This is a genomic window from Niveispirillum sp. (assembly GCF_052437035.1).
Lineage (GTDB): Bacteria > Pseudomonadota > Alphaproteobacteria > Azospirillales > Azospirillaceae > Niveispirillum.
On record NZ_JBQVOH010000007.1, the window covers coordinates 1 to 55,518 of the forward strand.

Genomic DNA, 55,518 nt, shown 5'->3' on the forward strand with positions numbered 1-55,518 from the left:
CTTGTTAACTTGTATGGCCAGACAAACCAGCCAAAGAACCACCGGATACTGGCCAAAACCACCATCCAAACCCCGCTCGTCTCAGCACCGAAAAGCGCCGTCCCAAGCGGGAGCCGGGGTATAGGACAGGCAGTACCGGGCTGGCAAGCGTTATTTTCAAAGAAAGTGAAACATTCGCCCTAGCGCGCGTCACGCGCGCGCGATCTTAATTATATAAGCGCAATCATCTATGCCGGATGGCATGGGTCCCATCCGTCCCTGTACGGGCGTCAAGCCCCTAAAGATGAGTTGGGAGCGAAGTTTTTTCCGGCGGCCTATGTCTTTTTGCTCGCATTCCACCCCCCGGATGGGGATTATGCCAAGCACATCGGTGCGGGAAGCACGGGTCCGCTGCGGCAAACGCATTCTTTGAATGAAGAGCGTCGTTGACAGTGTCGGGGCCGTCACTTCCGCGAACATCCGCCGGGTCCGTAACCCGGCAGCCAATCGGTCAAAAAAGCCAGGAGGAGCGTGGGGATGGAGGTTCGTCAGTGCTGATGAAGCGTTTTGCGATTGCGACCATTGCCCTTGCCGCCCTTGGGGGCGCCGGGACCGCCGCCTTCCTTCACTCCACCAGCCTGTCCACGTCGCCTGCGGCGTTGGAAGCCGCACCTGCCCTCGCCTCCCTGGATGCACAGCAAGGCGCCTCCGCTGCCCCCGATGCCTGGGGCGATGTCGAGAAGGCCGCCGATCCCGTGGAGCGTCGCCTGGTCAATCTGGGCCGTGGCGATACGCTGATGCAGGTGCTGCTGGAGGCCGACGTGCCGCAGCCGCATGCGCAGGAAGCCATTACCGCCCTGAAGGCTGTTTACGACCCTCGCCGCATGAAGCAGGGACAGCCCGTCGAGGTTATGTTCGATCGCACGGGCGATGAAGATCGATTCGTCGGGTTTGAGTTCCAGCCCGCCGTGGAACGCTCCGTCTCTGTCAGTTTCAATGGCGTGCGCTTCCAGGCCGCCGAAACGGCCAAGAAGCTGGGGCGCCGTGCCGTCGCCGCACAGGGTGAAATCCGTTCGTCCCTGTTCGAATCGGGCCGCGCCGCCGGCGTGCCGATGAATGTGCTGACCGAGCTGATCCGCAACTACTCCTATGATGTCGACTTTCAGCGCGACATCCAGCCGGGTGACCGGTTCGAGGTGCTGTATGAGCAGGTGGTGACCGAGGATGGAGAGGTGGTTGCCGGCGGCAATGGCAATATCCTCTATGCCTCGCTGACCCTGTCGGGCAAGGAACAGGCCATCTACCGCTATGAGGACAGCCAGGGCATCGCGGAATTCTTCAATGCCCAGGGTTCCTCGATTCGCAAGGCCCTGCTGAAGACCCCCATTGACGGCGCCCGCCTGTCTTCCGGTTTCGGCATGCGCCGCCACCCGGTGCTGGGTTATTCCAAGATGCATAAGGGCGTGGATTTCGCGGCCCCCACGGGCACGCCGATCTATTCCGCCGGTGCCGGTGTCGTGGATGAGATCGGGCCGAACGGGTCCTACGGCAACTATATCCGCATTCGGCACAATGGTGAGATTTCCACCGCCTATGCCCACATGTCGCGATTCGGTGCCGGCATGCGCAAGGGCGCACGCGTGGCCCAGGGCGATGTCATCGGCTATGTCGGCACCACGGGCCGTTCGACCGGTGCGCATCTGCATTATGAGATCGTGAAGAACGGACAGCAGGTCAATCCGCTGTCGGTGGCGGTGCCCACGGGCCGCAACTTGGAAGGCAAGGAACTGGCCCGTTTCAAGGGCGTGATGGCCAGCCTTCAGGAACGCTTCGAGGCCGGGGGCGATCAGGCCGCAGATGGCATCGGCCTTGTCGCCGCCACGCCCAAGGCCACCAAGCCGTCCAAGGCGAGCTGCGACCGCAAGCGCGGCTGCTGATCGCCTTTCAGGCCATGCAAAGGCAAAGAAAAGCCCGACCGAATCGCTTCGGTCGGGCTTTTTGCTGCCGTGACGCTCAGTGCAGTGTGCGCGCCTGCCCCCAGGCCGACTCGCCGGCGGGCGGCAGCGGGCCATGGGCGGGTTCACCCTGGATCAGCAGCCCGTCCTCATTGGCATCCACCCGCACCGGCGTGCCGGGGGCGACCTTGCCCTCCAGGATGCGGGTGGCCAGCGGGTTCTGCAATTCCCGCTGGATCACGCGCTTCAAAGGCCGCGCGCCATAGACAGGGTCATAACCCTTATCGGCCAGCCATTCCTTGGCAGCCCCCGTCAGTTCCAAGGTCAGTTCCCGTTCCGCCAGCATCTTGGTCAGGCGCCCCAGCTGCACCTCCACAATGCCCGACATATTGCCACGCGACAGACGGTGGAAGATCAGGATCTCATCCAGCCGGTTCAGGAACTCCGGCCGGAAGGAGCCACGCACCACTTCCATCACCTGGTCCCGCGCCGCCGAGCTGTCCTCCCCATCGGGCAGGTTGGCCAGGAATTCGGAGCCGAGATTGGAGGTCATGATGATCAGGGTGTTGCGGAAATCCACCGTCCGCCCCTGGCCATCGGTCAGGCGGCCGTCATCCAGCACCTGCAGAAGGATGTTGAAGACATCGGGATGCGCCTTCTCCACCTCATCAAACAGCACCACCTGATAGGGGCGACGGCGCACCGCCTCCGTCAGGGCCCCGCCCTCGTCATAACCGACATAGCCCGGAGGCGCACCGATCATGCGGCTGACCGCATGCTTTTCCATATATTCGGACATGTCGAGCCGAACCATCGCCGTCTCGTCATCGAACAGGAACTCTGCCAACGCCTTGGTCAGCTCCGTCTTGCCCACGCCCGTGGGGCCGAGGAATAGGAAACTGCCCATAGGGCGGTTGGGGTCCTGCAAGCCGGCGCGTGAGCGGCGGACAGCATTGGCGACGGCGATCACCGCCTCCTGCTGTCCGATCACGCGGCTGCCCAGATGGGTTTCCATCTGCAACAGCTTCTCCCGCTCGCCAGTCAGCATCTTGTCCATGGGGATACCGGTCCAGCGGCTGACGACGGCGGCGATATCCTGTTCGCGCACGGCCTCGTTCAGCATGCGGTTCTGGCTGGCGGCTTCGGCCTCGGTCAGGCGCCTTTCCAGGTCGGGGATGCGGCCATAGGTGATCTCGCCGGCGCGCGCCCAATCGCCCGCCCGCTGCGCCTGTTCCAGCTCGGCCCGCGCCCGCTCCAGCTCTTCCTTCAGCTTCTGCGCACCGGTCAGCGTGTCCTTCTCCGCCTGCCACTGCGCCGTCAGGGTGCCGGATTTCTGCTCCAGCTCCGCTAGTTCCGTTTCCAGCTTCTCCAGCCGGTCGCGGGAGGCCTGGTCGGTTTCACGCTTCAGGGCCTCTCGCTCGATCTTCAGCTGGATGATGCGGCGGTCCAGCTCGTCAATGGCTTCCGGCTTGCTGTCCACCACCATGCGCAGGCGGGAGCCTGCCTCATCGATCAGGTCGATGGCCTTGTCGGGCAGGAACCGGTCGGTGATGTAGCGGTTGGATAGGGTGGCGGCCGAGACGATGGCGCTGTCGGTGATGCGCACGCCATGGTGCAGCTCATACTTCTCCTTCAGTCCGCGCAGGATGGAGATGGTGTCGGCCACCGTCGGCTCCGCCACGAACACGGGCTGGAACCGCCGGGCCAGGGCCGGGTCCTTCTCGATATATTTTCGATACTCATCCAGCGTCGTGGCGCCCACGCAGTGAAGTTCACCCCGCGACAAGGCCGGCTTCAGCATGTTGGACGCATCCATGGCGCCATCGGCCTTGCCGGCCCCGACCAGGGTGTGCAGCTCATCGATGAAGACGATGATCTCACCCGCCGCCGACTGGATCTCCGACAGCACGGCCTTCAACCGCTCCTCGAACTCGCCCCGGAACTTGGCACCGGCCACCAGGGCGCCGAGGTCCAGCGACAGAAGACGCTTGGTCTTCAGCCCTTCTGGCACGTCGCCATTGATGATGCGAAGCGCCAGCCCTTCCACGATGGCGGTCTTGCCCACACCGGGCTCACCGATCAGGACGGGATTGTTCTTGGTGCGCCGTGCCAGCACCTGGATGGTGCGGCGGATTTCCTCGTCACGCCCGATCACGGGGTCCAGCTTGCCGTCGCGGGCCGCCTGCGTCAGGTCACGGGCATACTTTTTCAGGGCATCATAACCCTGCTCTGCTGACGCGCTGTCGGCGGTGCGGCCCTTGCGCAGGCTGTTGATGGCTTCGTTGAGCTTCTGCGGCGTCACGCCGGCATCGGAAAGGGCCTTGGCCGCATCGGTACCGGCGGACAGGGCCAGCGCGAGCAGCAGCCGTTCGACGGTGACAAAACTGTCACCGGCCTTCTTGGCCAGCTCTGTCGCCTGTTCAAAGGTCCGGACCAGTTCGCGCGTCGCGAATAGCTGGGTGCCCCCGCCTTCCACCTTGGGCAGCTTGCGCAGGGCCGCGTCGATACCGGCCTCTGCCGCGCGGGCATTGCCGCCGGCACTGGTGATCAGGTTGGCGGCCATGCCCTCCTGGTCTTCCAGCAGCGCCTTCAACAGATGTTCGGGCGTCAGCTGCTGATGTCCAGCCCGCGCCGCCGCCCCTTGCGCCGCCTGAATGAAACCCTGGGCGCGTTCGGTATAGTTCTTGAAATCCATAACCCACTAACTCCCCGATTTTGCCCCATCGTCCTCTCTAGGCCCGATGAATGCGATGATCCACGTCATGTGCGATCCGGGAGGATCGTATCTGATGTGGGAAGCAGGACCCAAGCCCGCAAGGGTCCGTGACGGCATCTGACCGGACGGTTATGTTACCCCGCATGAGCGACCGATATTTCCACCTGTTCGACACATCCGTCGGCACCTGCGCCATCGCCTGGGGATCGGGCGGGCTGCTGGCCGTGCGCCTGCCGGCGGTGGAAGGCGGTGATCTGGCGGACAAGATGCGCCGGGCAGTGCCGGGGGCAATACCGGGTGGACCGGATGCGGAAGCCGCATCGGCCATCGCCGGCATCCGCGCCCTGTTGTCGGGGGAGAAACGCGATCTGCTGGAAATCCGCTTGGATATGGCGGCGACCGGTCCCTTCGACCGCGCCGTCTATGCCATTGCCCGCGCCATCCCGCCGGGACAGACCCTGACCTATGGGCAGGTGGCCAAGCGGCTGCCGCCGGATGTGTTGACCGGCATGCCGCCCTCCATCGTGCCGCGCGCGGTGGGGCAGTCGCTGGGCCGCAACCCTTGGCCCATATTGGTGCCCTGTCACCGGGTGATGGCGGCAGCAGGTGGGACCGGTGGCTTCTCCGCCCCCGGCGGGGTGGATACCAAGCTGACCCTGCTGCGGATCGAGGGGGCGGTATTGCCGGCACAGCAATTGGGCCTGTTCTGACGTTACAGGAGGCGGCCAGGGAACTAGGAAACTAAATTACCGGTTTTTGGGTATTGTCCGGGTTGCGCCGTGACCGCAGGGCAGATTATCCTGTCGTCATCATGTCCATCAAACTTGACACTATTCACTATTATCCCGTGAAGGGCCTGACCGCCCAGACGCTGGACCATGTCACCCTGACGCCGGGCGGCTGCCTGCCGCATGACCGGCGTTTTGCCATTCTGCACCGGGCGACGCAGTTCGACCCGCTGGAACCGGCCTGGAAGCCGAAGACCAACTTCCTGGTCCTGCTGCGGGATGAGAAGCTGGCGACCCTGCAGGCCGTGTTCGACCCCGCCACCTGCATGCTGGTCTTGAACCGCAATGGCAAGCGGGTGGCCGGCGGGCGCATCGATACGGCCACGGGCCGTCTGCTGATTGATCAGTTCCTGTCCGCCTATATGAAGGATGCCGCCGTCCCCGGTCCCTATAAGATCGTGGAAAGCCCCGGCCATAACTTCACCGACATTCCGGACAAGGCCGTATCGCTTCTGAACCTCGCCTCGGTAAAGGATATCGGGCGGGTGACGCAACGGCCCGTCGATCCCCTGCGGTTCCGCGCCAATCTGCACCTGGCGGGCCTGGAACCCTGGGCGGAGATGGCCTGGGTGGACAAGCGCATCGCCATTGGCGACACGGTGCTGTCGGTGTTCAAGACCACCACCCGCTGTGCGGCGGTGGAGGTGAACCCCGCCACGGGCGAACGCGACATGGCCCTGCTGAAGGCGCTGAAAAGCGGCTTCGACCATGTGGTCTGCGGCGTCTATGCCCGTGTCGAACAGGGCGGGGAGATCAAGCCGGGCGATGCGGTGCAGGTTTTGGATTAATCCACCTCTGCGCACACACACTATGGCCCTCCGCCCCATCTCATGCTAATCAGCCCGCTTCATGCCAAGGGCGGAACAGTCACGTCGATGCATTTCCTGGAATTCGAAAAGCCGATCGCGGAGCTGGAATCCAAGATCGAGGAGCTGCGCCACCTTGCCGATGGCGGTGATCTGAACATCGCCGACGAGGTGAAGAAGCTTCAGGACAAGGTGGATAAGCTGCTGCGCGCCACCTATGCCAAGCTGACCCCGGCGCAGAAGGTACAGGTGGCCCGCCACCCGAACCGGCCGCACTGCCTTGACTATGTGCAGGCGCTGATCACCGATTTCACGCCGCTCGCCGGCGACCGGCTGTTCGGGGAAGATCGCGCTGTCATCGGGGGCCTTGGCCGTTTCCGGGGCCGCTCCGTGGTCGTGATCGGCCAGGAAAAGGGCAACGACACCGAAACCCGCGTGAAGCACAATTTCGGCATGGCCAAGCCCGAAGGTTACCGCAAGGCCCAGCGCCTGATGGCCATGGCCGACCGTTTCAACCTGCCCGTCATTTCGCTGGTCGATACGGCTGGCGCCTTCCCAGGCGTGTCGGCGGAAGAACGCGGCCAGGCCGAAGCCATCGCCAAGTCCATCGAAAGCTGCCTGCGCCTCAACGTGCCGATGGTGTCCACCATCATCGGTGAGGGCGGGTCCGGTGGCGCCATCGCCATCGCCGCCGCCGACCGCGTGCTGATGCTGGAACATTCGATCTATTCGGTGATCTCGCCCGAAGGCTGCGCGTCCATCCTGTGGCGGTCCGCCGCCAATGCCGCCGACGCGGCCCAGGCCCTGCGCCTGACGGCCCAGGACTTGAAGGAACTGGCCGTCATTGACCGCGTCGTGATGGAGCCGATCGGCGGCGCCCATCGCCGGCGCGAGGAAACGATCAGCGCGCTAGGCAACGCCATTGAAGACGCGCTGGAAGGTCTGCGCGGCCAGGACGGTGCCACGCTCCGCCAGAACCGCCGCCAGAAATTCCTGGACATGGGCCAGAAGGGCCTGGGCTGACCTGCACAATTACTCTCGCACCGATAGACTTGTGCGCGGGTTTCACCTATATTGAAGAGGAAGGTGGGACGGAGGTTCGAGCTCCACCCCACCCTCTCCTAGGCCCTTACCCCAGCATGATGGTGACGTGCAAAACACGCCGCCGCCAGATGGGGATACGGAGCACCAGGAGACACGACAGTTTATGCATGTCGTACCTCCATAGACGGCGGGCCGCGGGATTGCGGTCCGCCGTTTTCATATTCAGCGAAAATCCGATTACAAGTCCATGCAATTTCCCGTCATTGGGGATATTGCGAATGCTCCCTCAAAACTGCCACGTCACCGCCACGGCCCCATACTCATCCCCTTCCTTCTGCCCGCTGAACTCGCGGGTTCGGAAGACATGGGTATAGGTGATGCGGGCATCGTAGATATTGATGGCCATACCCGCCTGCACATCCGCAACCCAGACCTTGCGGTCCACCGACCGGCTGTCGCGGAACGTATTGCCGTCCAGGAAGATATTGCGGGCCACGGCCCGGCCAGAGAAGCCCAGGAACCAGTAGAAGCCCACAGGATGGCGGGCATCGGGTTCAAAGAAGCCACTGCCCGGCAAGGATGGCTGGATGCGGGCCGGCCCGAAATCGGCGGGCAATTGCCATCCGGCACGCAGCATGAAGCCGGCATCGGCATAGGTGGAGACATTGCCGACCGCACCGCCGACATGGGGCATGATGTCGATGCCGAAACCGGTGGTTTCCACCAGATCATAGCGCCAGCTGCGCTGATAGGTGACGACCACGCCCGGCTCATTATGCAGCTGCGTGTCCCACCCCATCGGCTTGGGCGCATCGGTCAGGCGATGCACGATCTTCTGCGCCGGTTCAGCCAATGAGGCCGGCCCCACCACGCCCAGCGTCAGCTGCAGCTGGTCCATCCGCCGGTTGGTCTCGTTGATCAGCCCGGCCGACCCGTGCAGCCAGCCGGCATAGGGCCGCTCGTTCAAGGGCGGGTTGCGGGTTTCAATATCGCTGGGCGTGTACATGTTCTGACCCGCCGCGAACACGGCCCGCACATGCCCATCCTGGGCAAAGAACGGCACCCACCGCGCCCAGCGCCGGGTCCAGTCCGGCACCTCGTCCCGCGCCGTGGTCCAGACCGCCTGTACCCCGTTGGTGTAATGGCGATCCAAATTATAGAACAGGTCGTTCTCCAGGATCAGGGTCAGAGTGCCCGTCTCCGCGCCTGCCGTCGGCCCGGTAATCTCCGCCCGCACCGGCCCGGTCAGGGCCAGGCCGGCCAGCAGCGACAGGAAAAGGGTGCGGGCGCGTGACATGATCAGGTGAGCGTTGTTCAAGTTTGGTTAACGGGAATGGACCACCCGCACCCGCACCGCAGTGACGCCCCTCACACCGGTGCGTTAATGGGTGCCCCCTGCCCGGATTCGACCGTATGGCCGACACCCATGAACTGCCGGATCAGGGCGAAGGTGCCATCGGGATCGTCGCGGAAGGTGCCGTGCCCGCAATGCGGGAACCGGTGCAGCCGGCTGGTCGCCTGGGGCAGCAGGCCGATAATCTCCTCCGAACATTCCCAGGGCGTGATCGGGTCCTGATCCCCGCACAGCACCAAAACCGGATCGGTGACGCGGGGCAGGCTGTCGCGGAAATCCATGCCCCACATTTCCCCACCCTTGCCGGAGAAATGTTCCAGAACCTCCGGCCGCATGATCGACCGTGCCCGGCCCGGCCCGTCCATAGGCGCCTTCACCGTGTAATAGGGCATGACCTGGGCCGCATAGGGCAGGACCTTGTCGGCGCGGATGTCGGACCAGAAATCATCCGCCGCCTGCCCGATGGCGGGGCCGCCGCGTCGGGCAAAGGCCTTGACGATAAGGTCCATCTGCATGCGCGCCGCCGTGGAGGACAGGATGACACCCGCCGCATGGCCGGGATGGCGGCGCATATATTCCATGGCGACGAAGCCGCCGAAACTGTTGCCCAGCACGAACGGCTTGTCGATCTCCAGCGCGTCGCAAAAGCCCTTCACATCATCGGCCCATTGCGCCAGCGTCCAGGTGGCGGGATCGCTGCCACCGCTGCGCCCCTGGCCGCGATGGTCCAAATAGATCACCTGCGCATCCGCTGACAGGACGCTGAAGGCCGGCTTGAAGCTGGCATGGTCGAACCCCGGCCCCCCATGCAGCAGCAGCAAGGTCGGCTTCTTGCGCAGACTGCCCCCGTCGGGCACCAGTTCCGCGCCTTCGACATCGAAATAAAGCGGCGCACCATTGACCATTACCCGCACGATCACATCTCCCGGAAAACGGATTTGGCGCAGGCTTGCACGGGGCATAGGCCGGCTGCAAGGGTTGCCGCCACCAGGCGGCGGACGTACAAGCAAAGGCGCTGGGAAACCGGCGGACAATGAGACAGGGCGAAGGCCCGCAATCCAGGCACAGGAAGGCAATCGGACTATGCATCAAGGGACAAGGCGTGGGCTGGCCACGCTGCTTCTGGGGGCGCTGTGTGTCATGCCGATCATCACGGACACCGCCGTCGCTGCTGATTATGTGGACGGCGCACAGGCCGGGCGCGGTGACCGTCTGGTCGGTGCCAATTTCGCGGGCCGGTCGGAGATCATCGCCAAGAATGGTGCGGCGGCCACGTCGCAGCCGCTGGCGACCCAGGTGGCCATCTCCATCCTGCAACAGGGCGGCAGTGCCGTTGACGCGGCCATCGCCGCCAATGCCACGCTGGGTCTGGTCGAACCCACGGGCAGCGGCATGGGCGGGGACCTGTTCGCTCTGATCTGGGACCCCAAGGCACAGAAGGTCGTGGGCCTGAACGCCTCGGGCCGCGCACCCAGAGGTCAGACGCTGGACGATCTGGTCAAGCGTCTGGGGCCGGGCAAGATGATCCCATCCCATGGCTCCCTGTCGGTGACCGTCCCCGGTGCCGTCGCCGGCTGGGTTGAGCTGCACAAGAAATACGGCAAGCTGCCGCTGGAAAAGGTGCTGGCCCCGGCCATCGCCTATGCCAATGACGGTTTCCCCCTGTCGCCCTTCATCGCCAAGGGCTGGGCCGCCAATTTCAAGCGCTTCGACCAGATGGGGGGCGTGATTGAGGAACTGGACAATGCCAAGAAGACCTTCCTGATCGACGGCAAGGCGCCGGTGGCCGGGCAGATCTTCCGCAATCCCGACCTCGCCAAGTCGCTGTCGCTGGTCGCCAAGGGCGGTCATGACGCCTATTACAAGGGCCCCATCGCCAAGACCATCGACACCTATATGAAGCGGATCGGCGGCCCGCTGCGCTATGAGGATTTCGCGGATTTCAAGGCGCAATGGGTGGAACCCATCTCCACCAATTATCGCGGCTATGATGTCTGGCAGATCCCGCCCAACGGCCAGGGTCTGGCCACGCTCCAGATGCTGAACATCCTGGAGGGCTATGACCTGAAATCCATGGGCCATAACAGCGCCGATTTCATCCATGTCTCGGTGGAAGCCAAGAAGCTGGCCTTTGCCGACCGCTCGCGCTGGTATGCCGATCAGGAATTCGTGAAGCTGCCCATCAGCACCCTGATCTCCAAGGACTATGCCGCCAAGCGCCGCGCCCAGATCGACATGAAGAAGGCCGGGGCACCGGAAACCGGCATCATGCCGGAAAGCCATGACACCATCTTCCTGTCCACCGCCGACAAGGATGGGCTGATGGTGGCGCTGATCCAGTCCAACTATCGTGGCATGGGTTCCGGTCTGGTGCCCGACGGTCTGGGCTTCATGCTGCAGGATCGCGGCGAGCAATTCGCACTCGATCCCAAGCATCCCAACGTCTATGCGCCGGGCAAGCGCCCCTTCCACACCATCATCCCCGGTTTCGTGACCAAGGATAACCAGCCCTTCGCCGCCTATGGCGTGATGGGCGGCGGCATGCAGCCGCAGGGCCATACCCAGGTCCTGGTCAACATGATCGATTTCGGCATGAATGTGCAGGAAGCCGGCGACGCCGCGCGTTGGCAGCATGAAGGCTCGCCCGAGCCGACCGGCGAGGCCGGCGAGGGCGTGGGGATCGTCTATGTTGAGCAGGGCGTGTCGCCTGCCGTGATCGAAGAGCTGAAGAAGCGCGGTCACAAGGTGGAGGTGAAGCCCGGCCTGCATTATGGCAGCTATGAAGCCATCGTCCGCGACCATGTGAACGGCGTCTACCGCGCCGGCACCGAAATGCGCGTCGACGGCCACGCGGCGGGCTATTGATCCTGTAACCACCTGTCGTCATCCCAGCGGAAGCCGGGACCCAGGGGCCAAGCGCCCGACCGCCGAACAGCGTCAGGCATAAAGCGTCAAGCTTTGATCCCATGGCCCCTGGGTCCCGGCTTTCGCCGGGATGACGGATAAGCCAATCTGTTAAAACCGTACCGACCCGAACGTTTCCGAGCCTTCCCCATGACCATCGACCCCGTCGCCCTGACCCAGGACCTGATCCGTTGCCCCAGCGTCACCCCCGCCGATGCCGGCGCGCTGGGTGTGTTGCAGCGGCTGCTGGAAGGCATGGGCTTTGTCTGCAAACGGCTGGTGTTTGAAGAGGCGGGAACCGACCCGGTCGATAATCTCTATGCCCGCTTAGGAACCAACAGCCCGAATTTCTGCTTCGCCGGGCACACGGATGTGGTGCCGGTGGGTGATGCCGCCGCCTGGACCGTCGATCCTTTCGGTGCCGAAATCATCAATGGCAAACTTTACGGTCGCGGTACGTCCGACATGAAGGGCGCCATCGCCGCCTTCACATCCGCCGTAAAGTCGTTTCTGGACCGGAATGGTACGCCCGATGGCTCCATCTCCCTGCTGATCACGGGGGATGAGGAAGGGCCCAGCATCAATGGCACCCGCAAGGTGCTGGACTGGATGCAGGCGAACGGAGAGGTGATCGACGCCTGTCTGGTGGGCGAACCCACCAACCCCCGCGTCCTGGGCGACATGATGAAGATCGGACGGCGTGGGTCGGTGACGGCCACGCTGACCGCCTATGGTGCGCAGGGCCATGTCGCCTATCCGCATCTGGCCGACAATCCCTTGCCGCGCCTGACCAAGGCCCTTTCCATGCTGGCCGACAGCCCGCTGGACGAAGGGACTGCCCATTTCCAGCCCAGCACGCTGGCCATCACCACCATCGATGTCGGCAACCCGGCCAGCAATGTGATCCCGGCCAAGGGCACGGCCAAATTCAACATCCGCTTCAACGACCTGCACACACCCAAGAGCCTGGAGGCCCATATCAGGGACGTGCTGGAGGAAGTGGGCGGCACCTGGGACCTGAAAATGGCAGTATCGGGAGAGGCGTTCCTGACCCCGCCCGGCGCCCTGGTCGCCACCGTCGCCGGGGCCGTCACCGCCGTGACGGGCAAGACGCCGGAACTGTCCACCTCGGGCGGCACGTCGGATGCGCGCTTCATCAAGAATTTTTGCCCCGTGGTGGAATTCGGGCTGGTCGGCCAGACCATGCACAAGGTCGATGAACATGTGGATGTCGCCGATATCCGCACCCTGGCTGCCATCTATGACCGTATCCTGGCCGATTTCTTCGGCAAGGCGGCGGCATGATCCCCCTGGTCGGGGCCATCCGGCTGGCCGCGCTTGATGGGCGCGGCATCGGCTTTTTCGATCCGTCACCGGCGGCGGCCTGGCGCAATCTGGTGCTGCTGGTGCCGCTGCTGCTGGCCCAGGCCGTGTCCGACCTGATGGCCCTGCCCGACGGGGTGGAGGTCACGACATATCTGCTGCTGTCGGCCTCGGTGTCGGCGGTGCAGATGACGGGCTATATGCTGGCCGTGTCGCAGATCCTGGCTGGCACGGGGCGCGGTGACCGCTTCCCCCTGTTCGTCTCCACCTACCTTTGGTGCAGCATCGTCAGCACGGCGGCTGGTCTGCTGGCCCTGGCCGTGGCCCTGGAATCCACCCTGCCTGTCGCCAATGGCATCGGCATTGGTCTGGTCCTGTGGAGCCTGGCCTATAGCTGGTTCAGCGTTCGGGCCGCCGTCGGCTGCCCCGGTGCCGTCGCCGCCGGTCTGGTCGTGCTGGAAATCCTGACGGTGCTGGCCACCAACAGCCTGCCGCTGCAACTGGCGCAGGCCGCGGCGAAGGGTTGAGCCGTCACGCAAGGCTGCCCGCCCGCCCGTGCGGGGTGTTTGCATTTGCGTGAAACCGGTCCCTGGGCTAAGACCGGTTACCGGTGTTGGGGTTCCTCCCTTCGCTTGACGGCACTCACCATCGGTAAGCTCAAGACATGACCGATACGCCCACCAAGGCCCTGGCGGCCAAGGCGCTGTTGCCCACCGGACTGCGTGACCTGCTGCCCCCGGATGCGGAGCATGAGGCGCAGGTGACAGGCCGTCTGCTGAAGGAATTCCATCGCCACGGCTATGAGCGGGTGAAACCGCCGCTGGTGGAATTCGAGGAAGGGCTGCTGTCCGGCTCCGCCGCCAGCCTTGCCAACCAGACCTTCCGCATCATGGACCCCGTGTCGCAGCGGATGATGGGTGTGCGTTCCGACATGACGCCGCAGGTCGCCCGCATCGCGACCACCCGCCTGCGCAAGGCACCGCGCCCGCTGCGCCTATCCTATGCGGGCCAGGTATTGCGCGTGAAGGGCAGCAGCCTGCGCCAGGAACGGCAGTTCGGGCAGGTCGGTGTGGAACTGATCGGCCCCGACCGGGCCGAGGCGGACGCAGAGATCATCCTGCTGGCCGCCAGCGCCCTGTCATCGGTGGGGGTCAAGGGCATTTCCATCGACCTGACGGTACCGACGCTGGTGCCCGCCGTGGCCCGCGCCCTGTCCCTGTCCGATGATGATTATGCCCGCCTGCGTGCAGCATTGGATCACCGCGATGCCGCCGCCGTGGCCGATGCCGCCGGCCCGCATGCCCCCCTTTTCCTGTCTATCCTGAATGCCAGCGGCCCGGCCCCGGCGGCGGTGGAACGGCTGTCCGCCGTGGACCTGCCCGATGTGGCCAAGGCCGCGCGTCAGGAACTGGCCGATGTCGTGCGCCTGATCGCGGCGGCGGCACCGGGCCTGTCGGTCACCATCGATCCCGTGGAAATGCGCGGGTTTGAGTATCAGACGGGCGTCAGCTTCACGATCTTCGCACGCGGTGTGCGGGGCGAGCTGGGTCGCGGTGGCCGGTATCGCACCGGCGGGGCCGACCCGGTGGGCGAACCCGCCACGGGCTTCACGCTCTATACCGACACTGTCCTGCGCGCCCTGCCTGGCCCTTCGCCAGTCAAACGGGTTCTGCTGCCGCTGGGTACCGATTATGCCGAGGCGCAGGCCCTGCGCGCCCAGGGCTGGCACACGGTTGCCGGCATGGAAGCGATCACTGATCTGGTCGCGGAGGCCAAGCGCCTGTCCTGTTCACATCTTCTGACGGCGGACGGGCCCACGCCCGTCTGACCATCCTGACCGAAACCAACCAAGGGTAAGGGCCCAACCGGGCCACGGACCCGGACGTCTCACGCAAGCGAGGAATATCATGGCCAATGTGGCGGTCGTCGGGTCCCAATGGGGCGACGAAGGCAAGGGCAAGATCGTCGACTGGCTGTCCAGCCGGGCCGATGTCGTGGTCCGCTTCCAGGGCGGTCACAATGCCGGCCATACGCTGGTGATCAACGGCGTGGTCTATAAGCTGTCGCTGCTGCCCAGCGGCGTGGTCCGCCCCGGCAAGCTGTCGGTGATCGGCAATGGCGTCGTCGTCGATCCCTGGGCCCTGCTGAAGGAAATTGCCGCCATTCAGGAAAAGGGCGTGACGATCACGCCCGAAACCCTGCTGGTGGCCGAAAACTGCGCCCTGATCCTGCCGCTGCACAGCGCCGTGGACAAGGCGCGTGAGGAAGCGCGCGGCGTCAACAAGATCGGCACCACGGGCCGTGGCATTGGCCCGGCTTACGAGGACAAGGTCGCCCGCCGCGCGATCCGCGTCTGCGATCTGGCCGACGAGGCGGTGCTGGAGCACAAGGTCGAACAGCTGCTGTTCCACCACAATGCCCTGCTGCGCGGCCTGGGCGCCGAGGAGCTGAGCAAGGATGAGGTCCTGGCCCAGCTGCGCGAGGTGGCGCCCAAGCTGCTGCCCTATAGCGCCGTGGTCTGGAAGCGTCTGGACGAGGCCCGCCGCCAGGGCAAGCGCATCCTGTTCGAAGGGGCCCAGGGCGCCATGCTGGACGTGGATCACGGCACCTACCCGTTCGTCACCTCCTCCAACACGGTGGCCGGCAATGCCGCCGCCGGGTCGGGCATGGGTCCGGGCACGGTCGGTTATGTGCTGGGCATCACCAAGGCCTATACGACGCGCGTCGGTTCCGGCCCCTTCCCCACCGAACTGCATGACGAGATCGGGGACAAGATCGGCCAGCGCGGGCATGAGTTTGGCACCGTCACGGGCCGCAAGCGCCGCTGCGGCTGGTTCGACGCCGTCATGGTCCGCCAGGCCATCAAGACCGGCGGCATCACCGGTATCGCGCTGACCAAGCTGGACGTGCTGGACGGGTTTGACGAGCTGAAGGTCTGCACGGGTTACAAGCTGAATGGCGAGGTGATCCAGCACCTGCCCGCCGGCCAGACGGCCCAGGCGCAGGTGGAACCGATCTATGAAGTGTTCGAAGGCTGGAGCGAAAGCACCCAGGGTGCCCGCTCCTGGGCCCAGCTTCCCGCCGCCGCCATCAAATATGTACGCCGCATCGAGGAACTGATCGAGGCCCCGGTGACCTTGCTCTCCACCAGCCCCGAACGCGACGACACCATCCTGATGCGCGATCCGTTTGAGGATTGAGGGGGAAGGTCGGTCACTCCCCCCGTCATCCCGGCTTTCGCCGGGATGACGGGATAGAACATTTGGCCTGCCCACAGACTCGCCGGGTGCCTATGTGGAGTCCGCTTACCTAGGCTTCTTGCCAAGTCTCGGCACCTCCTCTATACACACCCGCTCCATCGGACGGTGCGGCCGGGCGAGAAGCCCGGGGCATGCCCACCGTCCACATGTGAAGAAGGACCGAAAATGCCCAAGTTGAAGAACCATTCGGGCGCCAAGAAGCGGTTTAAGTTCACCGCTTCGGGCAAGGTGAAGGCCCAGGCCGCCGGCAAGCGCCACGGCATGAGCAAGCGCCCCCTGAAGATGAAGCGTAACGCGCGTGGTACGTTCGTTATGTTCAAGGCCGACGGCGAGAAGATCGCTGAGAATTTCCTGCGGGTTAAGTGAGAGGACTGACCTATGGCACGCGTTAAGCGGGGCGTCACCACTCACGCCCGTCACAAGAAGATCCTGAAGCTCGCCAAGGGCTATCGTGGTCGCGGTTCCAAGTGCTATCGCGTTGCGATTGAAAAGGTCGAAAAGGCGCTTCGTTACGCCTATCGCGACCGTCGCAACAAGAAGCGCGATTTCCGCGGCCTGTGGATTCAGCGTATCAACGCCGGTGCGCGTCTGCACGGGCTGAAGTACAGCACCCTGATCCACGGCCTGAAGCGCGCTGGCATCGAACTGGACCGTAAGGTCCTGTCCGACATCGCCGCCCGCGAGCCGGAGAGCTTTAAGAGCCTGTGCGCACAGGCTGAGGCTGCTCTCAAGGCCGCCTGATTTCCGGTAACGGATCTCAGAACGGTTGCAAGTTGAAAGGGGGAGCAGGCCCGGCGGGCCCGCTCCCCCTTTTGCTTGTGCGCGACAGGCAAACGGTTTTTTGTGCTAGTCTGATCCGGTCATGCGTGACGGGAGGTTTCCATGGGCTCATTGATGATCCGCAACCTTGATGACAGCTTGATCAAGGGGCTGGAGGATCAGGCGCTGCGGTCGGGTCGGACCTTGGACCAGGAGGTGGCGCTGATCCTTAAGGATGGCGTAAGGCCCCCCCCTGTTGACCGTGCCGAGCTGTTTGCGCGCATGGATGCTTTCCGGGCATTGACGGCTGGCAGGTGTACTGTCCCGTCGGAGGTCTTGCTGCGCGAGATGAGAGATGAGCGGTAACCATTGTCATTGATGCTAGTGTTGTCATTAAGCAGCTGATTTCTGAAGACAACTCCGCTGCGACAGACCTTTCCCTGTCGTGTTGGCTATCGACCGCGACATCGCCCCGATTACTGCCGACAAGCGGCCCAGGTCGCCCCTGGGCCAACCTCGTCACCCTGCTCACCGAATTCCAACCGGGCGCTTCCGCCCCCTCCCTTTCCTGATCCGGACCCCTCATGGACACGCTCGATACGCTCAAGGCCGAAACCCTGGCCACCATCGCCTCTGCCAATGACAGCGCCGCCCTGGAAGAGGTGCGGGTTGCCGTCCTGGGCAAGAAGGGTTCCATCACTTCCCTGATGGGCGACATGCGGTCCCTGACCCCGGAGGAGCGCAAGGCCCGGGGTGCGGCGCTGAACGCCGTCAAGACCGCCGTGGAGGCCGCGATTGAGGGCCGCCGGGGCGAGTTGAAGAGCATCGAGCTGGAAAAGCGCCTGTCGGCTGAGCGGATCGACGTCACCCTGGCCCCCCGCCCCGAAACCCAGGGCCGCATCCACCCGATCAGCCAGACGGTGGATGAGATGGTCGCCATCTTCGCCGCCATGGGCTTCACCGTCGCCGAAGGTCCGGATATCGAGACGGACTTTAACAATTTCACGGCGCTCAACATCCCGCCGGAGCATCCGGCCCGTCAGATGCACGACACCTTCTATCTGCCGCCCTCGGCAGAGGGTGCTGCCCGCGTGCTGCGCACCCATACCAGCCCGGTGCAGATCCGCACCATGCTGAAGAACAAGCCGCCCATCCGCATCATCGCGCCGGGCCGCACCTATCGCTCCGACTATGACCAGACGCACACGCCCGTCTTCCACCAGATTGAAGGTCTGGTGATCGGCGAGGATATCCATATGGGCCATCTCAAAGGCTGCATCCTGGAATTCTGCCGCGCCTTCTTCCAGATCGACGATCTGCCCATCCGCTTCCGCCCCAGCTTCTTCCCCTTCACCGAACCCTCGGCAGAGGTGGATATCGGCTGCTCGCGCAAGGGCGGGGAGCTGAAGCTGGGCAACCATGGCGACTGGCTGGAAATCATGGGGTCGGGCATGGTGCATCCCAAGGTGCTGGAGAATTGCGGCATCGACAGCACCAAGTACCAGGGCTTCGCCTTCGGCATGGGGATCGAGCGCGTGGCGATGCTGAAATACGGCATCCCCGACCTGCGCTCCTTCTTTGACGCCGACCTGCGCTGGCTGCGCCATTACGGCTTCGTGCCGCTGGATCAGCCGAACCTGGCGCAGGGCCTTTCCCGCTGATATGCCGCTGATCGCGGAGTTCGACGGGATCAAGGTTCTGATGTATTATCGGGACCATGATCCTCCCCATTTCCATGTGGAGTATGGGGAGGAGGAGGCATTGCTGCGAATCGCGGATATGCAGGTTATTGCCGGGCAATTGCCGGCCCGCGTGTTGCGCCAGGTGGTCGGCTGGGCGCAGCCGCGACAGGCGGCCCTGGCACTGAACTGGGTGAAGTGCCGCAGCCATGCCGTTCCTGACCGCTTGTGAGGCTTGTCCCATGCCTGGATTGCTGCGGAATCGGATTGTTGATGTACGGGTTGCCAGCGGCACGTCTTGCCTGACCCTGACCTGGGAAAATGGACAGACCACCCGCTTCGACATGGCTCCGGTCATCGCGCAGGGCGGCGTGTTTGCGGCGCTGGCCGATCCCGAGGCATTGGCGGGCGTGAGCGTCGGACCGCGCGGTCGATCCCTGGTCTGGCCCGGCGACGTCGACATGGACGCCGATGCCCTGTGGTTCGATGCCTTCCCCGCCGACAATCCTTTCAACCAGCCGGTGGCGGCGGAGTGACATAAAGGAAACCATCACCGACGCCAGAAAATAAGTGGCGGACCTTGCCAGGAAGGTCCGCGCGCTTCATTGTGCCGCCGGCCACCGGTTTGCGGGGGGCGTGGCCTTGCCAATCCATGCGCCATCCCCCACCTGCCGGGGCCGGTGTAGCGGGAGCAAGCGATGCAAACGGGCGTGGATGAATATCACGGTGTTGACGCCGCGCGGTTCCAGATGGAAATCCAGCCGCATTATCGCCCCGCCGTGCTACGTGGTCTGGTCACCCATTGGCCCGTGGTGAAGGAGGGGCGGACCTCGCCCCAGGCGCTGGCGCAGTATCTGAAAAGCTTCGACCGTGGCGAACTGACCGAAAGCATGCTGGGGTCGCCCACCATCAAGGGCCGGTTCTTCTATCGCGATGACATGCGCGGCTTCAATTTCGAACGGCAGCAGGAAACGCTGTCCGCCGCCATCGACCGGCTGCTGGCCCATCTGGACCATCCCGTCCCGCCCGCCTTCTACACCGGTTCCGTGCCCACGGATGTAAACCTGCCGGATTTCGGGCGCGACAATGCGATGGACCTGATCCCACGCTCCACCGGCGCGCGCATCTGGATCGGCAATTCCGCCACCATCTCCACCCATTACGATCAGTCAGACAATATCGCCTGCGTGGTGGCCGGCCATCGCCGCTTCACCCTTTTCCCGCCCGAACAGCTGCCCAACCTCTATGTCGGGCCGCTGGATTATACGATGGCGGGGCAGCCTAGCAGCATGGTCGATCTGGCCAATCCGGATTTCGCCCGCTATCCCCGGTTCCGCGCGGCGCTGGATGCCGCCATTACTGTCGATCTGGAACCCGGCGACGCGATCTATATCCCCTCCATGTGGTGGCACAATGTCGTCTCCACCGGCCCGTTCAATGTGCTGGTGAATTACTGGTGGAACGATGCCAAGCCCTGGGCCGGCAACCCGTTCCAGGCCCTGGTCCATTCCATCATGGCCATGGGGGAGATGCCGGCGGAGCGGCGGGAGGTGTGGCGCGATGTCTTCGACCATTACGTCTTCCACCGCAATGGCGACCCGATGGCCCATATGGCGCCCGAACATCGCTCCGTCACCGGCCCCCTGACGCCGCGTCTGGCGCAATATATCAGGGGCTGGCTGCTGCGTTGCCTGGGCGGCTGACCCCGTCCCCATCCGCATCCCCGCAGCAGCGGCGGATCAGGGTTGCCGGCGCTGACTGCCTGCCCGGCGGCAGGACGGTCTTACCTGCGGCCCGTGGCCCGTGTTACACCCGTGGACGATATCGCCCCCCGCTGCCCGCCGGCCCGCCCGGCGGCAGGGAAGTTTGCATCAGGACCATTCCCATGAAGTTCACGCTTTCCTGGCTGAAGACGCATCTCGACACCGACGCCACGCTGGATCAGATCACCGACGCGCTGACGGCCTTAGGCCTGGAGGTGGAGGGGGTTGAGGATCGGGGTGCCGCCCTGTCGGCCTTCCGCATCGCCCATGTCGTCTCCGCCGAAAAGCACCCGAACGCTGACAAGCTGCGCCTGTGCATGGTCGATACCGGTGCGGGCGACCCGGTGCAGGTGGTTTGCGGCGCGCCCAATGCGCGGGCCGGCATCAAGGTGGTCTTCGCCTCTCCCGGCACCAAGATCCCCGTCTCTGGCGACACCCTGTCCATCGGCACCATCCGGGGCGTGGAAAGCCGGGGCATGATGTGTTCGGAGCGGGAGCTGCTGCTGTCCGACGAACATAATGGCATCATTGAGCTGCCGGAGGATGCGCCCGTGGGTGGCTCCTTCGCCGATTGGCGCGGCCTGTCCGATCCGGTGATCGAGATCGCCCTGACGCCCGACCGCGTCGATTGCGCCGGCGTGCGCGGCGTGGCCCGTGACCTCGCCGCCGCCGGCCTTGGCACGCTGAAGCCGCTGGCCGCCGCGCCCGTGACGCCCGCTTTCGACAATCCGTTGAAGGTCACGCTGGACCATCCCGGCTGCCCGCAGATCGCCTTCCGCCTGATCCGGGGCGTGAAGAACGGCCCCAGCCCGAAATGGCTGGCCGACCGGTTGCTGGCCGTGGGGCTGCGCCCGATCAGCGCGCTCGTCGATATCACCAATTATTTCAGCCTGGACCTGTGCCGCCCGCTGCACGTCTTCGACGCGGCCAAGCTGACCGGCGGCATCACCCTGCGCGCCACGGCAGACGGCGACAAACTGCTGGCCCTGAACGGCAAGGAATATACCCCGCCCGCCGGCCTGATCGGCATCTATGACGATGCCAAGATGATCTCCATGGCCGGTGTCATGGGCGGGGAGACGACGGGCGTCACCGCAGACACGACCGATGTCGTGCTGGAAGTGGCGACGTTTGAGCCGGTGCGCATTGCCGAGGCGGGCCGCGCCCTGCAACTGGACAGCGACGCCCGCTATCGGTTCGAGCGTGGCGTGGACCCGGCCAACATCCTGGAAAAGGTCGAGTTGGCCACGGCGATGATCCTGGATTTGTGCGGCGGTTCCGCCGGCGCCGTCAGCCTGACCGGCACCGAACCCGCCTGGCAGCGCACCCTGACCCTGCGCCCGGCCCGTGTGGCCGCATTGGGCGGGGTGGATGTGCCGGTCGATGAACAGGTCCGTATCCTGTCCGTCCTGGGCTTCACCGTCACCCGCCGGGATGATGGCGTGTTGGTGGCAGACGTCCCGTCCTGGCGCCGCGATGTGGAGGGCGAGGCCGATCTGGTGGAGGAGGTGTTGCGCGTCAACGGCTTCGACAAGATCCCGGCCACGCCACTGCCGCGTGAGGTCGGCACCCCCGCCCCGGCGCTCACCGCCGATCAGCGCCGCCGCTTCAACGCCCGCCGGGCCGCCGCCGAGCGCGGCTTGCTCGAGTCGGTGACATGGTCCTTCGTCGATCCCAAGGTCGCGGCCCTGTTCGATGGCGACAAGGATGAGCTGCGCCTGCTGAACCCGATCAGCGCCGATCTGGCTGTCATGCGTCCCTCCATCCTGGGCACGCTGGTCCCTGCCGCTGGCCGCAACGCCGCCAAGGGCTTCAAGGATGTCGGCCTGTTCGAGGTTGGCCCCGCCTTCCGCGACGGGTCCGAAAAGGGCCAGGATCTGGTGGTGGCCGGCGTGCGCGCCGGTGCTGCCGTCCCGCGCAACTGGTCCAAGGGTGAACGCCCCGTCGATGCCTTTGATGCCAAGGGCGATGCCTTGGCCATTCTGGAGGCTGCCGGCGCCCCCGTCGCCAACCTGCAGGTCACGCGTGATGCGCCCGGCTGGTACCATCCGGGCCGTTCGGGTGTGCTGCGCCTGGGCCCCACGATCCTGGGCCGCTTCGGTGAGCTGCATCCCGCCCTGCTGGAGGCGCTGGACGTGACCGGCCCCGTGGTGGCGTTCGAGCTGTTCCTGGATGCCGTGCCGGCGCCTAAGAAGAAGGCTGGCACTGCCAAGCCGCTGCTGGCCCTGTCGCCGTTCCAGCCCGTGGACCGTGACTTCGCCTTCCTGGTCGCCAACAGCACCGACAGCGACAAGCTGCTGAAGGCGGCAAAGGGCGCCGACAAGCTGCTGATCAGCGATGTCACCATCTTCGATATCTATGAAGGCAAGGGTGTGGAGCCGGGCTTCAAGTCGGTGGCCCTCTCGGTCACCTTGCAGCCGGTCGACAAGACCCTGACCGACAAGGAGATTGAGGATGTGGCCGCCAAGGTGGTGGCCGCTGTCGCCAAGGCCACGGGCGCCAGCTTGCGCGGCTGACCGACGTTCGGTTGCAACCGGCTTGATCGAGAAAGGGGTACCACGCAGTGGTGCCCCTTTTTTCATGGCTATTATGCCGCGACCGCATGTCAAACGCGCCGGCTTACGCAGATGACAGCCTTACATAACGTTTACGGAAGGTGGGGTAAAAGCCGCCTTTCCTATCCGGAATTTCATGACTTCATTACAGGCAGGAAACGAATTTCTTAGACAACAGATGACTTCACCCTGCACGCACCCCCATTTCACTTGCATGTGCACAATAAATAATCACCATAGATAAAATTCCATTCAAATACACATTGCACTTTTCCCAAGTCACCACCAACAAAACACCGTCACACCTCTGTCACATCCCTTGGCAAACACAGGAAAAGTGCCACTTCCCATCTGTTGCCCTCTTGGCTTGACTGTCGAAACACCGTTACAGTGCAAGAAAACAAAAATGGCGCCCCAAGCCAGTTCAGGGCGGGCAAGCCGAAAAAAGTATCGGGAGGGAACATGCGTGCGCTTAAAAATCTTCCCATCGTGTGGAAGCTGGTTCTGCCATTGCTGCTGATGGGCGTCTTGACCATCGGCACGTCGCTTTACGCCCTGTCTCAGATGGAGGCGGTGGGCGATGAATATCGCGGCATGCTGGACCGGTCGGAAAATGCCAAGGCCATCCTGAACGCGCGGGAAACCGCGACCGACCTGGGCCGCCTGGGCTACACGATGGTGGCGGAGACGGACAGCTTCATCCTGGACAGCATGCAGGACGAGATCGCCCTGAAGCGGGATGAGCTGACGGGCCATCTGGACCGCGTGGAGAAGATCCTGCCAGAGCGGAAGGCCGATATCGACGCCATTCGCGAGGATACGCGCCGCATGCTGGAAATCGTCGAACAGGCGCGCAAGCTGGCGCTGGACGGCAAAGGCTCGCAGGCCGCCGCCATCCTGATCGACCGGTTCGACATCAAGCTGACCGACGTTCTGGACAAGCTGGAAGTGACGACGGGCGATGTGCAGGCCAAGCTGGATGCCGGCAAGGAAGCCGCGCAGAGCCGGTTTGACCGCGCGCTGGCCGTCACCCTGATCGTGGGCCTGTCGGGCACGGCCATCGTGCTGGCCCTGGGTATCGCGCTGGGCATGGTCGGCATTTCCCGCCCCCTGCGCCGCATTGTGACCACCATGACCAAGCTGGCCGACGGCGACCTGTCGGTGAAGGTGTCGGGCGGCGACCGCCGGGACGAGATCGGATCCACGGCCCGCGCCCTGGCCGTATTCCAGAAGGGCATGCGTGAGGCGGAGCGGATGCGCGACGAACAGGCGGCCATGGAGGAACGGGTGGAGACGGAGAAGCGTCAGGCCCTGGTCCGTCTGGCCGATGATTTCGAAGGCAGCATGCAGGCCGTGGTCAGCGCCGTCGGCGGTGCCGCCGACCGCATGCGGGGCACCGCACAGGGCCTGAACAGCGTGGCCGATGAAACCAATCGGCAGTCCGAGGCCGTGGCCAGCGCCGCCGAACAGGCGGCAGAAAATGTGAACACGGTGGCCGCCGCCGCCGAACAGCTGACCGCGTCGATCAACGAAATCTCCCGTCGCGTGGCCGAAAGCGCCACCATCGCCCATGACGCCGTGGCCGAGGCCGAACGGTCGAACAGCACCGTCACCGGCCTGGTCGATGCCGCCCAGCGCATCGGGGAGATCGTGCGCCTGATTGGCGATATTGCAAGTCAGACAAACCTGCTGGCACTCAACGCCACCATTGAGGCGGCCCGTGCCGGAGAGGCCGGCAAGGGCTTCGCCGTCGTTGCGTCGGAGGTGAAGGCGCTGGCCACCCAGACCGCCAGGGCGACAGAGGAAATCGGCAGCCAGATCGCCACCATGCAGTCCGCCGCCGGCAATGCCGCCAATGCCATCCGGGGTGTCGGTGGCACCATCGATAAGATCAGCGATATCGTCTCCACCATCGCCACCGCCGTGGAGGAACAGGGCGCCGCCACCCGCGAGATCGCCAGCTCCGTGGCCCAGGCCGCCACCGGCACCCAGAATGTCAGCTCCACCATCGGCGAGGTCACGCGCGCCGCCGCCGAAACCGGAAGCATGGCCGGCGATGTCCTGAACGCCGCCAACGATCTGGTCGGCGAAAGTGCCGCCCTGAACCGTCAGGTGGCGCAGTTCGTGGCGAAGGTGCGGGCGGGATAAGGGGCGGAGCTGCCCTCACCCTCCTAAGCCTTCCGGCTTGGAGAAGGCATTGCCCTCACCCTCCCAAGCCTTCCGGCTTGGGCCCCTCCCTCTCCCACTTTCGTGGGCGAGGGAAGAAATTTTAGCCCCTCGCCCACGAAAGTGGGAGAGGGAGGGGCCCGTCGGCGCCAGCCGACGGGAGGGTGAGGGAACCACGAAGAAGCCCCCACCTGCGGTCACGCCACCCCGGCGACGTCATCACTTCGGACCCAACCGGAGTATCCCCATGATCCGCCGCCTGCTGCTGGCCGCCGCCCTGTTCCTGACCCCTCCCGCCCTGGCGGCACCGCAGACGCAGACGGTCAATACCGCCAATACCCAGGTCAGTTTTTCCATCCGCTATCTTCTGCTGGCCAAAGCCACGGGGCGTTTCACCGATATTGCCGGCAGTTTCAGCTTTGATCCCGACACGGATGAGCTGGGCGGCATTGATGTCACCATCACCACCGGCAGCGTCGATACCGGCAGTGCGGGGCGCGACCGCGATCTGCGGGGCGAGGATTTCTTCGCGACCGCGCAGTATCCCACCATGCGCTTCATCGGCCATCACGCCGTCCGCACCGGCCCGCATTCGGGCCGCGTATCCGGTGAACTGACATTGCGCGGGGTGACAAAACCTGTCGACCTGGATGTCACCCTGGCCGATCATCGCGCCACAGCCACCACCAGCATCAAACGCAGCGATTTCGGCATGCGCCCTGGCCTTGCCAGCCTGTTCATCGCCGACCGGGTCGATATCCGGATCGAGATCAGCGACCTGCCCGGTGCGGTCAGCCCATAGAGACCGTTACGAGACCGCCGGCGTCACGCCCTTGGGCAGCAGCAGCCAGTAACGCCCAGGGCTTTTCATCAGGCCCGCGCGCTGTTCGGCCTCGGCCCCATGGCCCCAGAACACATCGCCGCGCACAGGCCCCCGGATGGCCCCGCCCGTATCCTGCGCCACCATCAGGCGACGGATGCGGGTCTTGGCGTCCAGCGGGTCCTGCGCGTCCAGCCAGAGCGGCACGCCATAGGCGATGAAGGTCCGGTCCACAGCCAGGGAACGGCCCGGCGTCAGGGCCACGCCTTGCGCGCCCAGCGGCCCCTCCCCCTCCAGCCGGCGGAAGAAGACATAGGACGGGTTGGTGTTCATCACGGCCGCCGCCTGGGCCGGGTTCGCCTCCAGCCAGGCGCGGATCGACTGCATCGACACGTCTTCCTTGACCAGGGCGCCGCGCGCCACCAGCTCGCGCCCGATGGCGAAATAGGGCTGGCCGTTCTGCCCGTCATAGCCGATGCGGACCTGGCTGCCATCGGGCAGGGTCACGCGGCCCGACCCCTGTATCTGCAGGAAGAAGGCATCAACCGGATCATCGACATAGAGCAGTTCCAGCCCCTTGCCGTTCAGGGCGCCTGCCTCGATCGCCTTGCGGTCGGCATAGGGCTTCAGTTGCCCATCGACCACCCGGCCTGCAATGCGCTCGCCCTTCAGGTTGGGCCGGAATTCGCCCAGTTCCACCATCACCAGATCGGCGGGGCGCTTGTAAAGCGGGGTCTGGTACTTGCCCTGGCGCTTGAACGAACCGCGCAGCGAGCTTTCGTAATAGCCCGTGAATAGGCCCTCTGCCTCGCCATTGTCGGTCGCGGCCCAGGGCTGAAACAGGCTTTCGACGGCACGGCGCAGGGCCACATGGTCGCCCGCCGGCAGTTTGGCGATGGCCGCGCAGGGGCCGATCCAGTCGCTGATCCGGCCCATCATGCCATCGGGGCCCAGCGCGCGATCACCCGGCTGCTTCACCAGCCGGTCACAGCTTTTCAGCAGGGCGGGCAGCGCGTCGGCCGTGCGGTCGACAGACCAGCCGGACAGATCGCTGAAACTGGCGGGACGCAGGGTCAGGCGGGCGGCAGGTTTCTCCGCCTCTGCCGGGGCCACCGGGGCGCCGGGCACCTTGGCCGGTTGCGAGGCACAGCCGGCCAGCAGGCCGATGGCGAAAAGGGCGGCAAGGGAGCGAAGGCGCATTGGCAATCCATGGGGCGGACATGGAAAGGGCGCCCGACAAGGGGCGCCCCGGAAGGACGGGCGGCGGAACGGCATCAACCGCCGCTGCGGGTTTCAGACAGGTGCCAGTTCGGGTCGCTGGCACGGGTATTGCGGCTGAAGGTCCAGATATCGACCACTTCCTCGGGCCGCGCCTCATCCCCGTCGACGATATTGCCATCGGCGTCGCGCGTGACATGGGTCTGGCGGGTGGTGAAGGTGATGGTGCAATGGGCCGTGCGACCATCCAGACGCGCCGCCGACAGGTCCACCGCCTCGAACGAATGGATACGGCTGTCCAGCGTCTCACCCGCCGCCTGCCGGTCGCGGATGGCGGCGGCAAAGCGGTCATAGACATCATCGGCCAGCAGCGGGCGCAGCGTGGGCGTGTCACCCTCGGCATAGGCCTTGACGATCATCTCGAAGGCGGCCTTGGCACCCTGCAGGAAGGTGCGCTCGTTGAAATTGGGATCGGCGGCGCGGATCAGGCGCAGCCCATCTTCCAGCGAGACGGGACCGGACGGGTCCGGCAGGTCGGGCATATCGGCGGCGGGGCCGCGACCGGGCAGCTGGATGACATTGTCACCCTCCACCGTCGGGCCGGTGGCGCCATTATTGTCGCGCGGGGTGAATGGGTTGGGGCGTTCACGCTCCTCCCCATGCTTGCGGCCAAGCACGTTGCGAAGGCGATAGATGAAGAACGCCGCCACCATCGCGAAAATCAGAATTTCCAGCCAGACGGAGCCGCCGCCCATCGCATCACCCATTTCTGCCCTTGCGCCCGACCGGGTATGAACACCATTTGATGCGGGTGGCACCCTCTCGCCATCCGCCCGCCGGGGCGTTAATTTATGAAAGCCTGTCCGTTAGATAGGCTCTCAATCGACAAAGAGCAAGGACAGCCATGCGTTTCCTCCTTCCGTTGCTGCTGCTTCCGCTGCTGGAAATTGCCGGTTTCGCCTGGGTCGGGTCCCAATTGGGGGCAATTACCACCGTGTTGCTGGTGGTTCTGTCGGGCGTGATCGGCGTTCTGCTGCTGCAACGCACGGGCCTGGAGAGCGTGCGCCGCGCCCAGGTGGGCCTGCGCACAGGCGAGACGGAGCCGATGCGGCAGATGTTCGGCGGGCTGTGCACGGCCTTTTCCGCCATTCTGTTCCTGATCCCCGGCTTCATCACCGACATCCTGGCCCTGATCCTGTTCCTGCCCCCGGTGCGCAATGCGCTCCTGGCCCGCATGACCATCTTCATGCAGGTGAACGGCCAGACGGTCCGCTCGCGCCCGTCGCCGCGCGGCGGCAATCCCGTGATCGATGTCGAGTATGAGGATGTGTCGCGGCCCGGCAGCGGCGATCAGGCGGGCGACCTGCCCCCGCCCGACAGCAAGTGGCGCCCGCCGGGCGCGTGAGGGAAAACTAAGGCCGGCGACTGCCGGCCCGCGACCGCGTGGTCGCGTAAGCCAAGGCGGCGGATGCCGCCGCCCGGCGCCTGAGGGAAAACTACTTCGTCCCGAACAACCGGTCACCGGCATCGCCCAGGCCGGGCACGATATAGGCGTTCTCGTTCAGGTGGCTGTCCAGCGCCGCCGTATAGACCGGTACATCGGGATGGGCCGCATGGAAGGTGCGCACGCCTTCCGGTGCCGATACCAGCGCCATGAAACGGATCTGGCTGTCCTTCACGCCATGGCGGTTCAGGACATCGACGGCATGCACCGCCGAATGGCCCGTGGCCAGCATGGGATCGACCAGGATGAACAGGCGTCCCTCCGCGTCCGGCAGCTTCACCAGATATTCCACAGGGCGCTTGGTTTCATGATCGCGGTAAAGGCCGATATGCCCCTCGCGCGCCGCGGGAACCAGTTCCATCAGCCCTTCGGCCATGACCAGACCGGCGCGCAGGATGGGCACGACCGCCAGCTTCTTGCCCTCGATCACGGGCGCATCCATGGGGCAGAGCGGGGTGTCGATGGTCTGCGTGGTCAGCGGCAGGTCGCGCGTGATCTCATACCCCATCAACAGGGCAATCTCCCGCAGCAGCTGCCGGAACCCCATGGTCGACCGCGTCTTGTCCCGCATGCAGGATAGCTTGTGCTGGATCAGCGGGTGATCGAAGACAAACAGGTTGGGAAAATCGCTGCGCATGGCGGTGTCCAGGTCTGGGATCGGGTTGGGGGGAGAATAGCCAAGGCAAGCCGGCAAATACCAGCCATGCCGAAGCCCCGCGCTGTCATTTGCCGCCTTGCGTCCATATGATCGCTTCCCGCCTTGCCCCCATCATTCCCGGACCATCATGCGCCGTCACGACCGCCCCACCGGCAACCACGACCCGTCACAGCGGCCAAAGCGCCTGACCGACGGGCAGGTGCTGCGCCAGCTGTTGCCCTATCTCTGGCCGGCGGGGCAGACGGGGATCAAGGTGCGGGTGGTGGTGGCGCTCTTGTTCCTGGCGGCGGCCAAGGCGGCCAATGTCTCCGTTCCCATCTGGTACAAAGGCGCGGTTGATGCCCTGACAGCGGGCGGCAATCTGGCCGCCAGCCCGGCGGTGGCGATCCCGGTCGGTTTCATCCTGGCCTATGGGCTTGCCCGCGTGCTCAGCCTGGCGTTCGGGGAATTGCGCGACGCCATCTTTGAACGGGTCAGCCAGCGGGCCATGCGGGTGGCCGCCCTTAACGTCTTCCGGCATCTGCATGCCTTGTCCCTGCGCTTCCATCTGGAGCGGCAGACGGGCGGATTGAGCCGGGTGGTGGAACGCGGGACCAAGGCCATCGACAGCCTGCTGGGCACGTCCTTGTTCAACGTGCTGCCCACCCTGCTGGAAATCCTGCTGGTAACGGGCATCCTCTGGCACCTGTTCGATATCCGTTTTGCCGCCGTCACCTTTGCCACGGTCGCGGGATATATCTGGTACACGATCACCGTCACCAACTGGCGCACCCGCATCCGCCGCGACATGCTGGATGCCGATACCCGCGCCAGCGCCAAGGCCATCGACAGTCTGCTGAATTACGAGACGGTCAAATATTTCGGCAATGAAGGGTTCGAGGCCAGCCGCTACGACAAGGCCCTGCGCGCCTATGAGGATGCGGCGGTACGCACCCAATCCTCGCTGTCGCTGCTGAATGTCGGGCAGGGGATCATCATCGCCGCCGGCGTGGTCAGTGTCATGTGGATGGCGGCGGGCGGCATCATCAGCGGCGAGCTGACCATCGGCGATTTCGTGCTGGTGAACACCTATCTGCTTCAGCTTTACCAGCCGCTGAACATTTTCGGCTTCGTCTATCGCGGCATCAAGGAATCGCTGAACGAGATGGAGCGGATGTTCGAACTGCTGGCCGTGAACCGGGAGGTGGAGGATGCACCCAATGCCCAGCCGCTGACGGCCAAAGGCGGCGAAATCCGGTTCGAGGGTGTGGATTTCGCCTATGATGCCCGCCGTCCCATCCTGAAGGACCTGGAATTCACCGTCCCGGCGGGGCACACGGTGGCCGTGGTCGGGCCGACGGGCGCGGGGAAATCCACCCTGTCCCGCCTGCTCTATCGGTTCTACGACGTCACAGGCGGGGCCGTGCGGGTCGACGGGCAGGATGTGCGCGACGTGACGCAGGACAGTCTGCGCGCCGCCATCGGCATCGTCCCGCAGGACACGGTGCTGTTCAACGACACCATCCGCTACAACATCGCCTATGGCCGCCCCGGCGCCACCCAGGATGACCTGGACCGCGTGGCAGACGCCGCCCAGATCGGCGATTTCATCAAGGCCCTGCCCGATGGCTGGGACACGATGGTGGGCGAGCGCGGCCTGAAACTGTCAGGCGGGGAAAAGCAGCGCGTGGCCATCGCCCGCACCCTGCTGAAAAACCCGCCCATCCTGATCCTGGACGAGGCGACATCGGCCCTGGACACCCATACCGAACGCGAAATCCAGGCGGCCTTGGGCCTGGCCGCCCGCGGCCGCACCACCCTGGTCATCGCCCACCGCCTGTCCACGGTCGTGGACGCCGACGAGATCATCGTGCTGGAAGCCGGGCGTATTGCGGAGCGCGGCAGCCACGCGGCCCTGCTGGCCCAGGACGGGGCCTATGCGGCCCTGTGGGCGAAGCAGCAGGAGGGGGTGGCAGTTTAATCCCCCCGTCCCACCAACCACCCGCCCAACCGCTCCCGCTCCACCCCGGACAGATCGTAGAACGCCACGCCCAGCCCGCCATGCCGGCGCCACGCAACAACCGCATCGCCGACAATGTCGAAATCGCCCAAGGTCAGGACGAAGCTGAACCGGTCCTGCGGGTTCAGAAGGCCGCGATAGCCCACGACGCACATGCCCGCACCATTCACCTCCGTCACGGCCAGCACCTGTTCATTCACCAGCGCCGACACACCGGCCAGCGGCGGATAGGTTTGCGGGCGGCGGCGGAACAGCCGGGTCAGCCAGCGGCGCAGTGGCGGCAATGCCGCAATGGGGCGGGCCGGGCTGTGGCTGGTCTGGACGCTGGCGGTCATGGACGCGGTCCTGGGGATAAGCCTGGGGATGGCCAGGGGGATTTCATGTGGGCTGGCTGTGGGCAAGTTGTGGGCGGATCGGTGGATAAATCCAGAATCACATGGATTCCCGCCGCTTGCAAAGCACTGCCGATGGTCACACACCAAAGAAATAGGGGCAGGCCCGCACCCCTGGCGATTTGACTAGGCCGCGCGCCTGTTCCAAAGTGCGGCCCCCGTTGCCGCCTGGAGCCACGCCCATGCCCATCGCCGACCTTGCCGAGCGTATCCGCGGCGGTGACCGGCGTGCCCTGGCACAGGCCATCACGCTGGTGGAAAGCACCCGGCCCGACCACCGCGAACAGGCCGAGGCGTTGCTGGCAGCCCTGCTGCCCCATACCGGTCGGGGTGTGCGCATCGGCATTTCCGGCGTACCCGGTGTGGGCAAATCCACCTTTATCGAGGCGTTCGGCCTGCATGTCATCGGCCAGGGGCACAAGGTCGCGGTGCTGGCCATCGACCCGACCAGCCAGCGCACCGGCGGTTCCATCCTGGGTGACAAGACCCGCATGGAGTTGCTGTCCCGCGATATCAGCGCCTTCATCCGCCCCTCACCCGCCGGCACCACCCTGGGCGGGGTGGCACGGCGTACGCGGGAGGCCATGCTGCTGGTGGAGGCTGCGGGCTTCGAGGTGGTGATCGTGGAGACGGTGGGGGTGGGACAGTCGGAAACGGCGGTGGCCGACATGGTCGACCTGTTCTTGCTGCTGCTGCCGCCGGCGGGCGGGGATGAATTGCAGGGCATCAAGAAGGGCATTGTCGAACTGGCCGACATGATCGTGGTCAACAAGGCCGATGGCGATCTGGCCAATGCCGCCCGCCATGCCGTGGCCGAATATCGCCACGCCTTGTCGCTTCTGCGGCCCGCCAATGCCAATTGGCGCGTACCGATCCTGTCCTGTTCGGCGCTGAACAATCTGGGCATCGATAAGGTCTGGGACGGGATCGGCGACTATCGCCGCATCCTGGGCGATGACGGGTCCATCGGCCGGCGGCGGGCCGAACAGGCACAGGCCTGGATGTGGAACGAAATCCGCGAAAGCCTGATCACCGCCTTCCAGGCCGACCCGGCGGTACGCGCCGAACTGTCGGGCCTGGAACGCGCCGCCGCCGACAGCAGCGTCACGCCGGGGGCGGCGGCCCGCCGGTTGCTGGACCTGTTCCGGCATCGCAAGGATGCGGAATAAACATCCGCCCCTTGCCAATCCGGTCTTTCCGCCAAACTATCTTGCATGGAATTGACCGCCGCCTCTCCCCCTCCCTCCCCCTGGCATCTGCGCCGGCCCGTGCTGACGCATCTGCTGGCGGCTGTTTGCGCGCTGCTGGCGGTGGCGGTGGGGCTGGGGCCGGCGCTGGATTTGCCGGGAACCTATGCGGCCTTCTGCCTGTTGGCCTTTCTGCCAGCCGCCTGGTTCGCGCTGACGCGGCTGGATCTGCACCGGGCCCCGGAATGGGGGCACGCCAACCGGGTCACGCTGTTGCGGTCGGTCCTGCTGGCCCTGGTCGGGGGCAGCCTGCCCTTCGTCCATGATCTGGACGCAATGCCGGCCTGGGTCCTGTCGGTGATTGCCGTCACGGCGCTGGTGCTGGACGGGGTGGATGGTTGGCTGGCGCGCCGACAGGGCCTTTGCAGCCCCTATGGCGCCCGGTTCGACATGGAAATGGATACGGTCGCCATCCTCTATCTCTGCCTGCTGCTCTGGCTGTCGGGCGAGGTGGGGGAATGGGTGCTGCTGGCGGGGCTGCTGCGGCCCCTGTTCGTGGTGGCGGGACGGGTCTGGCCCTGGCTGGACAATCCCCTGCCCTTCAGCCAGCGGCGGCGCCTGATCTGCATGGTGCAGGTGGGCGTACTGGCGCTGTGTGCCACACCGCTGCTGGGGCCGCCGCTGACCGGCTTTGCGGTTGGCGCAGCCCTTGCGCTTTTGCTTTTCTCTTTTACCGTCGATACGGTTTGGCTGCACAGCCACCGTCATGACGGTGGTGGGACGAATAATGGATAGCATGGTTCTGGAATACGCCTCCGCCGATCACGCCACCCCGCCGGACCATGCGGCCCAGCGCGCGGTAGACCGCGCCCTGTCCGAATTGCGGCGGGGCGAGGCGGTGGTGATCACGACAGAGGCGGGGACGGCCCTGCTGGCCTTTGCCGCCGAAGCGGTGACGACGCAGACCCTGAACCATCTGGCCCAACTGGCAGGCACGGCCCCGTCCCTGGTCTTGACGGGACAGCGCGCCGCCGCCCTGGGCCTGGATGTGCCGCTGGACCGACCGGTGCGCCTGTCCCCGCCCGCCGGCCTGACCGCCGATCTGGTGCGCGACCTGTCCGACCCGACCCGGCCCGCCCGCGCGGCCACTCCCACCGGTGCCGTCAGCCTGGATGGCGGGGCGGAAGGGGCGGCCACCATCCTGGCCAAGATCGCCCGCCTGCTGCCCGCCGCCATCGTGGCCGACCTGCCCGCCGGGCGCGGCGGCATGGTGGACGCCGCCGGCTTTGCCCGCCGCCACGACCTGCTGCTGGTCCGTGCCGCCGACATTGTCGATTACCGCCGCCGCTCCGCCCGCAGCCTTGCGCGCGTGGCAGAGGCTGCGGTGCCGCTGGAAGACGCTGAGCGTACCCGCATCGTGGCCTTCCGGCCAAGCGATGGCGGGCCGGAACATCTGGCCATCATCATTGGCGACCCGACGCCCGGAAAGCCCGTCCTGGCCCGCCTGCATTCGGAATGTTTCACAGGCGACCTGCTGGGCTCGCTGCGCTGCGATTGCGGCCCGCAGCTGCGTGGGGCCATCAAGGAAATCGCCGACGCCGGCCAGGGCATCGTGCTCTATCTGGCGCAGGAGGGGCGCGGCATCGGCCTGATGAACAAGCTGCGCGCCTACCGGCTTCAGGATGGCGGGCTGGACACGGTCGATGCCAATACCGTCCTGGGCTTTGACGCCGACGAACGCGTCTATCTGCCGGCGTCCAGCATGCTGCGCCAGTTAGGCTTCACCCAGGTCCGGCTGATGACCAACAATCCCGACAAGATGGCGCAGCTGGCCGCCAGCGGCGTGGAGGTGGTGGAACGCGTCCCCCACATCTTCCCCGCCAACGGCCATAACGAGGCCTATCTGCGCACCAAGGCGGAAAAGTCGGGGCATTTGTTCTGAACGGTTTCCGGTTTATCGCAAACCGTTCCGGCGGCGACTGCCGCCGCGCCGCAGGTACGGCGTAAGCCCAAGCTGCGGACGCAGCGCCGGCGCTTGAGGAAAACAAGTATCTCCCCACCCGGCAAAATCCGCCGCCCTGCACTTGGCACGCGGCCTGCATTGATCCTTGCGAACCGGGAGGATCACCATGCCGCCAAGCAGCATCCATATGGACCATGTCCGCGCCAAGACGCAGCACCTGCATGCCGTGTCGACGGATAGCGCCAAGGATGGGGCGAAGTCCGAAAAGGCCGATGGCAAGGGCGACGGCATGTCCTTCTGGGATGTGCTGGATGTGGTGAACCCGTTGCAGCACATTCCCGTCGTCAACAAGATTTATCAGGCCGTCACCGGCGACACGATCCGCACCCCGGCCAAGGTGGCGGGCGCGGCCCTGTTCTTCGGCCCCGTGGGTCTGGCCGTGGCCAGCGCCGACGCCATCCTGGAGAAGGAAACGGGCAAGGACGCCATGGACCATGTGGCCAGCGCCCTGGGCCTGGAGAAAGACGCCGCACCGGCGGAGGATGATCCCTTCACCGTCACCGCCCCCCGCCCCGCCCAGACCGCCGACGCCACCCCGGCCCCGCAGGCTGCTGCCCCCACCGCAAGCGTCGCAACCGCCGCACCCACACCCGGCGGCCCCGTGGAACTGTCCAGCGGTCAGGCAGCATTGCTGGAAAGCCTGATGGGTGGTGGGCAATCCCTGCCCAGCGCGCCCAGCACCACGGCAGCCCTTGCCGCCACTGCGCCCGCCACGGTCGCGGCGCCCGCTTCCCTGCCCATGGCCGCCCTGACCACGAAGGCACCCGCCACCGTCCCCACCTCCATCAGCGCGCATGCGCCTGCCGCCGGTGGCATCGCCACGGCCCAGCAGCTGAAGGACCTGGAAAGCACGCCCGGCGCGTCCGCCGCCCTGACCGCCGCGCGCGGCATGGGCACCGCCGCCGTGGTGGCCAGCCTGCCGGCCCCCGGTGCTGCCGGGTCGGGCGACAATCTGCTGACGGCGATGAGCCAGGAACAGGCCGCCCCGGCCCGCGCCGGCAAGGGTCTGGCCGAATACCGCGCCGCCGCCATCTCCGCCGGCTCCATGGGGGTGAAGCCGATCGTGGCGTCCCGCGCCAACCAGATGGCCCGCAATGTCGGCGGCAACATGCCGGGGGCCGCCGTCCCCGCCATGCCGAAGCAGACCACGCAGCCGCAGGCCCCGACGGTCACCAATGCCCAACCCGTTGCCACGCAGCAGCCGCAGGCCGCCCCGGCCCCGATCAACAGCCCGGCACAGGTCCAGTCACAACAGCCGGCATCCTGGCCCCCCGGCGGTGCGGCCCCCCTGCCCAAGGAACTGATCGCCGACATGATGAGCCGCGCCATGGACAAGTATGACAGCCGCCCCCGCACCGGCGGCACCAACACCGACACGGTGCATTGAGGGGTACTACCCCCTCACCATTCCACTGGCTCATAGGCCAGAACCGCGTCAAACGCGGCATTGGCCGGATCGATGTCGGCGGTAATCGGGTCGGCCTTGCCCAGAACCTTCAGCACAAAACGGCTGGCCACCAGCCATTTGCGTCGGTCGCCCCATTTCAGCTCCGCCACCGCCTCCTCGCACAGCAGGGCCGCCGCCAGCGTATCGGCCATCAGGGTCAAGAGGCGCCGTCCATGGCGCGGCCCCTGGTCCGGGTTGCGGCGCAGGAAGGACAGGGCCGCGCGGCATTCCTCCAGCGCGCCTTCCAGAATGGCCGACACATCATCAACCACCGGCTCCTGCAGACGCGTGGGCAGGTCCGACAGGATGGTGCCGACACGGGCCAGGAACATCTGGTCTCCGGGCCGCTTGCCCGTCACCAGCCGCAGCAATTCCAGCGCCTGGATATTGGCCGGCCCTTCCCAGACCGACACGACCAGACAGTCGCGGTAGAAGCGGCTGGTCGCCATCTCGTCGGTATAGCCATTGCCACCCACCATCTCCACCGCCTGCCGGCAGCCGGTGACGGCCTGCTCTGCGGTCCGGTATTTGGCCAGCGCGGTGGCAAGACGCAGCCAGTCGCCGCCCATATCAGGGTCGGCCAGCTGCGCATCGAAGGCCAGCACCGACTCGAACGCCAGCGCCGTCGACGCCTCCAACTCCATCTGCATATCCAGAAGCTGATCCTGCACCATCGGGTATTTGCGGATGGGCTTGCCGAAGGCCACCCGGTGCGTGGCCCATCCCGCACTTTCCAAAAACGCCCGGCGCAGCAGGCCCGCCGATCCCACGGCATTGTGGATGCGGCTGTACTCCAGCGCCGCCATCATCACCTTCAGCCCGTCCGGCGGCAGCGCCAACTCCACGGCAAAGCACCCGTTCAGGTCCAGTTCCGCGGTCGCCAGCCCTCGGGTCCCCGCCTTTTCCTTCAGCCGCCGGGCACGCTGATGGTTGGGCGTGCCATCCTCCAGATGGGAGGGGACAAGATAGCAGCCCAGACCCCGCCCGCCCGGCTCTGCGCCATCCGGCCTTGCCGTCGCCATGGCCAGACCCGCGCCGGCATTGCTGGTGAACCATTTCAGCCCGTGCAGGCGATAGCCGTCATTGCGCTGTTCGGCCCGCGTCGTGGTCGCCCCCACATCCGACCCGCCATGCAGTTCGGTGGCCCAGGTGCCGCCCGACAGGGCCTTGCCATCCATGCGGATCATGTCCGGCAGATAGCGGCCACGCACAGCGGCGGGGGCCGCCATGTCCAGCACATGCGCCACCGCCCCCGTCATGGTGACGGGGCAATGGATGGAGATGTCGGCCTGCGACAGCATATAGCCCATGGTGAAACAGGCGGCATGGCTGGGCGCCCCCGTCGGCCCCTGCCCTTCTGGCAGATAGGCCAGGCCCACGGCCCCGCGCCGGTACGCCTCGGCATGACAGGCCAGATAATCGGGGTTGAAGACCACGCGGCCCGTACGGTTGCCGTCACTGTCATAGGGGTCCAGGCGCGGCGGCGCGAACCGGTCGGTATATTCGGCCTGGGTGTCCAACTCATTACCGGCCCAGGCCCCGAATTCCGACAGCCGCCCCTCATGTGCCTCCAACACATGCGGGGCCCGGCGCTCCAGCAGGCGGATCAGGTTGGTGTCCGTCTCGAAAAAATTCGTGCCGCGCGCCGTGCGCGGATAGTCGGCGGCATCACTCATGCCCGCACCCTCCCTGGCTTTAGGGTCCAGCATGACGCAAAGGGCAGGCCTGTGAAAGAGGGCCGAACGGGGCCGCGCGCGACAGCCATGTGTACGTCCGACGACGATAGTTCTTGTTATGGAACGCAAAGACGCCCATGTTTGCCAAGTCGACTTTGCTACTGGGCTATCTTCCGGCTACCGCTGGTTCTTCCCTGTCGTGACTTTGATGCCCGTGCCGCACTCTCGCGCCGGGCAGCTCCGAACGGGAACTATCCCAGGAGGCTTTTATGTCTGTCGGTACCGTCAAGTGGTTCAATGGCACCAAGGGTTTTGGCTTCATCCAGCCCGAGGATGGCTCGGCTGACGTGTTCGTCCATATCTCCGCCGTTGAGCGTGCTGGCCTGTCCAGCCTGAACGAAGGCCAGAAGGTCACCTTCGACGCCGTGCGCGATCCGCGCAAGGGCAAGACGGCGGCTGAAAACCTGCGCGTGGCCTAAATCCACGTTCAGTAAACGGCTTTGAAGGGGCGGCGGCATGGTTTCATGCCGCCGCCCTTTCTGTTTCAGGGGTACAGAATGACCAAAGAAGAATTTATCGAGTTCGACGGCATCATCGCCGAGGCGCTGCCCGATGGCCGCTTCCGGGTAAAGCTGGAGAACGGGCACGAGATTATCGCCTATACCGCCGGTCGCATGCGCAAAAGCCGCATCCGCTCCCTGGCCGGCGACCGCGTGACGGTGGAAATGACGCCTTATGACCTGAGCAAGGGCCGCATCACCTATCGTCACAAGGACGAGCGCCCCGCCGGTGCCGGCGGCCCGCCGCGCCGTCCGGGCGGCCCACCGTTCCGGCGCTGACAACGTCACCCCCTCCCACCCGTTGATGCTGACGGGCGAGGGGTGAAGAATTTACGCCCCTCGCCCACGAAAGTGGGAGAGGGAGGGGCCCCAGGCCTGCCAAGGCTTGGGAGGGTGAGGGTTCAACGCCCCCACCCATCCCCCACTTAACTAAAGCGCCACCTCGAACGCCGCTTCCGTCTTCTCCTTGATCTCCTCAAGCGTCACGCCGGGAGCCAGTTCGATCAGGGTCAGCGGGCCGGTGCCATGCTTGTCCACCTGGAACACGCCCAGGTCGGTGACAACCAGATCGACGACGCGCGTGCCGGTCAGCGGCAGGGTGCAAGCCTTCAGCAGCTTCGGCTCGATGGCGCCCGTTTTCTTGTCGACGGCGCAATGCTCCATCACCACCACGACCTTCTTGACGCCGGCGACGAGGTCCATGGCCCCGCCCATGCCCTTGACCATCTTGCCGGGGATCATCCAGTTGGCCAGATCGCCATTGGCGGCCACCTGCATGGCGCCCAGCACCGACAGGTCGATATGCCCGCCACGGATCATGGCAAAGCTGTCGGCGCTGCTGAAATAGCTGCTGTAAGGCAGCTCGGTGATGGTCTGCTTGCCGGCATTGATCAGGTCGGCATCCTCTTCCCCTTCAAACGGGAAGGGGCCCATGCCCAGCATGCCGTTCTCCGACTGGAGCGTGACATGCATGCCCTCGGGGATGAAGTTCGCCACCAGGGTCGGAATGCCGATGCCCAAATTCACATAGAAACCGTCGCGCAACTCCTTGGCGGCGCGGGCGGCCATTTCCTCACGGGTCCAAGCCATTTTTGTTCCCCTCGCCCTTAATCACGCTTGCGGGTGGTGCGCTGTTCGATGCGCTTCTCGTGCTCGCCCATGATGATGCGCTGCACGAAAATGCCGGGCGTGTGGACATGATCGGGGTCGATCGTGCCGACATTTACCAGCTGCTCCACCTCGGCCACCGTGACCAGGCCTGCCATGGCCATCATGGGATTAAAGTTCCGGGCCGTCTTGCGATAGATCAGGTTGCCTTCGGTATCGCCCTTCCAGGCCTTGACGATGGCCAGATCGGCGCGCAGGCCCCGCTCCATGACATAGGTCTCGCCGTCGAACTCGCGCAGTTCCTTGCCTTCGGCCACCAGCGTGCCCACGCCCGTCTTGGTGAAGAAGGCGGGGATGCCCGCACCGCCGGCGCGGATACGCTCGGCCAGCGTGCCCTGCGGGTTGAATTCAAGCTCCAGCTCGCCTGACAGAAACTGCTGCGCGAACAGCTTGTTCTCACCCACATAGGAGCTGATCATCTTCTTGATCTGCTTGGTCTCCAAAAGCTGGCCCAGGCCGAAGCCATCCACGCCCGCATTGTTGGAGATGACCGTCAGGCCCTTCACGCCCGACAGCTTGATCGCAGCGATCAGATTTTCGGGAATGCCGCAGAGGCCGAACCCGCCGGCCATCACGGTCATGTCATCGCGCAGCAGCCCCGCCAGGGCCGATACGGCGTCGGTATAGACTTTCTTGCTCATGAGCGTGCCCGCGGCCTCCTCCATTATGTGGGCTTTTCTCTTGAGGTGTACGGCGGTGCAGCATGGGTGTCAATGCGCCATCCCACACAATATGAAACATGATTCAATTTTCATGTTTGATGTGTCCGACAGGCGACCAATCGGCCGCCATGTTACGAATGTTACACCTGTGGCGCGCGGGCATCGGTCGCGGCATGATCATCGCGATGGGTTGTTCGGGGGCCTGGGGGCGGGCCCGTATCTTCCAAGGAATCTCAAGGTCAGATCATGTCCATGTCTTCTATGATCGGGCGGGCCCTGCGCCCCGTCCTGCTTTCCTGCATCCTGCTGTCCACCACCGGCGCCGCCCTGGCGCAGGACCGGCCCAACCCGGACAAGGTGGCGCGCGGCGCCTATCTGGTCGGCATCCTGGGCTGTGGCGACTGCCACACGGCGGGCGCCATGGCCGGGCGGCCCGATACGGCGCGCCTGCTGGGCGGCAGTGATGTCGGCTGGCAGGTGCCAGGGCTGGGCACCTTTGTCGGCCCCAACCTGACGCCCGACCGCGATACCGGCCTGGGGGCCTGGACCGATGCGGAGATCGTGAAGGCGCTACGCACCGGCGTCCGCCCCGATGGGCGGCAATTGGCCCCCGTTATGCCATATATGGGGTATAGCCGGATGACCGACACCGATGCCGGCGCCATCATCGCCTATCTGCGCTCGCTGACGCCGGTATCGGGCACCGTGCCCGGTCCCTTCGGGCCTTCGGAAAAGCCGACCCTGCCCTATTTCGCCCTGACCATACCGGGCAAATGACGGAGAACCTTCGTGAAGATCGCCCATGTCGCCCTGTGGACCGCTGATCTGGATGCGGCTGCATCCTTCTGGGCAACGCATTTCGGGGCCGATGTGGGGGATCTTTACGAAAGCCGCCGCCGACCGGGCTTCACCTCCCGCTTCCTGCGGCTGAAGCAAGGGGCCGTCATCGAACTGATGAGCGCGCCCTGGCTGTCGGGAGAGGGCGAACAGGGCTGGGAACGCTATGGCTGGGCCCATATCGCCCTGTCGCTGGGCTCAGAGGCAGCGGTCAACGACCTCGCCACCCGCCTGTCTACCCTGGGCCTGCTGGACAGCGGCCCGCGCTGGACCGGCGACGGCTATTACGAGGCCGTGGTGAAGGACCCGGACGGCAACCTGATCGAGATCACGGTGTAAAGGCAGCCCTGCCAGCCCGGCATTTTACAGTAACCGCCGGTTGGGGTAGAGCATGTCCATTCCCGACATCCCCTGTTCCCGCCCGGTGGCCCTAGATGACCGACCTGGTCCTTTCCACTTTCATCGCCTTTTTCGTGACCATCGATCCCATCGGCCTTGGCCCCATGTTTGCGGGGCTGACGGCGGGCATGGATGCGCGTCACCGCCGCCGCACCGCCGTGAAGGGCGTGCTGATCGGCACGGGCCTGCTGTTCGGCTTCGCCTTCATCGGCGAATTGCTGCTGACCTCGCTGGGCATCGGCGTCGGGGCCTTCCGCATCGCGGGCGGCATTCTGCTGCTGCTGGTCGCCATCGACATGGTGTTTGCCCGCGAAAGCGGCCTGCGCACGGCCACGGCAGAGGAAAAGGAAGAGGCGACGCACAAGGAAGACATCTCCGTCTTCCCCCTGGCCATCCCGCTGATCGCGGGGCCGGGCGCCATGACCTCGGTCGTGCTGCTAATGGGCCGCGCCGATGGCGACCTGATGATGCAGGCGACCGTCCTGGCCGTGCTGTCGGGCGTGCTGCTGGCCACCCTGTTCGTGCTGGTCTTCGCAGGCGAGGTGTCGAAACTGCTGGGCGTTACCGGCATCAACGTGATCAACCGCGTCCTGGGCATCCTGCTGACAGCCCTTGCATGTCAGTTCATCATCGATGGCGTCATCGAAAGCGGCATTCTGGGCCATTGATGTGGGTTTGTCGCATGCGGGCGCTGCCCTTATGCGACCTACGCTTATGCGACACCCGCCCCCCTCACTCCCCCGCCAGCCGCGCCCCTTCCCAGGCCAGAAGCGTGCGCTTCTGCACGGGGCCCCAGCGGTAATTATCCAGCACGCCCGTACCCCGGATGACACGGTGGCAGGGGATCAGCCAGGCGAGCTTGTTGGCCCCCACGGCATTGCCCACGGCGCGGGCGGCACTAGGCTGCCCGATACGGTCGGCGATGCCGGCATAGGTGGTCACCCCGCCATAGGGAATGTCCAGCAAGGCCCGCCAGACCCGCATCTGGAAGTTGGTACCTTTCAGATGCAGCGTCACCGGCCCCTGCCCCGATGAAACGGGATCAAGGGACGCCGCCGCCGCCCGCGTCGGCTCCGGGTCTTCCACAAATGTCGCCATCGGCCAGTCGTTGCGCAGTTCCGCCATCTGCCCCGCCGGGTCGCCATCGGCCCCAATAAAGCCGAACCAGCAGACCCCACGGTCGGTCGCGGCCAGCAGGGCCGTCCCCAGCGCCGTCTGATGCACAGCCCAGCGGATGACCATACCCTTGCCGGCGGCCTTGTATTCACCGGGTGTTACGCCTTCGGCCACTACGAACAGATCATGCAGGCGGGACGGGCCGGACAGGCCCAGATCCAGGCTGGCGCCCAGCAGATCATTCCCCCCCTCCCCGCGCAGCAGGGCGCGGGCATGGCCCAGTGTCGCGAACTGGGCAAAGCGTTTCGGGCTGATCCCGGCCCAGCGCTTGAACAGCCGCTGGAAATGCCATTGCGTCAGCCCCGCGTCAGCCGCCAGTTCCTCCAGCGAGGGCGGCTCCTGCCAGTCGCGGGCCAACCGGTGCAGGGCACCCGCCACCAGCCGCGCCCCGCCATCGGCCAGCACCGGGTCGCGGGGATCATCGGGGGCCGGGGCGGTCTGGTCATTCATGGCGGTCAGGGCGCGCAACGGGGTGAAGGCGGGGTGCGTAGCGGTCAGCATGATCGTTCCTTTCCGGTTCCTGAACCAGAAAATGACGCAAGCGCCGGTCCCGCCCCACCCGAATATTGCGGTCGTCCATAGTCCGCCCCTGCTGTCCGGTTGACGCCACCATCGCTCAGGCCCCACCATGCCCCGTGCCACTAAAGGGAGAGCAGCCGGTGAAGGAGAAGGAGCTTCGCATCGCGCTGGTCTGTTATGGCGGGGTCAGCTTGGCCGTCTATATGCACGGCGTGACCAAGGAACTGTGGAAGCTGGTGCGGGCCAGCCAGGCTCTGCATGCGGGCCGCAACGCCCATGGCAACGGCCATGCTGGCAGTTTCCAGACGGCCCTTGCCGGCGATCCCCGGCCCTTCGATACCGAATCCATCTATTTCGACCTGCTGCGCGATCTGCTGCCCGACCTGTCCTTGCGCGTGCTGATCGACGTGGTGGCGGGCGCCAGTGCCGGCGGCATCAATGGCGTGCTGCTGGCCCGCGCGCTGGCCCATGATCTGGATTTGGAGCCGCTGACCAGCCTGTGGCTGGAAAATGCCGACGTGACACAGTTGCTGACGCCCGACAGCCGGGCCGGCAAATGGTCGAAATGGTTCATGCGGCCCGTGGTCTGGGCCATGACCCAACGCCTGGAACGGCTGGCACCGGATGCGGAGGTGGCGGAGAAACTGTCGCTGTTCGTGCGGTCCCGTTGGTTCCGCCCGCCCTTTGACGGCAAGCGGCTGATGGAATTCCTGCTGGATGCCGCCCACGCCATGGGCGACAGCACGAAAAAGCCGCTGGCCAGCCTGCTGCCGCGCGGCCTGCCCTTGTCGCTGCATGTGACGGTGACGGATTTCCACGGCTACACCACCCGCATCCCGGCCCATGACCCGCCGGAGATTCTGGAGCGTGAACATCGCCACCGCTTCACCTTCCGGTATCGCCGCACCGAGGGCGATCTGGACAGCGATTTCAAGGATGGGGACGTGCCGGGCCTGGTGTTCGCCGCCCGCGCATCCGCCTCCTATCCCGGTGCCTTTCCACCGGCCCAGGTGCGGCAGATGGACCGGCTGCTGAATGAGCGGGATGAACGCTGGGAGGGGCGGGCACGGTTCTTCGAACGCAACTTCGCCGAATATCGCCGCCAGGGGGCGGACCCCGAACAGGCCAGCTTCATCGACGGGTCCGTCCTGAACAACAAGCCGTTCGCCGCCGCCCTGTCGGCCATCGCGGGCCGCCCCGCCTATCGCGAGGTGGATCGCCGCATCGTTTATATCGACCCCAAACCGGCGGGCCGCGTCGGTCTGGGTGGCCGGCCAGAGGCGCCGGGCTTTTTCCGCACCATCCGCGGTGCCCTGTCCGACATTCCCCGCAATGAGCCGGTGCGCGATGAACTGCTCGCCATTGCCGGCCGCAATGCCCGCATCGAACGGCTTAGAGGCCTGCTGGATGCCGCCCGCCCGCGCGTGGCCGAACAGGTGGCGCGCGTGCTGGGCGGGCCGCTGCCGCCGGCCCCCACTATCGAACAGATCCGCCATTGGCGCGATCAGGCCAGTGCGGTCGCCGCCCAACAGGCGGGTTTCGCGTTCGAGGCCTATCTGCGGCTGAAGATCGAAGGGGCGCTGGAACATCTGGCCACGCTGCTGTCGCCCTGCCTGGGCCGCGCCGATGCCGGGGCCAGACCGGCCCTGCTGGCGGCATTGAACGGTTGGGCGCGGGCGCGCGGGGTTCTGCCCGACCGGCTGGATTTCCCCGCCGACGGGGAAAAACCGGCCTGGGTTCGGTTCCTGCGCGATTTCGACATCGCCTTCCGGGGACGGCGCCTGCGTTTCCTGATCCGGGAACTGAACGCCATCTATCCGATGGTGGGCGAAGGCGAACATGCCGACACCCGCGCCCCGGACCTGGATGAGATGAAGGCCAGCCTCTACAGCGCGCTGGAACGGCTGCCCGGTCTGGCCACCGACGGGTTGGGCCTGTTCAATGCCGGGGAACGGATCGCGCTGAACAACCTGATGCGCGCCGACGGGCCGGTACCATCCGCAGAGACCCTGGACCGCGTGCTGCCGCAACTGGCCGCCGTCTGGAAGCTGGAGGACCAGTCAGCGGAGATTGACGAGATCTTCGCCCTGATGGGCCTGAACTATCTGGGGCCCGCCGCGCGGCGGCAGATATTTGAGGCCTATCTGGGCTTCGCCTTCTGGGACGTGCTGACCTTTTCGACCAGCGGCTGGGTGGAGCTGGATGAATTCCACGCCATCCGCGTGGACCGCATCGCCCCGCCCGATGCCCGCCTGCTGCGCCGGTCCGGCGCCCCCACCGACCTGCGCAGTGCCCGCATGAACGCCTTTGGCGGCTTTTTCAGCCGCCATGACCGCGAACATGATTACCTGCTGGGCCGCCTGCACGCCGCCGAGCGTGTCATCGATCTGGTGGTGGATGCCGGCGGCATCGCCCTGTCGGAGGCCCGCATCAACGGCCTGAAACTGCGCGCCTTCCACACAATCCTGGTGGCCGAGGAAAAGCGCCTGGGCAAGGGCAACCGCGCCCTTGAACAGGTCCGCGCCTGGGTGGAGGCTTGTGGCTAACGCCTAGCCACCGCCGTCAGAGAGGGGCAGGCACCGCTTAGAACGGTCGCACGATCACCAGGATGACGATGCCGATCATCAGGACGGTCGGCACCTCGTTCAGGATGCGGAAGAACTTGGCCGGCTTGGTGTTGGCATCATTGGCGAACAACCGCACATGCTTGCCCAGCACCCCATGCACGCCCGACATCAGCAGGACCAGCGCCAGCTTGGCATGCAGCCAGCCCTGGCCCTTCATCAGGTCGGGGTTCAGGGCGATCATGGCGATACCGAAAATCCAGGTCCCGCCCATGGCCGGGTTGATGATGGCCTTCAACAGGCGGCGTTCCATCACCTTGAAGGTTTCCGACTGCACAGACCCGCGCTCGGCCGCGCAATGATAGACGAACAGGCGCGGCAGATAGAGCATGCCCGCCATCCAGGCAATGATGCTGATGACATGCAGGGCCTTGATCCACAGATAATAGTCACCCACGCCGCACCTTCCCCGTTTCGTCCTGGATATCCCGATGGACATTTGCCCACCGGTTCTTACCCCGGCTAAATAGCATCGGACCACCTCTTCACCAAGCACCATGCCACGTCCGCGACAAGGGAACGCCTTGCATACACGCGGATGCGTGCTAGGTTGCCGCTAACAAAACCTCCGGCCATCCAGGCCCCCGGGAACCGATATGGCCGATACCGCCCAGACCGACGCCCCCGAACAAGGGGAAGCCGAGGTCATCCAGTTCGATGACGCGTCGCGCGATTCGCTGCATATCCTTCCCATGGCCATGCTGCCATTGGAAACGCCGGGCCTGCGCCGTGCCAAGCTGATCAAGAATGCGAGGCTGGAAACCGTCGTGGAAATCTTCCAGGACCGGTCCACCGGCAGCGGCCAGATCAGCCCCGACCATCTTGGCAGCCTGTTTCCCAGCCACAGCAAGACCCTGCGCGTCGATATGGTGCAGATCAGCAAGCTGGTCCGCATCAACAGCTTTGACGTCTATACGCTGCGCAAGGAGCTGCGGCGTGTCGGCATCGCCGTGAATGATGCCAAGGCGTTGCAATTGTCGGACAGCAAGCGTGCCGAACTGACCGGCTATATGAAGGATTTCACGCGCCCCCTGCTGCAGCAGGTCTATGGCGGCGAACAGCGGCAAATCAGCGACGTGTCGGACATCCTGGCCATGCTGGCCAATCCCGACCGGGAGGAGGCGCTGTCCAACCTGCGGCTTCTGTCGGAAAAGCTGAAGGTGAAGCTGAACGAGATCCCGGACTTTCTGGAGGATTATGGCGACGTCTTCCTGTCGCTGGCCTATTTCCGGTCCTGCCTGGACGGCATCGTGCCGGAGGTGCAGCGGTTCATGAAATGGGCGATGGAACCGAAGGCATCCGAACTGATCGCGCGCGACCGCAACATCATGAAGATGCTGTCAGATGTGCAGTCGAAACTAACCTCCATAACCACCTCCATCACGGGCCGGTTCGAGGCGTTCGACCGCCGGTCCAAGGATTTCTGGAACGATATCAGCGCCGAGAGCTTCCGGTCGGTGCGCCATCAGATCGAAAGCCACCACGTCACCATCGGCGGCGTGCTGTGCGGTCTGGCGGTCAAGATGGCGCTGTGGAAGGCACGTTTCCCGCAGGGCGGGGCCGGGCCCAACAAGCGCGTGGAATTCATCCGCTCGGAAATCCTGCCGGGCCTGGACCATATCCTGGCCATCGAAAACGCGGCCAGCGGCATGAAGTGAGGGGCGATGGACGCCTCTATTCCCCGCGCAGCATCTTGCGGATCGCGTCTGCCAGAAGCTGATAGGGGTCCTCCCCCTTGGCCTTGGCCGCCCGCTGCACCTGTTCCTTGAAACCCTTGTCGCTGGCCTGACGGCGTAGCCTTTCAATCTCCCCCTGCCGGATGCGCCCATCCAACTCCCCCGCCTGGGGGGCGGTGCTGATTGGGTGCGCTTTCGGCGGGGGACGCTTCACCTCACGCCTCAATCACCGACATAGGTATTGCCGACACCGGTATTGCGGACATTGGCTTTGCCCTCATGCCTGGCGATGCGGACATTGCCGGCGCCTGACGCCACCACCGTGGGGTTGATGGCGGTGCCGTTGAATTCCAGCGAGCCGGCACCCGTCACCCGTGCTTCCAGCTCCGCCTCGCCCTCGCCGATGCTGACGCGACCGGCGCCGGGAAAATCGATGCGGACGGGACCATTGACGCGACCGATATCCATTTCCGAATGGCCGGCGATGGAGATGGCCAGCCCGTTTTCCACGCGACCCAGCGAGACATTGGCATGGCCATTCACATCCAGCTTGGCCGTTTCCGCCCGCTCCACCGACAGTTCGCCTGCCCCCTGTACCCGGAAATTTAGCGGCCCCTCCACACGTTCGACGGACACGGTACCCGATTCCAGGATATCGACCGACAGCGCACCCACCCGTTCCGCCGACACGTCGCCACGCAGCAACTGCACCGACAGCTTGGCATCGGACCGGCCACCGATGGACAGGTCGCCGGCTAGGCCCGCCACCGTCAAATCGGTATCGGTGGGCATGGTCAGGCGGATATCGGTATTGCCAACATGGGGATCGTTCCGGCCCCGGACAGTCAGCACGCCATCCTTGACGTCCAGGTCCATGTTGCTGGCGCCGCTGTCGATCTCCACCCGCACCTTGTCGGCGCGGCTTGAACGTTCGATGGTGATGTCGCCGCCGATATTGACCAGTTGCACGCCCTTGGGCGCATCGAAGGACTGCATGATGCTGCCTTCGCCCTGCTGGGTCTGGGCCTGCGCGCCCTTGGCGGCACCGGCGGCGGCGGCCACACCCAGTTCCGCCATACGCAGGGCACCCTCGGCGATGGCGGGCACGTCCTTGCCTTCACGCTGCAACTGCTCGCGGGCGGCGGCCAGCTCGCGCTGGGCATCGGCAAGCCCTGCCTGCGCCTCTCGCAGACCCTGCATCCGGGCGGCATCGACATCCACCCCGCGCATGGCATCGCGCACGGCGCGTTCCACCATCTGCGGGTTTACATCGACATTCACGCGCACATCCGGCGGCTCTGGGGGTTCCGGTGGCTCCGGCGGTTCGGGGATGTTGATGTCGAAATGCGACCCATGACGTTCCTGCGGGCCATCAATGTCACCGGCGGCCAGGCCCCAGCCGATGACGCCCATCGCCACCAGGATGGCAGCGATGCCACCGGCAGGCACGCCGGGGGTCAGGCGCGGGCGGTTGGAAAGGCTGCTGGGCGGGGTGCTGGAAAGGGCGCCATCCATGGGTCGGTTCCTGTACTTCATCGGTTACCCGTGTCTCGCCTTGGATAATGCGGCTGGCCCGGCCCCCTGTCCGCCGCATTTGCAGGGGGTTTACAAATATCCGGCCTTGGTAACCGATGATAACGGATTGTTACGAACGCTTAACTCTTCATCCGCCATCCCGCCGAATAAAGCCTTGCTGCCAGCGCATAGAGCAGGACGATGGCCACCAGCAGGAACAGCGCCGATCCCCAGGGCATGGCCCCGCCCAGGATACCGTGGCGGAACCCCTCCATGGCATGGAAGATCGGGTTCAGCCGCACGATGGTCCCCAGCGTTTCCGGCATCGACTCGACCGGCGCGAACAGGCCCGACAGGAAGGAGAGCGGCGTGAACAGAAACGTGAAATAGGCGGAGATATGGTCCCACTTGGTGCTGGCCATACCGCAGAGCAGACCGCAAAGCGCCATGAACAGCGACCCGGCCAGCGCAAAGCCAAGCGCCGCCAGCGGGTTGGCCACCGGCAGCGGCCAGAAGAACAAGGACGCGATCCAGACCACGATGCCGCTGCCCATGCCGGCCACGACGCCCGCCAGAAGATAGGCGGGCACCGCCTCCCGCGCGCCGATGGGGGCCATCAGCTCATCGATGATATGGCCCTCGATCTTGCTGTACAGCAGCATAAAGCCGCCATTTTCCGCCGAGCGTAGCAGGATCGACAGCATGATCAGGCCCGGCACCAGATAGGAAAGCACCGCGTCGCCCTCTGGCGTGCCCCGCTGCGGCCCCAGCCCGAACAGGAAACAGACGAAATAGATGCCCGCCATCAGGGCCGGCGCGATCAGGAAGGCCGCCGCCATCTTCACCATGCGCCGCAGCTCGCGCCGGCACAGCGTCAGGAACGCCACCCAGTGGAAACCGGGCACCTGCCGGCTGATCGCGGGATTGAAGGCGCCGGCGGGGCCGCGCGTCTGTTCCAAGCTCATTCCCAGCTTTCCTTTTCAGTTGTCGCATGCGGCCTCACCGGCCTTATGCGACCTGCGAAACGGGCCGTAGGTCGCATAAGCGCAGCGCATGCGACATCAACCACACCCTCACGCCTTCAGCTTGTAACCCTTGTCGATCATCCGCCAGGCCACAAAGCCCAGGACCAGATTGATGCCCAGCATCACCAGGATGCCCGTTACAAGGGTCCCGTCCGTCTGGCCGATGAAGCCATAGCGGAAACCGTCGATGAAATAGAAGAACGGGTTCAGATGCGCGATGAAGCGGAAGGCCGGCGGCACGCTGTCGATGGAATAGAAGGTGCCCGACAGGAAGGAGAGCGGCGTCACGATGAAGTTCGTGACGACGGCCATATGGTCGAACTTGTCGGCCCAGATGCCCCCGATCAGCCCCAGCAGCGCCAGAAGCGAGGCCGCCGCCACCCCGTGGAACAGGATGAAACCCACCGAATGCAGCTGCAACGGGATGAACAAGGCGATGGCCAGGGCCGTGACCAGCCCGACAATGGCCCCGCGCACCACACCGCCGATGACATAGGCCGCGGTCAGTTCCAGGGCGGAAATCGGCGGCATCAGCACATCGACGATATTGCCTTGCACCTTGGCCACCAGGACCGAGGAGGAGGAATTGGCAAAGGCGTTCTGGGCAATGGCCATCATGATCAGGCCGGGCGCCAGGAACAGCAGGAACGGCACATCCCCCACCATCCGCACCACCCCGCCCAGCGCCAGCGCAAAGACGGCGTAGAACAAAAGCGTGGTGACGACGGGGGCGGCGATGGTCTGTACCCAGACCTTCAGGAACCGGTGAACTTCCTTGCGGATCAGGGTGGCAAGCCCGATCCAGTTGACGGCGCCGACGGCGCGGGGCATGGGGAGGGTCGGTTGCGACATGGCTTTCGGGATCTTCCGGGGCAGCGGAAATGAGGTGCCCGACACTATACGGGCATCCGGTCGGCGGCAATGATGGCGCGAAGGCAGGGGATTGGCAGTGACGGACGACACGGGGCGGGCAGGAAACGGGCGCAAGGTGGTGAAGAAGGTGACGGCGGCCTATCTGGACCGGGCGGCCCTGCATTATCTGGAACGGTTCGCCAGTTCGTCGGCCAATCTGCGCCGGCTGCTGCTGCGTCGCGTCGATGCCTCGGCCAAGGCGCACGACACCGACCCGCAGGAGGGGCGGGAATGGGTCGACGCACTGATCGCGCGCTATGTCCGCTCTGGTCTGCTGAATGACGGGCTTTATGCGGAAATGAAGGCGTCGGGCCTGCAACGGCGCGGCGGGTCCACACGGGTCATCCGCCAGAAGCTGATGGCCAAGGGTCTGGACGGCGATCAGGTGGAAAAGGCGCTGGGCAGCCTGGAAGGGGCCGAGGAGGGGGAGGCGGAATGGAACGCGGCGCTCGCCTATGCCCGCCGCCGCCGGCTGGGCGGCTTCCGTCCCGACCGGGGCCTGTCGGAGGAAGAGGCGCGGGCCCGGCGCGACAAGGATATCGCCGCCATGGCGCGGGCCGGGTTCGACCTGGAAACCGCGCGGCGGGTGATCGACAAGGAGGGGGAGGAATAGCCCTCCCCCACACAAGAGCTGTTTTTGGTTAACCGAAAACAGCTCCGGCGGCGACTGCCGCCGCGCGGCACGTGCCGCGAAAGCCAAGCGGCGGATGCCGCGCCGGCGCTTGAGGAGAACGAAAGGCTAGAGCGCGCTCTAGCCTGACTACTCGCTCTGGATCTGCTGACGCGCCGTTTCCAGCAGGTCGTTCAGTTCTTTTTCGATCCGATGCTCGGACACGTCCACGCCCTTGGCCCGGAAATCGGCCAGGATGCGGCGGACAATATCCTTGTGCCCCGGCTCCTCGAAATCAACGGTCACGATCTGCTTGGCATAGGCGGCGGCATCGTCGCCGCTCAGACCCAGCAGGCCGGCGGCCCACAGGCCGGCCAGCTTGGCGCGGCGGGCATTGATACGGAACAGCAGTTCTTCGTCATGCTTGAACTTGTTTTCGAAGGCCTGTTCGCGTTCGTCGAACGTCGTCATTTTTAATCCTCTGCAGGCAGGTCGAACGATAGAGCCTTGGCCCTTATATACGGCAGATGTGACATAAGCCATCACCTGACGCATCGTCCTCACCTTTAGGATGGTGAGCCATGGGGAATTTTTGAAGGTCAATGCCGCCATGTGTACACTTGTGATCCTGCGCCGCCCCGGCCATGACTGGCCCCTGCTGCTGGCTGGCAACAGGGACGAGATGAAGGGGCGGCCCTGGAAGCCGCCGGCCCGCCACTGGCCCGACCGGCCAGAGGTGATGGCCGGCATCGATGAGATTGCGGGCGGGTCCTGGCTGGGTCTGAACGACCATGGCGTCGTGGCCACCGTGCTGAACCGTGAAGGCACGCTGGGGCCAATGGCGGGCAAGCGGTCGCGGGGCGAACTGGTGCTGGATGCCCTGGACCATGCCGATGCCGCCAGCGCCGCCGAGGCCCTGGCCCATCTGGATGGCCGCGCCTATCGGCCCTTCAACCTTGTGGTGGCCGACAATCGCGACGCCTTCTGCCTGTCCCTGACCGGGGAAAGCCGGCGGGTGCGGGTGGAGACGGTCCCGGTGGGCCTGTCCATGATCGCGGCCTGCGACCTGAACGACCCGGACCATCCCCGCCTGCGCTTCTTCCGGCCCCTGTTCCAGGCGGCACCGGCACCCGATCCCGCACAGGATGACTGGTCCGGCTGGACGCCACTGCTGGGCAGCCGCATCTGGGATGGGGATGCCGGCCCGCGCGGGGCCATGTGCATCGTGACGCCCAGCGGGTTCGAGACGGGCAGTTCCGCCCTGGTCGCCCTGCCCTCCATCGACCGTCTGGGCATGAAGCCACGCTTCCTGTTCGCGCCCGGACGGCCCGATCAGGTGGCGTTCGCGCCTGTCGCCCTCTGATCACCGCCACCCAGCACTGACCCGCCCGCATCGCTGGTTTCATTGTGCGGGGGCGCGTTGCTTGCTATAGGGTTGAGCACCGGACCCGCTGGTTTTGCCATGCGGGTCCGTCTCCCTTTGGCTGGAACGATTGCTGGACACCAGACCCATGACGCGACGCCGGCGCATCTACGAAGGCAAGGCCAAGATTCTGTATGAAGGCCCTGAGCCTGGCACCCTGGTCCAGTACTTCAAGGACGACGCGACCGCCTTCAATGCCCAGAAGAAGGGCACGATTACGGGCAAGGGCGTCCTGAACAACCGCATCAGTGAATATCTGATGACGAAGCTGGGCGAGATTGGCATCCCCAACCATTTCGTGCGCCGCCTCAACATGCGTGAGCAGTTGGTGCGCGAGGTGGAGATCATCCCCATTGAGGTGGTGGTCCGCAATATCGCCGCCGGGTCCTTGACCAAGCGTTTCGGCATCCCCGAGGGCACGCCCCTGCCGCGCTCCATCGTCGAATATTATTTCAAGAACGACGAACTGGGCGACCCGATGGTCTCCGAGGAGCATATCACGGCCTTTGGCTGGGCGGCTCCGCAGGATCTGGACGACATGCTGTCGCTGGCGCTGCGCATCAACGACTATCTGAATGGTCTGTTCCTGGGCATCGGCCTGAAGCTGGTGGACTTCAAGGTGGAGTTCGGCCGGCTTTATGAAAATGAAGAGATGCGCATCATCCTGGCCGACGAGATCAGCCCGGATAATTGCCGTCTGTGGGACGCCAAGACCAACGAGAAGCTGGACAAGGACCGTTTCCGCCAGGACCTTGGCAATGTCGCCGAGGCCTATCAGGAAGTGGCCCGCCGCCTGGGCATCCTGCCCGAGGCCGGCCCCGGCGACCATACCGCGCCCAAGCTGGTGCAGTAAGTTTTGATCTTCCATTGCTGAAAAGGTTTCTCCCATGAAGGCCAAGGTCGTTGTGACGCTGAAGAACGGCGTGCTGGACCCGCAGGGCAAGGCCATCGGCCATGCCCTGACCAATCTGGGTTTCGATGGCGTCGGCGAAGTCCGTCAGGGCAAGCTGATCGAGCTGGAGGTCGCCGAGACCGACCCGGCCAAGGCCAAGGCCCAGATCGAGGAAATGTGCCGCAAGCTGCTGGCCAACACCGTGATCGAGAATTACTCGATCGAACTGGTGGCCTGATCACGCGGGTTCGCCGCCAAGGCGGGCACCGGCCGTGATGCGAATGGAAAGGGACGTCTTCGGACGTCCCTTTTTGCTTGTCGGCAGGGGATGTTTGCGGCCAGGGTTCCAAAAAACATCCTATCTTGGGAACCTGACCCGATGCGCGAACGCCCCCTGCCCCGCCTGCTTGCCGCCGCCCTGATCCTGGCGGCCCCCGCATCGCTGACCCTGCCGGCATCGGCTGCAGGTCAGGATGATGTGCTGAAATGCCTGGGCATCGTCGATAATGGCGCCCGTCTGGCCTGTTACGACCGTACGGTTCCGGCCCTGCGCCACACGCCGCAGCCGCCCGCCGCCCCGTCGGCCCCTGTGGCACCGGCAGCACCCGCCGTCGCCGCACCCGTGAACAAGGAACAGGCCTTCGGCGCCGAACGCATCGACCGCAAGGATGCCCCCGCCGGCACGGTGGCGCAGGAAGCCGAAAGCATCACGGCCACGCTGACCAGCGTCAGCCAGCAGACCGTGGACCGCTACACCTTCACCCTCGACAATGGTCAGGTCTGGTCCCAGGTCGTCGCCCGCTCCATCGCCAATGCCAAGCCGGGCAAGGAAGTGAAGATCGAAAAGGGCATGTTCGGCAGCTTCACCATGACCATCGACGGCGTCACCGGCATCATCAAGGTCCGCCGGGTGAAGTAAGCACTTCCTGTCTGCTTCCATCCATATCCCCCTTGACCGTGTTCCATAAATGAGATTTTATCTCGTTTATGGAACACGACATTGATACACGTCTGGCCGCGCGTCTGGCCCAGTTGCGCCGTGATGCCGGCTGGTCGCTGGATGATCTGGCGGCGCGCAGCGGTGTGCCCAAGGCCACCTTGTCCCGGCTGGAGCGGGGGGAGAGCAGCCCCACGGCCAGCCTGCTGGGCAAGCTCTGCGCCGCCCATGGCCGCCCCATGTCCCGCCTTCTGGCGGAGGTGGAGGCCGAACCCGCCCTGCTGATCCGCGCAGGCGACCAGCCCGTCTGGACCGATCCGACCAACGGCTTCGTGCGCCGCTCCCTGTCGCCGCCCGCATCCGGGCTGGAGACGGAGATGATCCATGGCACCCTGCCGGCTGGTACCATCATCGATTATGACGCCCCGCCCGTGCCGGGCCTGGAACAGCATATCTGGCTGCTGGAAGGCCGGCTGGAATATCGGCTGGACGGGGTCGCGCATGTGCTGGAGCCGGGCGATGTCCTGCGCTTCCGGCTTTATGGCGCCTCGCGCTTCCACGCGCTGGGTGACACGCCCAGCCGCTACATCATTGCCATCACCCGACCCT

At 65.2% G+C, this 55,518-nt stretch carries 55 protein-coding genes (1 of these 55 only partly in view); 38 read left to right on the forward strand and 17 right to left on the reverse strand.

Annotated elements, in window-relative coordinates; genetic code table 11:
* Window positions 1-536 precede the first annotated feature (536 nt).
* On the forward strand, window positions 537-1,916 hold the full coding sequence (locus ACT6Q8_RS17090) for a M23 family metallopeptidase (protein ID WP_054167887.1): 1,380 nt from the start codon (window positions 537-539) through the stop codon (window positions 1,914-1,916).
* Window positions 1,917-1,992: 76 nt separating this feature from the next.
* Here the strand turns inward: ACT6Q8_RS17090 and clpB are convergent, their stop codons facing one another.
* Window positions 1,993-4,629: an ATP-dependent chaperone ClpB gene (clpB, locus tag ACT6Q8_RS17095; RefSeq protein ID WP_054167888.1), complete on the reverse strand. Its 2,637-nt coding sequence runs from the start codon at window positions 4,627-4,629 to the stop codon at window positions 1,993-1,995.
* Between the two features lie 164 nt (window positions 4,630-4,793).
* Here clpB and ACT6Q8_RS17100 point away from each other — a divergent pair, with 164 nt between their 5' ends.
* From ACT6Q8_RS17100 to ACT6Q8_RS17110, 3 genes are all read left to right on the forward strand, one after another.
* Window positions 4,794-5,360 (forward strand): methylated-DNA--[protein]-cysteine S-methyltransferase, encoded by a 567-nt coding sequence (locus ACT6Q8_RS17100; RefSeq protein WP_444733600.1) that lies wholly within the window; start codon window positions 4,794-4,796, stop codon window positions 5,358-5,360.
* Window positions 5,361-5,461: 101 nt separating this feature from the next.
* Window positions 5,462-6,226 carry an MOSC domain-containing protein gene (locus tag ACT6Q8_RS17105; protein WP_102113410.1) on the forward strand — a complete coding sequence of 255 codons (765 nt, stop codon included), beginning with the start codon at window positions 5,462-5,464 and terminating at the stop codon, window positions 6,224-6,226.
* A gap of 87 nt (window positions 6,227-6,313) precedes the next feature.
* Entirely contained in the window at window positions 6,314-7,267 is a 954-nt protein-coding gene (locus ACT6Q8_RS17110) for an acetyl-CoA carboxylase carboxyltransferase subunit alpha (RefSeq protein WP_444733599.1), read from the forward strand.
* 307 nt (window positions 7,268-7,574) lie between these two features.
* On the opposite strand, the gene ACT6Q8_RS17115 is transcribed toward ACT6Q8_RS17110, so the two are convergent.
* Window positions 7,575-8,606, reverse strand: coding sequence for a lipid A deacylase LpxR family protein (locus ACT6Q8_RS17115; protein WP_444739409.1), 1,032 nt, complete (start codon window positions 8,604-8,606; stop codon window positions 7,575-7,577).
* A gap of 50 nt (window positions 8,607-8,656) precedes the next feature.
* On the reverse strand, window positions 8,657-9,604 hold the full coding sequence (locus ACT6Q8_RS17120; RefSeq protein ID WP_444739410.1) for an alpha/beta fold hydrolase: 948 nt from the start codon (window positions 9,602-9,604) through the stop codon (window positions 8,657-8,659).
* Between the two features lie 178 nt (window positions 9,605-9,782).
* Between ACT6Q8_RS17120 and ggt the strand changes: the two genes are divergently transcribed.
* From ggt to ACT6Q8_RS17195, 15 genes are all read left to right on the forward strand, one after another.
* Window positions 9,783-11,507, forward strand: coding sequence for a gamma-glutamyltransferase (gene ggt, locus ACT6Q8_RS17125; RefSeq protein ID WP_444733597.1), 1,725 nt, complete (start codon window positions 9,783-9,785; stop codon window positions 11,505-11,507).
* A 189-nt stretch (window positions 11,508-11,696) separates the two neighbouring features.
* Window positions 11,697-12,851: a succinyl-diaminopimelate desuccinylase gene (gene dapE / locus ACT6Q8_RS17130; RefSeq protein WP_444733596.1), complete on the forward strand. Its 1,155-nt coding sequence runs from the start codon at window positions 11,697-11,699 to the stop codon at window positions 12,849-12,851.
* Window positions 12,848-13,396, forward strand: coding sequence for a hypothetical protein (locus ACT6Q8_RS17135; protein WP_444733595.1), 549 nt, complete (start codon window positions 12,848-12,850; stop codon window positions 13,394-13,396). The genes dapE and ACT6Q8_RS17135 overlap by 4 nt, the downstream gene beginning before the upstream one ends.
* Window positions 13,397-13,533: 137 nt before the next feature.
* Window positions 13,534-14,697: an ATP phosphoribosyltransferase regulatory subunit gene (locus tag ACT6Q8_RS17140; RefSeq protein WP_054167894.1), complete on the forward strand. Its 1,164-nt coding sequence runs from the start codon at window positions 13,534-13,536 to the stop codon at window positions 14,695-14,697.
* Between the two features lie 79 nt (window positions 14,698-14,776).
* Window positions 14,777-16,069: an adenylosuccinate synthase gene (locus ACT6Q8_RS17145; RefSeq protein ID WP_054167895.1), complete on the forward strand. Its 1,293-nt coding sequence runs from the start codon at window positions 14,777-14,779 to the stop codon at window positions 16,067-16,069.
* Window positions 16,070-16,294: 225 nt separating this feature from the next.
* On the forward strand, window positions 16,295-16,495 hold the full coding sequence (gene rpmI / locus ACT6Q8_RS17150) for a 50S ribosomal protein L35 (RefSeq protein ID WP_029012316.1): 201 nt from the start codon (window positions 16,295-16,297) through the stop codon (window positions 16,493-16,495).
* Between the two features lie 12 nt (window positions 16,496-16,507).
* A complete protein-coding gene (gene rplT / locus ACT6Q8_RS17155) occupies window positions 16,508-16,870 on the forward strand; it encodes a 50S ribosomal protein L20 (RefSeq protein ID WP_054167896.1) in 363 nt (120 codons plus the stop codon).
* Window positions 16,871-17,011: 141 nt separating this feature from the next.
* The gene (locus ACT6Q8_RS17160; RefSeq protein ID WP_444739411.1) at window positions 17,012-17,254 is read left to right on the forward strand and encodes a FitA-like ribbon-helix-helix domain-containing protein; all 243 of its coding nucleotides are present in this window, start codon (window positions 17,012-17,014) and stop codon (window positions 17,252-17,254) included.
* A gap of 218 nt (window positions 17,255-17,472) precedes the next feature.
* Window positions 17,473-18,549: a phenylalanine--tRNA ligase subunit alpha gene (pheS, locus tag ACT6Q8_RS17165; RefSeq protein WP_444733593.1), complete on the forward strand. Its 1,077-nt coding sequence runs from the start codon at window positions 17,473-17,475 to the stop codon at window positions 18,547-18,549.
* Window position 18,550: 1 nt separating this feature from the next.
* Window positions 18,551-18,799 carry a DUF4160 domain-containing protein gene (locus tag ACT6Q8_RS17170; protein WP_054167900.1) on the forward strand — a complete coding sequence of 83 codons (249 nt, stop codon included), beginning with the start codon at window positions 18,551-18,553 and terminating at the stop codon, window positions 18,797-18,799.
* Between the two features lie 10 nt (window positions 18,800-18,809).
* Complete coding sequence (locus tag ACT6Q8_RS17175) at window positions 18,810-19,103, forward strand: DUF2442 domain-containing protein (protein WP_444733592.1); 294 nt, start codon at window positions 18,810-18,812, stop codon at window positions 19,101-19,103.
* 162 nt (window positions 19,104-19,265) lie between these two features.
* A complete protein-coding gene (locus tag ACT6Q8_RS17180) occupies window positions 19,266-20,270 on the forward strand; it encodes a cupin-like domain-containing protein (protein ID WP_444733591.1) in 1,005 nt (334 codons plus the stop codon).
* A 182-nt stretch (window positions 20,271-20,452) separates the two neighbouring features.
* Window positions 20,453-22,846: a phenylalanine--tRNA ligase subunit beta gene (gene pheT, locus ACT6Q8_RS17185; protein ID WP_444733590.1), complete on the forward strand. Its 2,394-nt coding sequence runs from the start codon at window positions 20,453-20,455 to the stop codon at window positions 22,844-22,846.
* Window positions 22,847-23,347: 501 nt separating this feature from the next.
* A complete protein-coding gene (locus ACT6Q8_RS17190) occupies window positions 23,348-25,033 on the forward strand; it encodes a methyl-accepting chemotaxis protein (RefSeq protein ID WP_444733589.1) in 1,686 nt (561 codons plus the stop codon).
* A gap of 265 nt (window positions 25,034-25,298) precedes the next feature.
* Entirely contained in the window at window positions 25,299-25,853 is a 555-nt protein-coding gene (locus tag ACT6Q8_RS17195; protein ID WP_054167905.1) for a YceI family protein, read from the forward strand.
* 6 nt (window positions 25,854-25,859) lie between these two features.
* On the opposite strand, the gene mltA is transcribed toward ACT6Q8_RS17195, so the two are convergent.
* Window positions 25,860-27,071 carry a murein transglycosylase A gene (gene mltA, locus ACT6Q8_RS17200; protein WP_054167906.1) on the reverse strand — a complete coding sequence of 404 codons (1,212 nt, stop codon included), beginning with the start codon at window positions 27,069-27,071 and terminating at the stop codon, window positions 25,860-25,862.
* 74 nt (window positions 27,072-27,145) lie between these two features.
* Window positions 27,146-27,856, reverse strand: a complete 711-nt coding sequence (locus ACT6Q8_RS17205) for a Tim44/TimA family putative adaptor protein (protein WP_444733588.1) — start codon at window positions 27,854-27,856, stop codon at window positions 27,146-27,148.
* Between the two features lie 137 nt (window positions 27,857-27,993).
* Between ACT6Q8_RS17205 and ACT6Q8_RS17210 the strand changes: the two genes are divergently transcribed.
* Window positions 27,994-28,494, forward strand: a complete 501-nt coding sequence (locus tag ACT6Q8_RS17210) for an FxsA family protein (RefSeq protein WP_054167907.1) — start codon at window positions 27,994-27,996, stop codon at window positions 28,492-28,494.
* A gap of 91 nt (window positions 28,495-28,585) precedes the next feature.
* Here the strand turns inward: ACT6Q8_RS17210 and upp are convergent, their stop codons facing one another.
* Entirely contained in the window at window positions 28,586-29,230 is a 645-nt protein-coding gene (upp, locus tag ACT6Q8_RS17215; protein WP_054167908.1) for a uracil phosphoribosyltransferase, read from the reverse strand.
* Window positions 29,231-29,378: 148 nt separating this feature from the next.
* Between upp and ACT6Q8_RS17220 the strand changes: the two genes are divergently transcribed.
* On the forward strand, window positions 29,379-31,211 hold the full coding sequence (locus ACT6Q8_RS17220; protein WP_444733587.1) for an ABCB family ABC transporter ATP-binding protein/permease: 1,833 nt from the start codon (window positions 29,379-29,381) through the stop codon (window positions 31,209-31,211).
* Here the strand turns inward: ACT6Q8_RS17220 and ACT6Q8_RS17225 are convergent.
* A complete protein-coding gene (locus ACT6Q8_RS17225) occupies window positions 31,208-31,585 on the reverse strand; it encodes a hypothetical protein (RefSeq protein ID WP_444733586.1) in 378 nt (125 codons plus the stop codon). The two genes, ACT6Q8_RS17220 and ACT6Q8_RS17225, sit on opposite strands and share 4 nt — an antisense overlap.
* 239 nt (window positions 31,586-31,824) lie before the next feature.
* Here ACT6Q8_RS17225 and meaB point away from each other — a divergent pair, with 239 nt between their 5' ends.
* From meaB to ACT6Q8_RS17245, 4 genes are all read left to right on the forward strand, one after another.
* Window positions 31,825-32,811 (forward strand): methylmalonyl Co-A mutase-associated GTPase MeaB, encoded by a 987-nt coding sequence (gene meaB, locus ACT6Q8_RS17230; RefSeq protein ID WP_054167910.1) that lies wholly within the window; start codon window positions 31,825-31,827, stop codon window positions 32,809-32,811.
* 45 nt (window positions 32,812-32,856) lie between these two features.
* Window positions 32,857-33,624 (forward strand): CDP-alcohol phosphatidyltransferase family protein, encoded by a 768-nt coding sequence (locus ACT6Q8_RS17235; RefSeq protein WP_054167911.1) that lies wholly within the window; start codon window positions 32,857-32,859, stop codon window positions 33,622-33,624.
* 1 nt (window position 33,625) lies between these two features.
* Window positions 33,626-34,771 carry a GTP cyclohydrolase II gene (gene ribA, locus ACT6Q8_RS17240; RefSeq protein WP_444733604.1) on the forward strand — a complete coding sequence of 382 codons (1,146 nt, stop codon included), beginning with the start codon at window positions 33,626-33,628 and terminating at the stop codon, window positions 34,769-34,771.
* A gap of 187 nt (window positions 34,772-34,958) precedes the next feature.
* Window positions 34,959-36,239 carry a hypothetical protein gene (locus tag ACT6Q8_RS17245; RefSeq protein ID WP_444733585.1) on the forward strand — a complete coding sequence of 427 codons (1,281 nt, stop codon included), beginning with the start codon at window positions 34,959-34,961 and terminating at the stop codon, window positions 36,237-36,239.
* 14 nt (window positions 36,240-36,253) lie between these two features.
* Here ACT6Q8_RS17245 and ACT6Q8_RS17250 read toward each other — a convergent pair whose 3' ends face one another.
* Window positions 36,254-37,975: an acyl-CoA dehydrogenase family protein gene (locus tag ACT6Q8_RS17250; protein WP_444733584.1), complete on the reverse strand. Its 1,722-nt coding sequence runs from the start codon at window positions 37,973-37,975 to the stop codon at window positions 36,254-36,256.
* 269 nt (window positions 37,976-38,244) lie between these two features.
* Between ACT6Q8_RS17250 and ACT6Q8_RS17255 the strand changes: the two genes are divergently transcribed.
* Window positions 38,245-38,454 carry a cold-shock protein gene (locus ACT6Q8_RS17255; protein WP_054167915.1) on the forward strand — a complete coding sequence of 70 codons (210 nt, stop codon included), beginning with the start codon at window positions 38,245-38,247 and terminating at the stop codon, window positions 38,452-38,454.
* Between the two features lie 78 nt (window positions 38,455-38,532).
* Window positions 38,533-38,814, forward strand: coding sequence for a translation initiation factor IF-1 (gene infA, locus ACT6Q8_RS17260; RefSeq protein ID WP_054167916.1), 282 nt, complete (start codon window positions 38,533-38,535; stop codon window positions 38,812-38,814).
* 150 nt (window positions 38,815-38,964) lie between these two features.
* Here infA and ACT6Q8_RS17265 read toward each other — a convergent pair whose 3' ends face one another.
* Window positions 38,965-39,624 (reverse strand): CoA transferase subunit B, encoded by a 660-nt coding sequence (locus tag ACT6Q8_RS17265; protein ID WP_054167917.1) that lies wholly within the window; start codon window positions 39,622-39,624, stop codon window positions 38,965-38,967.
* A gap of 17 nt (window positions 39,625-39,641) precedes the next feature.
* Window positions 39,642-40,343 (reverse strand): CoA transferase subunit A, encoded by a 702-nt coding sequence (locus ACT6Q8_RS17270; RefSeq protein WP_444733583.1) that lies wholly within the window; start codon window positions 40,341-40,343, stop codon window positions 39,642-39,644.
* 267 nt (window positions 40,344-40,610) lie between these two features.
* On the opposite strand from ACT6Q8_RS17270, the gene ACT6Q8_RS17275 reads away from it, so the two are divergent.
* The 3 genes from ACT6Q8_RS17275 (at window position 40,611) to ACT6Q8_RS17285 (ending at window position 42,268) form a co-directional block, all read left to right on the forward strand.
* Complete coding sequence (locus ACT6Q8_RS17275; RefSeq protein ID WP_054167918.1) at window positions 40,611-41,141, forward strand: cytochrome c; 531 nt, start codon at window positions 40,611-40,613, stop codon at window positions 41,139-41,141.
* A gap of 12 nt (window positions 41,142-41,153) precedes the next feature.
* On the forward strand, window positions 41,154-41,540 hold the full coding sequence (locus ACT6Q8_RS17280; RefSeq protein WP_054167919.1) for a VOC family protein: 387 nt from the start codon (window positions 41,154-41,156) through the stop codon (window positions 41,538-41,540).
* A 95-nt stretch (window positions 41,541-41,635) separates the two neighbouring features.
* Window positions 41,636-42,268, forward strand: a complete 633-nt coding sequence (locus tag ACT6Q8_RS17285; protein ID WP_054167920.1) for a MarC family protein — start codon at window positions 41,636-41,638, stop codon at window positions 42,266-42,268.
* A 64-nt stretch (window positions 42,269-42,332) separates the two neighbouring features.
* Here ACT6Q8_RS17285 and ACT6Q8_RS17290 read toward each other — a convergent pair whose 3' ends face one another.
* Window positions 42,333-43,277, reverse strand: a complete 945-nt coding sequence (locus tag ACT6Q8_RS17290) for a methylated-DNA--[protein]-cysteine S-methyltransferase (protein WP_082372278.1) — start codon at window positions 43,275-43,277, stop codon at window positions 42,333-42,335.
* A 158-nt stretch (window positions 43,278-43,435) separates the two neighbouring features.
* Here ACT6Q8_RS17290 and ACT6Q8_RS17295 point away from each other — a divergent pair, with 158 nt between their 5' ends.
* Window positions 43,436-45,841, forward strand: a complete 2,406-nt coding sequence (locus ACT6Q8_RS17295) for a patatin-like protein (protein WP_054167921.1) — start codon at window positions 43,436-43,438, stop codon at window positions 45,839-45,841.
* Between the two features lie 37 nt (window positions 45,842-45,878).
* On the opposite strand, the gene hemJ is transcribed toward ACT6Q8_RS17295, so the two are convergent.
* Window positions 45,879-46,316 (reverse strand): protoporphyrinogen oxidase HemJ, encoded by a 438-nt coding sequence (gene hemJ / locus ACT6Q8_RS17300; protein WP_444739412.1) that lies wholly within the window; start codon window positions 46,314-46,316, stop codon window positions 45,879-45,881.
* A gap of 199 nt (window positions 46,317-46,515) precedes the next feature.
* On the opposite strand from hemJ, the gene ACT6Q8_RS17305 reads away from it, so the two are divergent.
* A complete protein-coding gene (locus ACT6Q8_RS17305) occupies window positions 46,516-47,577 on the forward strand; it encodes a hypothetical protein (RefSeq protein WP_054167923.1) in 1,062 nt (353 codons plus the stop codon).
* A 16-nt stretch (window positions 47,578-47,593) separates the two neighbouring features.
* On the opposite strand, the gene ACT6Q8_RS17310 is transcribed toward ACT6Q8_RS17305, so the two are convergent.
* The 4 genes from ACT6Q8_RS17310 to ACT6Q8_RS17325 form a co-directional block, all read right to left on the reverse strand.
* Entirely contained in the window at window positions 47,594-47,809 is a 216-nt protein-coding gene (locus ACT6Q8_RS17310) for a hypothetical protein (protein WP_156344577.1), read from the reverse strand.
* A gap of 8 nt (window positions 47,810-47,817) precedes the next feature.
* Window positions 47,818-49,110 carry a GIN domain-containing protein gene (locus ACT6Q8_RS17315; RefSeq protein WP_444733582.1) on the reverse strand — a complete coding sequence of 431 codons (1,293 nt, stop codon included), beginning with the start codon at window positions 49,108-49,110 and terminating at the stop codon, window positions 47,818-47,820.
* A gap of 140 nt (window positions 49,111-49,250) precedes the next feature.
* Entirely contained in the window at window positions 49,251-50,075 is an 825-nt protein-coding gene (locus ACT6Q8_RS17320) for an ABC transporter permease (protein ID WP_054167925.1), read from the reverse strand.
* 108 nt (window positions 50,076-50,183) lie between these two features.
* Window positions 50,184-50,987: an ABC transporter permease gene (locus ACT6Q8_RS17325; protein ID WP_054168144.1), complete on the reverse strand. Its 804-nt coding sequence runs from the start codon at window positions 50,985-50,987 to the stop codon at window positions 50,184-50,186.
* Between the two features lie 97 nt (window positions 50,988-51,084).
* Between ACT6Q8_RS17325 and ACT6Q8_RS17330 the strand changes: the two genes are divergently transcribed.
* Window positions 51,085-51,660 (forward strand): regulatory protein RecX, encoded by a 576-nt coding sequence (locus ACT6Q8_RS17330; protein WP_054168145.1) that lies wholly within the window; start codon window positions 51,085-51,087, stop codon window positions 51,658-51,660.
* Between the two features lie 147 nt (window positions 51,661-51,807).
* Here the strand turns inward: ACT6Q8_RS17330 and ACT6Q8_RS17335 are convergent, their stop codons facing one another.
* Complete coding sequence (locus tag ACT6Q8_RS17335; protein ID WP_054167926.1) at window positions 51,808-52,128, reverse strand: DUF1476 domain-containing protein; 321 nt, start codon at window positions 52,126-52,128, stop codon at window positions 51,808-51,810.
* 139 nt (window positions 52,129-52,267) lie between these two features.
* Here ACT6Q8_RS17335 and ACT6Q8_RS17340 point away from each other — a divergent pair, with 139 nt between their 5' ends.
* From ACT6Q8_RS17340 to ACT6Q8_RS17360, 5 genes are all read left to right on the forward strand, one after another.
* Window positions 52,268-53,020, forward strand: coding sequence for an NRDE family protein (locus tag ACT6Q8_RS17340; RefSeq protein ID WP_444733581.1), 753 nt, complete (start codon window positions 52,268-52,270; stop codon window positions 53,018-53,020).
* A 148-nt stretch (window positions 53,021-53,168) separates the two neighbouring features.
* Window positions 53,169-53,933 carry a phosphoribosylaminoimidazolesuccinocarboxamide synthase gene (gene purC, locus ACT6Q8_RS17345; RefSeq protein ID WP_054167927.1) on the forward strand — a complete coding sequence of 255 codons (765 nt, stop codon included), beginning with the start codon at window positions 53,169-53,171 and terminating at the stop codon, window positions 53,931-53,933.
* Between the two features lie 34 nt (window positions 53,934-53,967).
* Complete coding sequence (gene purS / locus ACT6Q8_RS17350; RefSeq protein ID WP_054167928.1) at window positions 53,968-54,210, forward strand: phosphoribosylformylglycinamidine synthase subunit PurS; 243 nt, start codon at window positions 53,968-53,970, stop codon at window positions 54,208-54,210.
* Window positions 54,211-54,351: 141 nt separating this feature from the next.
* Entirely contained in the window at window positions 54,352-54,891 is a 540-nt protein-coding gene (locus ACT6Q8_RS17355) for a hypothetical protein (protein WP_054167929.1), read from the forward strand.
* A 68-nt stretch (window positions 54,892-54,959) separates the two neighbouring features.
* On the forward strand, window positions 54,960-55,518 hold the 5' portion of the coding sequence (locus tag ACT6Q8_RS17360) for a helix-turn-helix domain-containing protein (protein ID WP_444733580.1). It continues 2 nt past the right edge of the window; only the first 559 of its 561 coding nucleotides appear in the window; it begins with the start codon at window positions 54,960-54,962; its stop codon straddles the right edge of the window (only 1 of its three bases is visible, at window position 55,518).

Coding starts and splice junctions, on each gene's coding strand:
- ACT6Q8_RS17305 (WP_054167923.1), top strand. CDS start 46,516: ATGGCCGATACCGCCCAGACCGACGCCCCCGAACAAGGGGAAGCCGAG.
- ACT6Q8_RS17235 (WP_054167911.1), top strand. CDS start 32,857: ATGGAATTGACCGCCGCCTCTCCCCCTCCCTCCCCCTGGCATCTGCGC.
- ACT6Q8_RS17245 (WP_444733585.1), top strand. CDS start 34,959: ATGCCGCCAAGCAGCATCCATATGGACCATGTCCGCGCCAAGACGCAG.
- ACT6Q8_RS17110 (WP_444733599.1), top strand. CDS start 6,314: ATGCATTTCCTGGAATTCGAAAAGCCGATCGCGGAGCTGGAATCCAAG.
- ACT6Q8_RS17340 (WP_444733581.1), top strand. CDS start 52,268: ATGTGTACACTTGTGATCCTGCGCCGCCCCGGCCATGACTGGCCCCTG.
- ACT6Q8_RS17255 (WP_054167915.1), top strand. CDS start 38,245: ATGTCTGTCGGTACCGTCAAGTGGTTCAATGGCACCAAGGGTTTTGGC.
- ACT6Q8_RS17290 (WP_082372278.1), bottom strand. CDS start 43,277: ATGCTGACCGCTACGCACCCCGCCTTCACCCCGTTGCGCGCCCTGACC.
- dapE (WP_444733596.1), top strand. CDS start 11,697: ATGACCATCGACCCCGTCGCCCTGACCCAGGACCTGATCCGTTGCCCC.
- purC (WP_054167927.1), top strand. CDS start 53,169: ATGACGCGACGCCGGCGCATCTACGAAGGCAAGGCCAAGATTCTGTAT.
- ACT6Q8_RS17190 (WP_444733589.1), top strand. CDS start 23,348: ATGCGTGCGCTTAAAAATCTTCCCATCGTGTGGAAGCTGGTTCTGCCA.
- ACT6Q8_RS17170 (WP_054167900.1), top strand. CDS start 18,551: ATGCCGCTGATCGCGGAGTTCGACGGGATCAAGGTTCTGATGTATTAT.
- purS (WP_054167928.1), top strand. CDS start 53,968: ATGAAGGCCAAGGTCGTTGTGACGCTGAAGAACGGCGTGCTGGACCCG.
- ACT6Q8_RS17270 (WP_444733583.1), bottom strand. CDS start 40,343: ATGAGCAAGAAAGTCTATACCGACGCCGTATCGGCCCTGGCGGGGCTG.
- ACT6Q8_RS17225 (WP_444733586.1), bottom strand. CDS start 31,585: ATGACCGCCAGCGTCCAGACCAGCCACAGCCCGGCCCGCCCCATTGCG.
- pheS (WP_444733593.1), top strand. CDS start 17,473: ATGGACACGCTCGATACGCTCAAGGCCGAAACCCTGGCCACCATCGCC.
- ACT6Q8_RS17145 (WP_054167895.1), top strand. CDS start 14,777: ATGGCCAATGTGGCGGTCGTCGGGTCCCAATGGGGCGACGAAGGCAAG.
- rplT (WP_054167896.1), top strand. CDS start 16,508: ATGGCACGCGTTAAGCGGGGCGTCACCACTCACGCCCGTCACAAGAAG.
- clpB (WP_054167888.1), bottom strand. CDS start 4,629: ATGGATTTCAAGAACTATACCGAACGCGCCCAGGGTTTCATTCAGGCG.
- ACT6Q8_RS17160 (WP_444739411.1), top strand. CDS start 17,012: ATGGGCTCATTGATGATCCGCAACCTTGATGACAGCTTGATCAAGGGG.
- ACT6Q8_RS17120 (WP_444739410.1), bottom strand. CDS start 9,604: ATGCCCCGTGCAAGCCTGCGCCAAATCCGTTTTCCGGGAGATGTGATC.
- pheT (WP_444733590.1), top strand. CDS start 20,453: ATGAAGTTCACGCTTTCCTGGCTGAAGACGCATCTCGACACCGACGCC.
- ggt (WP_444733597.1), top strand. CDS start 9,783: ATGCCGATCATCACGGACACCGCCGTCGCTGCTGATTATGTGGACGGC.
- ACT6Q8_RS17195 (WP_054167905.1), top strand. CDS start 25,299: ATGATCCGCCGCCTGCTGCTGGCCGCCGCCCTGTTCCTGACCCCTCCC.
- ACT6Q8_RS17180 (WP_444733591.1), top strand. CDS start 19,266: ATGCAAACGGGCGTGGATGAATATCACGGTGTTGACGCCGCGCGGTTC.
- ACT6Q8_RS17175 (WP_444733592.1), top strand. CDS start 18,810: ATGCCTGGATTGCTGCGGAATCGGATTGTTGATGTACGGGTTGCCAGC.
- ACT6Q8_RS17090 (WP_054167887.1), top strand. CDS start 537: ATGAAGCGTTTTGCGATTGCGACCATTGCCCTTGCCGCCCTTGGGGGC.
- ACT6Q8_RS17355 (WP_054167929.1), top strand. CDS start 54,352: ATGCGCGAACGCCCCCTGCCCCGCCTGCTTGCCGCCGCCCTGATCCTG.
- ACT6Q8_RS17205 (WP_444733588.1), bottom strand. CDS start 27,856: ATGGGTGATGCGATGGGCGGCGGCTCCGTCTGGCTGGAAATTCTGATT.
- ACT6Q8_RS17135 (WP_444733595.1), top strand. CDS start 12,848: ATGATCCCCCTGGTCGGGGCCATCCGGCTGGCCGCGCTTGATGGGCGC.
- ACT6Q8_RS17320 (WP_054167925.1), bottom strand. CDS start 50,075: ATGAGCTTGGAACAGACGCGCGGCCCCGCCGGCGCCTTCAATCCCGCG.
- ACT6Q8_RS17285 (WP_054167920.1), top strand. CDS start 41,636: ATGACCGACCTGGTCCTTTCCACTTTCATCGCCTTTTTCGTGACCATC.
- meaB (WP_054167910.1), top strand. CDS start 31,825: ATGCCCATCGCCGACCTTGCCGAGCGTATCCGCGGCGGTGACCGGCGT.
- infA (WP_054167916.1), top strand. CDS start 38,533: ATGACCAAAGAAGAATTTATCGAGTTCGACGGCATCATCGCCGAGGCG.
- ACT6Q8_RS17105 (WP_102113410.1), top strand. CDS start 5,462: ATGTCCATCAAACTTGACACTATTCACTATTATCCCGTGAAGGGCCTG.
- ribA (WP_444733604.1), top strand. CDS start 33,626: ATGGTTCTGGAATACGCCTCCGCCGATCACGCCACCCCGCCGGACCAT.
- ACT6Q8_RS17265 (WP_054167917.1), bottom strand. CDS start 39,624: ATGGCTTGGACCCGTGAGGAAATGGCCGCCCGCGCCGCCAAGGAGTTG.
- ACT6Q8_RS17100 (WP_444733600.1), top strand. CDS start 4,794: ATGAGCGACCGATATTTCCACCTGTTCGACACATCCGTCGGCACCTGC.
- ACT6Q8_RS17315 (WP_444733582.1), bottom strand. CDS start 49,110: ATGGATGGCGCCCTTTCCAGCACCCCGCCCAGCAGCCTTTCCAACCGC.
- ACT6Q8_RS17275 (WP_054167918.1), top strand. CDS start 40,611: ATGTCCATGTCTTCTATGATCGGGCGGGCCCTGCGCCCCGTCCTGCTT.
- ACT6Q8_RS17250 (WP_444733584.1), bottom strand. CDS start 37,975: ATGAGTGATGCCGCCGACTATCCGCGCACGGCGCGCGGCACGAATTTT.
- upp (WP_054167908.1), bottom strand. CDS start 29,230: ATGCGCAGCGATTTTCCCAACCTGTTTGTCTTCGATCACCCGCTGATC.
- mltA (WP_054167906.1), bottom strand. CDS start 27,071: ATGCGCCTTCGCTCCCTTGCCGCCCTTTTCGCCATCGGCCTGCTGGCC.
- ACT6Q8_RS17335 (WP_054167926.1), bottom strand. CDS start 52,128: ATGACGACGTTCGACGAACGCGAACAGGCCTTCGAAAACAAGTTCAAG.
- ACT6Q8_RS17325 (WP_054168144.1), bottom strand. CDS start 50,987: ATGTCGCAACCGACCCTCCCCATGCCCCGCGCCGTCGGCGCCGTCAAC.
- rpmI (WP_029012316.1), top strand. CDS start 16,295: ATGCCCAAGTTGAAGAACCATTCGGGCGCCAAGAAGCGGTTTAAGTTC.
- ACT6Q8_RS17210 (WP_054167907.1), top strand. CDS start 27,994: ATGCGTTTCCTCCTTCCGTTGCTGCTGCTTCCGCTGCTGGAAATTGCC.
- ACT6Q8_RS17140 (WP_054167894.1), top strand. CDS start 13,534: ATGACCGATACGCCCACCAAGGCCCTGGCGGCCAAGGCGCTGTTGCCC.
- ACT6Q8_RS17220 (WP_444733587.1), top strand. CDS start 29,379: ATGCGCCGTCACGACCGCCCCACCGGCAACCACGACCCGTCACAGCGG.